Annotated in this window: 45 protein-coding genes; 33 read left to right on the plus strand and 12 right to left on the minus strand. The window is 43.1% G+C overall.

Going from position 1 to position 42,514, the window contains the following annotated elements; genetic code table 11:
• Nucleotides 1-579 precede the first annotated feature (579 nt).
• The 8 genes from DWW43_RS11205 to DWW43_RS11240 all read left to right on the plus strand — a co-directional run bounded on the left by DWW43_RS11205 (nt 580) and on the right by DWW43_RS11240 (nt 5,908).
• Complete coding sequence (locus DWW43_RS11205) at nt 580-1,182, plus strand: YitT family protein (protein WP_347475267.1); 603 nt, start codon at nt 580-582, stop codon at nt 1,180-1,182.
• Between the two features lie 123 nt (nt 1,183-1,305).
• Nucleotides 1,306-1,599: a nucleotidyltransferase domain-containing protein gene (locus DWW43_RS11210; RefSeq protein WP_119963612.1), complete on the plus strand. Its 294-nt coding sequence runs from the start codon at nt 1,306-1,308 to the stop codon at nt 1,597-1,599.
• The gene (locus DWW43_RS11215) at nt 1,583-1,987 is read left to right on the plus strand and encodes an HI0074 family nucleotidyltransferase substrate-binding subunit (protein ID WP_008399774.1); all 405 of its coding nucleotides are present in this window, start codon (nt 1,583-1,585) and stop codon (nt 1,985-1,987) included. Before DWW43_RS11210 ends, DWW43_RS11215 begins: the two co-directional genes overlap by 17 nt.
• A gap of 240 nt (nt 1,988-2,227) precedes the next feature.
• On the plus strand, nt 2,228-2,422 hold the full coding sequence (thiS, locus tag DWW43_RS11220) for a sulfur carrier protein ThiS (RefSeq protein WP_118482982.1): 195 nt from the start codon (nt 2,228-2,230) through the stop codon (nt 2,420-2,422).
• Nucleotides 2,423-2,425: 3 nt separating this feature from the next.
• On the plus strand, nt 2,426-3,079 hold the full coding sequence (gene thiF, locus DWW43_RS11225) for a sulfur carrier protein ThiS adenylyltransferase ThiF (protein WP_119963614.1): 654 nt from the start codon (nt 2,426-2,428) through the stop codon (nt 3,077-3,079).
• Between the two features lie 217 nt (nt 3,080-3,296).
• Nucleotides 3,297-4,061 carry a thiazole synthase gene (locus DWW43_RS11230; protein ID WP_119963615.1) on the plus strand — a complete coding sequence of 255 codons (765 nt, stop codon included), beginning with the start codon at nt 3,297-3,299 and terminating at the stop codon, nt 4,059-4,061.
• Between the two features lie 13 nt (nt 4,062-4,074).
• The gene (gene thiH / locus DWW43_RS11235; RefSeq protein ID WP_119963616.1) at nt 4,075-5,334 is read left to right on the plus strand and encodes a 2-iminoacetate synthase ThiH; all 1,260 of its coding nucleotides are present in this window, start codon (nt 4,075-4,077) and stop codon (nt 5,332-5,334) included.
• Complete coding sequence (locus DWW43_RS11240) at nt 5,327-5,908, plus strand: thiamine phosphate synthase (protein WP_119963617.1); 582 nt, start codon at nt 5,327-5,329, stop codon at nt 5,906-5,908. The genes thiH and DWW43_RS11240 overlap by 8 nt, the downstream gene beginning before the upstream one ends.
• Here DWW43_RS11240 and DWW43_RS11245 read toward each other — a convergent pair.
• Nucleotides 5,895-6,482 carry a GNAT family N-acetyltransferase gene (locus tag DWW43_RS11245; protein ID WP_119963618.1) on the minus strand — a complete coding sequence of 196 codons (588 nt, stop codon included), beginning with the start codon at nt 6,480-6,482 and terminating at the stop codon, nt 5,895-5,897. The genes DWW43_RS11240 and DWW43_RS11245 overlap by 14 nt on opposite strands.
• Nucleotides 6,483-6,807: 325 nt before the next feature.
• Here DWW43_RS11245 and DWW43_RS11250 point away from each other — a divergent pair, with 325 nt between their 5' ends.
• From DWW43_RS11250 to DWW43_RS11275, 7 genes are all read left to right on the plus strand, one after another.
• A complete protein-coding gene (locus DWW43_RS11250) occupies nt 6,808-7,428 on the plus strand; it encodes a TetR/AcrR family transcriptional regulator (RefSeq protein WP_119963619.1) in 621 nt (206 codons plus the stop codon).
• Nucleotides 7,429-7,514: 86 nt separating this feature from the next.
• On the plus strand, nt 7,515-8,444 hold the full coding sequence (locus tag DWW43_RS11255) for an acyl-CoA thioester hydrolase/BAAT C-terminal domain-containing protein (RefSeq protein WP_119963620.1): 930 nt from the start codon (nt 7,515-7,517) through the stop codon (nt 8,442-8,444).
• 39 nt (nt 8,445-8,483) lie between these two features.
• Entirely contained in the window at nt 8,484-8,672 is a 189-nt protein-coding gene (locus tag DWW43_RS12040) for a hypothetical protein (RefSeq protein ID WP_008399787.1), read from the plus strand.
• A gap of 65 nt (nt 8,673-8,737) precedes the next feature.
• Nucleotides 8,738-9,016 carry a type II toxin-antitoxin system Phd/YefM family antitoxin gene (locus DWW43_RS11260; protein ID WP_119963621.1) on the plus strand — a complete coding sequence of 93 codons (279 nt, stop codon included), beginning with the start codon at nt 8,738-8,740 and terminating at the stop codon, nt 9,014-9,016.
• Nucleotides 9,017-9,018: 2 nt separating this feature from the next.
• Complete coding sequence (locus DWW43_RS11265) at nt 9,019-9,336, plus strand: type II toxin-antitoxin system RelE/ParE family toxin (RefSeq protein WP_021944224.1); 318 nt, start codon at nt 9,019-9,021, stop codon at nt 9,334-9,336.
• 118 nt (nt 9,337-9,454) lie between these two features.
• Nucleotides 9,455-10,441 carry a hypothetical protein gene (locus tag DWW43_RS11270; protein ID WP_242997308.1) on the plus strand — a complete coding sequence of 329 codons (987 nt, stop codon included), beginning with the start codon at nt 9,455-9,457 and terminating at the stop codon, nt 10,439-10,441.
• Between the two features lie 103 nt (nt 10,442-10,544).
• The gene (locus DWW43_RS11275; RefSeq protein ID WP_021944177.1) at nt 10,545-12,296 is read left to right on the plus strand and encodes a phospho-sugar mutase; all 1,752 of its coding nucleotides are present in this window, start codon (nt 10,545-10,547) and stop codon (nt 12,294-12,296) included.
• Between the two features lie 491 nt (nt 12,297-12,787).
• On the opposite strand, the gene DWW43_RS11280 is transcribed toward DWW43_RS11275, so the two are convergent.
• Nucleotides 12,788-13,003, minus strand: coding sequence for a cold-shock protein (locus tag DWW43_RS11280; RefSeq protein WP_008402359.1), 216 nt, complete (start codon nt 13,001-13,003; stop codon nt 12,788-12,790).
• Between the two features lie 280 nt (nt 13,004-13,283).
• Here DWW43_RS11280 and DWW43_RS11285 point away from each other — a divergent pair, with 280 nt between their 5' ends.
• The 3 genes from DWW43_RS11285 to DWW43_RS11295 all read left to right on the plus strand — a co-directional run bounded on the left by DWW43_RS11285 (nt 13,284) and on the right by DWW43_RS11295 (nt 16,518).
• Nucleotides 13,284-14,345 (plus strand): glycoside hydrolase family 5 protein, encoded by a 1,062-nt coding sequence (locus tag DWW43_RS11285; RefSeq protein WP_119963622.1) that lies wholly within the window; start codon nt 13,284-13,286, stop codon nt 14,343-14,345.
• 118 nt (nt 14,346-14,463) lie between these two features.
• On the plus strand, nt 14,464-15,576 hold the full coding sequence (locus tag DWW43_RS11290; protein ID WP_119963623.1) for a SpoIID/LytB domain-containing protein: 1,113 nt from the start codon (nt 14,464-14,466) through the stop codon (nt 15,574-15,576).
• 213 nt (nt 15,577-15,789) lie between these two features.
• Nucleotides 15,790-16,518 carry a M23 family metallopeptidase gene (locus tag DWW43_RS11295; RefSeq protein WP_119963624.1) on the plus strand — a complete coding sequence of 243 codons (729 nt, stop codon included), beginning with the start codon at nt 15,790-15,792 and terminating at the stop codon, nt 16,516-16,518.
• Nucleotides 16,519-16,588: 70 nt separating this feature from the next.
• On the opposite strand, the gene DWW43_RS11300 is transcribed toward DWW43_RS11295, so the two are convergent.
• On the minus strand, nt 16,589-17,362 hold the full coding sequence (locus tag DWW43_RS11300; protein ID WP_119963625.1) for an ABC transporter permease subunit: 774 nt from the start codon (nt 17,360-17,362) through the stop codon (nt 16,589-16,591).
• Entirely contained in the window at nt 17,355-18,287 is a 933-nt protein-coding gene (locus DWW43_RS11305; RefSeq protein WP_119963626.1) for an ABC transporter ATP-binding protein, read from the minus strand. Before DWW43_RS11305 ends, DWW43_RS11300 begins: the two co-directional genes overlap by 8 nt.
• A 327-nt stretch (nt 18,288-18,614) precedes the next feature.
• On the opposite strand from DWW43_RS11305, the gene DWW43_RS11310 reads away from it, so the two are divergent.
• Both DWW43_RS11310 and DWW43_RS12135 read left to right on the plus strand, forming a co-directional pair.
• Nucleotides 18,615-19,343 carry a hypothetical protein gene (locus DWW43_RS11310; RefSeq protein WP_119963627.1) on the plus strand — a complete coding sequence of 243 codons (729 nt, stop codon included), beginning with the start codon at nt 18,615-18,617 and terminating at the stop codon, nt 19,341-19,343.
• A gap of 84 nt (nt 19,344-19,427) precedes the next feature.
• Complete coding sequence (locus tag DWW43_RS12135) at nt 19,428-19,589, plus strand: hypothetical protein (protein ID WP_165853071.1); 162 nt, start codon at nt 19,428-19,430, stop codon at nt 19,587-19,589.
• A gap of 13 nt (nt 19,590-19,602) precedes the next feature.
• Here the strand turns inward: DWW43_RS12135 and DWW43_RS11315 are convergent, their stop codons facing one another.
• From DWW43_RS11315 to DWW43_RS11325, 3 genes are read right to left on the minus strand one after another with little or no spacing between them, the layout of a single operon-like run.
• Complete coding sequence (locus DWW43_RS11315) at nt 19,603-20,571, minus strand: DUF4097 domain-containing protein (RefSeq protein ID WP_119963628.1); 969 nt, start codon at nt 20,569-20,571, stop codon at nt 19,603-19,605.
• A gap of 2 nt (nt 20,572-20,573) precedes the next feature.
• Complete coding sequence (locus DWW43_RS11320) at nt 20,574-21,167, minus strand: DUF1700 domain-containing protein (protein ID WP_119963629.1); 594 nt, start codon at nt 21,165-21,167, stop codon at nt 20,574-20,576.
• Nucleotides 21,160-21,480, minus strand: a complete 321-nt coding sequence (locus tag DWW43_RS11325) for a PadR family transcriptional regulator (RefSeq protein WP_008402371.1) — start codon at nt 21,478-21,480, stop codon at nt 21,160-21,162. Before DWW43_RS11325 ends, DWW43_RS11320 begins: the two co-directional genes overlap by 8 nt.
• 429 nt (nt 21,481-21,909) lie before the next feature.
• Here DWW43_RS11325 and ileS point away from each other — a divergent pair, with 429 nt between their 5' ends.
• The 7 genes from ileS to DWW43_RS11355 all read left to right on the plus strand — a co-directional run bounded on the left by ileS (nt 21,910) and on the right by DWW43_RS11355 (nt 30,167).
• Nucleotides 21,910-25,080, plus strand: coding sequence for an isoleucine--tRNA ligase (ileS, locus tag DWW43_RS11330; RefSeq protein WP_119963630.1), 3,171 nt, complete (start codon nt 21,910-21,912; stop codon nt 25,078-25,080).
• Between the two features lie 278 nt (nt 25,081-25,358).
• The gene (locus tag DWW43_RS11335; RefSeq protein ID WP_119963631.1) at nt 25,359-27,077 is read left to right on the plus strand and encodes a sodium:alanine symporter family protein; all 1,719 of its coding nucleotides are present in this window, start codon (nt 25,359-25,361) and stop codon (nt 27,075-27,077) included.
• A 395-nt stretch (nt 27,078-27,472) separates the two neighbouring features.
• Entirely contained in the window at nt 27,473-27,601 is a 129-nt protein-coding gene (locus DWW43_RS12410) for a hypothetical protein (RefSeq protein WP_279221107.1), read from the plus strand.
• 51 nt (nt 27,602-27,652) lie between these two features.
• The gene (locus DWW43_RS11340) at nt 27,653-27,943 is read left to right on the plus strand and encodes a GIY-YIG nuclease family protein (protein WP_119963632.1); all 291 of its coding nucleotides are present in this window, start codon (nt 27,653-27,655) and stop codon (nt 27,941-27,943) included.
• A gap of 57 nt (nt 27,944-28,000) precedes the next feature.
• Complete coding sequence (locus tag DWW43_RS11345; protein WP_008402380.1) at nt 28,001-28,564, plus strand: flavin reductase family protein; 564 nt, start codon at nt 28,001-28,003, stop codon at nt 28,562-28,564.
• Nucleotides 28,565-28,569: 5 nt separating this feature from the next.
• Complete coding sequence (gene ispE, locus DWW43_RS11350; RefSeq protein WP_021944190.1) at nt 28,570-29,433, plus strand: 4-(cytidine 5'-diphospho)-2-C-methyl-D-erythritol kinase; 864 nt, start codon at nt 28,570-28,572, stop codon at nt 29,431-29,433.
• Between the two features lie 59 nt (nt 29,434-29,492).
• Nucleotides 29,493-30,167, plus strand: a complete 675-nt coding sequence (locus tag DWW43_RS11355) for a GntR family transcriptional regulator (protein ID WP_119963633.1) — start codon at nt 29,493-29,495, stop codon at nt 30,165-30,167.
• Nucleotides 30,168-30,177: 10 nt separating this feature from the next.
• On the opposite strand, the gene DWW43_RS11360 is transcribed toward DWW43_RS11355, so the two are convergent.
• Nucleotides 30,178-31,239, minus strand: coding sequence for a Gfo/Idh/MocA family oxidoreductase (locus tag DWW43_RS11360; protein WP_119963634.1), 1,062 nt, complete (start codon nt 31,237-31,239; stop codon nt 30,178-30,180).
• A 365-nt stretch (nt 31,240-31,604) separates the two neighbouring features.
• Here DWW43_RS11360 and DWW43_RS11365 point away from each other — a divergent pair, with 365 nt between their 5' ends.
• The 6 genes from DWW43_RS11365 (at nt 31,605) to DWW43_RS11390 (ending at nt 38,180) form a co-directional block, all read left to right on the plus strand.
• On the plus strand, nt 31,605-33,185 hold the full coding sequence (locus DWW43_RS11365; protein ID WP_119963635.1) for a spore germination protein: 1,581 nt from the start codon (nt 31,605-31,607) through the stop codon (nt 33,183-33,185).
• Nucleotides 33,186-33,407: 222 nt separating this feature from the next.
• Nucleotides 33,408-34,982, plus strand: a complete 1,575-nt coding sequence (locus DWW43_RS11370; RefSeq protein ID WP_119963636.1) for a hypothetical protein — start codon at nt 33,408-33,410, stop codon at nt 34,980-34,982.
• A 129-nt stretch (nt 34,983-35,111) separates the two neighbouring features.
• A complete protein-coding gene (locus DWW43_RS11375; RefSeq protein ID WP_119963637.1) occupies nt 35,112-35,915 on the plus strand; it encodes a hypothetical protein in 804 nt (267 codons plus the stop codon).
• 120 nt (nt 35,916-36,035) lie between these two features.
• A complete protein-coding gene (locus DWW43_RS11380; RefSeq protein ID WP_119963638.1) occupies nt 36,036-37,094 on the plus strand; it encodes a D-alanine--D-alanine ligase family protein in 1,059 nt (352 codons plus the stop codon).
• A gap of 3 nt (nt 37,095-37,097) precedes the next feature.
• Nucleotides 37,098-37,535 (plus strand): DUF1934 domain-containing protein, encoded by a 438-nt coding sequence (locus DWW43_RS11385; RefSeq protein ID WP_008402400.1) that lies wholly within the window; start codon nt 37,098-37,100, stop codon nt 37,533-37,535.
• 6 nt (nt 37,536-37,541) lie between these two features.
• On the plus strand, nt 37,542-38,180 hold the full coding sequence (locus tag DWW43_RS11390; protein ID WP_119963639.1) for an SAM-dependent methyltransferase: 639 nt from the start codon (nt 37,542-37,544) through the stop codon (nt 38,178-38,180).
• A gap of 204 nt (nt 38,181-38,384) precedes the next feature.
• Here DWW43_RS11390 and DWW43_RS11395 read toward each other — a convergent pair whose 3' ends face one another.
• The 4 genes from DWW43_RS11395 to malQ all read right to left on the minus strand — a co-directional run bounded on the left by DWW43_RS11395 (nt 38,385) and on the right by malQ (nt 42,285).
• Entirely contained in the window at nt 38,385-39,173 is a 789-nt protein-coding gene (locus DWW43_RS11395; RefSeq protein ID WP_008402403.1) for a CPBP family intramembrane glutamic endopeptidase, read from the minus strand.
• Between the two features lie 2 nt (nt 39,174-39,175).
• A complete protein-coding gene (locus DWW43_RS11400) occupies nt 39,176-39,733 on the minus strand; it encodes a hypothetical protein (RefSeq protein ID WP_021944205.1) in 558 nt (185 codons plus the stop codon).
• A 269-nt stretch (nt 39,734-40,002) separates the two neighbouring features.
• A complete protein-coding gene (locus DWW43_RS11405; protein ID WP_008402405.1) occupies nt 40,003-40,740 on the minus strand; it encodes a lysophospholipid acyltransferase family protein in 738 nt (245 codons plus the stop codon).
• A gap of 15 nt (nt 40,741-40,755) precedes the next feature.
• Nucleotides 40,756-42,285 carry a 4-alpha-glucanotransferase gene (malQ, locus tag DWW43_RS11410; RefSeq protein ID WP_008402406.1) on the minus strand — a complete coding sequence of 510 codons (1,530 nt, stop codon included), beginning with the start codon at nt 42,283-42,285 and terminating at the stop codon, nt 40,756-40,758.
• Nucleotides 42,286-42,514: the final 229 nt, after the last annotated feature.

The following is a 42,514-nucleotide window of genomic DNA, read 5'->3' on the forward strand; positions in this document are numbered from 1 at the left end:
ATATTCAGTTGTAACACATGTATTGTAATCCTACAGTATAGCAAGCCAGGCATCAAAATATGAGCTTGACTGGAAATTCCATTACGAAAAGGGAATCGATGAATTCTATAATACATATACGGAATGTGGTATCTGTAAGCTCGGTAAGAGGGAAAACTGTTTTGAATTTGTTCCGTGTCTGTGCAATATGGATGAGCGGAATTACCGGAATGAAGGCGGGCAGTTACATCGGACGAAGACGCTGGCACAGGGGGATGACTGCTGTAATTTCCATGTGACCAGAATTTAATACATTGCATTCTCAACGATCTGCGCATCTTCATTCTGGATTTCATTTGTGCACTTGTCTTTTGCAACTTTCGTATTTAGCAAAAAAATGAAATTATAGTCAAGTGAAAAATAAATTGGAATGATAAAGAAGTAAGGAAATTGACAAAAACAATACAATGCAGTATATATAGAACAATATAAATGCTTGTCTCGGCGTTAAAGAAGACTATAGATTTTGCTGTTTCTGAACATAACAGTATGCTCTATAGTCTTTTTTATTTATGTAATTACAGAAGATGGAGGAAGAACATGATGTCATCAAAGAATTGGTTGAAAAAAATAGTGATAATTATAGTAGGTTCTGTTATTGCAGCTTATGGAATCACACTTGCCTTGTATGCGGGATTTGGAGGCGCAACACTTGCAGTTTTGTGGCAGGGTATTTCAGAAACATTTCATATAAGTATCGGAATGGCTTCATTTGTTGTAGCTGTTGTGATGATCTTATTTGCGGCTATTTATGACAGATCGCAGATTCATATAGGAACATTTTTATATCAGGTTGTGTACAGTGGGTGTGTGGATGTATTTGCAAAATGCCATATATACAGCAAATACATGTGGATAAATTTCTTCATTATGCTGGCAGGTGTGGTCTTATTTGCAGTTGGAACAGGTCTGTATGCATCTGCATCTCTTGGCAGAGGTTCTTATGAAGCAGTAACTTTTGCATTGGCAGAGAAAAATAACTGGCAGGTTAAGATCGTTCGTATGATATTAGATATTTTAATGGTCGTGACAGGCGTGCTTATGGGAGGGAAGTTTGGAGTATGTACGATCATCACAGTTATAATCTCAGGACCGGTTATACAATTTACAAATGGCAAGGCAAAGCAGATTTTTAAGATGTAGGATGAAAATATTCAAAAATATATCCTTAAAAAATCCTCATGATACTGTATGAATATGCCTATAGAAAAATAAAATATGCTGTGGTAAACTGAGAGAAGAATTATCCGTTATGGAGGGAGACAAATGGCATATAATCTTCCGGATAGAGTTATAAAGGAAATTACAGCGTTTGCAAAAGAAAATTCAATTATAAAAATAGTTTTGTTTGGATCTCGGGCAAGAGGAGATCATACAGAGAGAAGTGATGTGGATTTAGCTGTGTACGGTGGGGATTTTGATTCTTTTTATTGGAATATAAAAGAAAACATCCATTCGCTCCTTTCTTTTGATGTGGTTGATATGAATTCAAGGGTTACGGAAGAATTAAAAAAAGAAATTGAAAGGGATGGGGTTGTTATATATGAAAAAACTAGATAATTTTGCAAATTGCCTTGATATATTAAAGCAAGCAGATTTTGAACTTGCAGACAGCAATGATATATATCGAATGGGTGTTGTTGGGCAGTTTAATCTGACTTTTGAACTTGCCTGGAAAGCATTGCAGGAAGTGCTGAGAATGCATGGAGTAGAAGGAGCGGAAACAGGTTCGCCAAGAGAAATATTACAGGTCGGGTATAAAGTCGGATTTGTGAACGACTCATCTGTTTGGCTGCTGATGTTGAAAAAAAGAAATACATCAATTCATATATATAACGAGGAAGAAATTGATGAATTGATCGTGTTTATACGAGATAGTTTTATTCCAGCTTTTACAGATCTTGAGGAGACATTGCAGGAAAAACTTATAGAAGTAGATGAGTGGTAATCGTCTTTAATAAACTCCGGTTTGCAATAGTGAGATGAATAAGTCCTTGCACAAATACCCTGCATAAGGTAATATAATTTCATATGAATATTTGTGAACTGGGGGCACCACTTTTCACAAGGAAGATAACAGGCGCCGGATCATACCGTTATGGTTGTATGATCCGGTGCCTTTTTGTGTTACAGGGCATTTGTCCTGTAGTGCAGAAAATGTGTAATTATGAAAGATAGGAGAACATACATGGTAAAAATCAATGGTGAAGAAAAAGAGATTGCCGGTAAGAATCTTCTGGAATATTTGAAGGAAGCCGGATTTGAGCCGGAACGTGTCGTTGTAGAACGGAATCTCGACATTATTCCAAAAGATGAACTTGGCAATACGATCATTCAGGATGAAGATGTGATCGAAGTATTACGATTTGTTGGTGGAGGTTGAGACATGACAGAGATGCAGAAGAAAATGCAGGAGCTGATCTCACAGGAAGAACTGGATCGTGCATTTGATGCAAGATTTCCGAAAGAGATGCAGGTAAAGTTACGTGCGGCGAAGGTGGCTGTTGCAGGTATCGGTGGACTGGGGTCAAATATTGCAGTCATGCTTGCAAGAAGCGGCGTCGGACATTTGCTTCTGGTGGATTTCGATGTGGTGGATGTGACAAATCTCAATCGTCAGATGTACTTTATATCCCAGCTCGGGAAGCCGAAGACGGAAGCCCTGCTCGAAACCCTGTATCAGATCAATCCATATCTGACGTATGAGACAGTGCAGACGAAAGTAACCCCGGACAATGTAAAGGAGTTATTCGGTGAATATCCTATCGTATGTGAAGCATTTGACAAACCGGATCAGAAGGCAATGCTGGTGCGTGAACTACTGATGCAGTGTCCGGATGCAACTGTTGTATCAGGAAATGGAATGGCAGGGTATGTAGATACGAATGCGATAAAAACGCGCCAGATGATGCGCCGCCTGTATGTGTGCGGAGATCAGAGCACTGATGTCGGCGACGGTATAGGACTCATCGCTCCGCGGGTAGCTGCCTGCGCAGCTCATGAAGCAAACAAAGTATTACAATTGATAATGGAGAAATAAATGTTAGAGAAAATTGGAGATTACATGATACTCGGATGCCTTGATATACCAAAACAAGGGCATTTGAGTCCGCCGGTACTTGATGGCGCATAAGGGGCATCTTAGTACCGCTGCAGGACTCAACGAGCGGAAGCGTCCCTTGGTTGGTAATGTCAAGGTGTTCAAGCATGATAGCATATTTCTTCTAATACTTAATTTATATTGAAAAGGAGACAACATGGAAGATAAATTCATTTTAGGCGGCAAGGAATTCAAGAGCCGTTTCATTTTAGGATCAGGCAAATACAACCTGAATCTGATCAAGGCAGCAGTCGAACAGGGAGGGGCAGAGATTATCACCCTTGCATTACGACGTGCAAATACACAGGAAAGTGAGAATATTCTGGACTATATTCCGGAAGGAGTTACCCTGCTTCCGAATACTTCCGGTGCAAGAAATGCCGAAGAGGCTGTCCGCATCGCAAGACTTAGCCGGGCAATGGGCTGTGGTAATTTTGTAAAGGTAGAGATCATGCGTGATGCAAAATACCTTTTTCCGGATAATTATGAGACTGTGAAAGCAACCGAGATCCTTGCAAAGGAAGGCTTCGTGGTACTGCCATATATGAATCCGGATTTAAATGTAGCAAGGGATCTTCAGAATGCAGGTGCGGCTGCTGTTATGCCGCTTGCAGCTCCAATTGGAAGTAATAAGGGGCTTGCGACAAAGGCTATGATCCAGGTATTGATCGATGAGATCGACCTGCCGATCATCGTGGATGCCGGCATCGGAAAACCATCTCAGGCATGTGAAGCGATGGAAATGGGTGCGGCTGCGATCATGGCAAATACAGCCATTGCAACAGCAGGTAATGTACCGGAGATGGCGGCAGCATTTAAGCTTGCAATCGAAGCCGGAAGAAAAGCATACCTGACCGGAATGGGACGTGTACTTGCAAGAGGCGGAAGTGCATCGGATCCTTTGACAGGTTTCTTGCGTTAGGGGGCAGTCGGAAATGAATGAAGAAAATCAGGTATATTTTGTTGACAGTGACAAGCTTCCACAGGAAGCGCTAGCGCGCAAGCATCGTCTGGAACAGGATGCATCGTTCCGGACAAATCATATGGAATATATGGAAGGCATGCAGGTGATCGATTCGGATATCAAGGACAAAGTACTTGCGGCTATGGATGCATATGACTATGATTCCTATACTGCGGCAGATGTAGAACGTGCGCTGTCACATGAGAGCTGTACGATCGAGGACTTTAAGGCATTGCTGTCACCGGCAGCAGCACCGTATCTGGAACAGATGGCAAGGAAAGCAGAGGAGATCACGAAGAATCATTTTGGAAATACGGTCTATATCTTCACACCGCTTTATATTGCAAACTATTGCCAGAACTACTGCATTTACTGTGGCTTCAACTGTTATAACAACATCCGCCGGAAGAAGCTGACGATGGAGGAGATCGAGCATGAGATGCAGGTTATTGCGCATACCGGCATGGAAGAAATTCTGATCCTGACAGGCGAGAGCCGGGCATATTCGGATGTTACATATATCGGGGAAGCGGTGAAGATCGCAAGAAAATATTTTAAGAATATCGGAATCGAGATCTACCCGGTAAATGTGGATGAATACAAATATCTGCATGAATGTGGTGTTGATTATGTGACTGTTTTTCAGGAGACATACAACACGGACAAATACGAGACCTTGCATCTGATGGGACATAAGCGCGTCTGGCCATATCGTTTTGATGCGCAGGAGCGTGCATTGATGGGCGGTATGCGTGGAGCCGGATTCTCGGCACTTCTGGGACTAGATGATTTCAGAAAGGATGCACTGGCAACGGCACTTCATGTCTATTATATCAACCGCAAATACCCACATGCAGAATTATCATTGAGCTGTCCGCGTCTGCGTCCGATCGTGAATAATGAGAAGATCAATCCAAGGGATGTAGGTGAGAAGGAGCTCTGTCAGGTGCTCTGTGCATATCGGATGTTCTTGCCATTTGTCGGAATCACGGTATCGAGCCGTGAGAGCGCAACATTCCGAAACGGAATTACGAAGATCTGTGCAACAAAGGTTTCTGCCGGAGTATCGACCGGAATCGGTGATCATGAGGAGAAATACGAAGGAAAGGAAGATGCGGATGTAGGAGATGAGCAGTTCGAGATCAACGATGATCGTTCCTTTACGTCCATGTATCAGGATATGGAGAAGGGCGGCTTACAGCCGGTCTTAAACGATTATATCTATGTGTAAATGTTATGAGCATGCGATCGTGATCACCAATCGCGCGCTGGTAAACGGAGAATTTCTGGAGCAGCTTCAAAAGGTTTCGCAGGTGCATCCGCATGCATTGATCCTGCGGGAAAAAGACCTGCCGGATGCAGAATATGAGAAGCTTGCAGCGAAGGTTTTAGAAATATACAAAACGGCAGGCATACCTGTCTTTCTGCATTCCAGAATGGAGATTGCAGAACGACTTGGCTGTGAGAATATTCATTTGTCGATTCCTGTGTTGCAGGATTTGCCGGATGTTCAGCGTGATGTGCTGACAACGAATTTTAAAGAGATCAGTGTGTCCTGTCACAGCATGGAGGATGTCGAGCTTGCAGTTAAGAGCGGAGCGACACAGATTGTGCTTGGAACGATATTTGAGACAGAATGTAAGAAAGGGTTGAAGGGCAGAGGGCTGGAATTTGTTCGTGAGATCTGTGCGAATTGTCCGGTCCCGGTATATGCGATCGGTGGAATCAATGAAGAACGCCTGCCACAGGTGATGGAAGCCGGTGCGGCAGGCGGTTGTATGATGTCAGGATTTATGCGGATGTAGGAAGATATGCCATGGTATATAGAGTAATATCATGTGCCATCTTCTTCTCGGCAGTTTTCGTCATGCCGCAATGTTCGTATTTGACAACCTTTTGGATGTTGTCGGTGTCAAGAATGCAGGGGCAGCCACGTTTGGCGGCTTCTGCAAATGGCAGCTCCAGAACCTTCTTCATGAAGCCCTGTCCCTGATAAGCCTGTAAGACGACTACCATCGAGACGGCGATATAATCTTTTTCTTTGCGGTATAATTTCTTATATTGCTCGTTTGATCCGGTTGCGATATTTAATAATGATTTAAATGGTATCTCGCGCAGCATTCTCCGGATCATATGCAGAGCAGGTCCGAGGGGCTGTCTGGTATTCTTATCCCAGTATGCGAGGAAGCCTTCATATTTTTCGGAGGTTGTATATAACGTACCCATCCGGTAATAGAATTCAGTAATGATTTCGAAAGATTTGACGAGGTCATCATGTGGAATTGTCTCTGCGATTCCGGGAGATGCGGCAAATGCTTCCCCGATCAGTCTGCCGTATTTTTCTATATCTTCTGTTGACCAATTCTCAATCTTTATCATGTTTTACCTCCAAAATTTCCTTTCAATATGTTTGAAAAGTCAGCATGATTTTCCATAATCTGAAAGTTTGCTGTTTTTTACTTCACATATCGTTCGTTCAATGTATTCTAAAAAGTAATATCTCTGCAAACACATAATATTATATTAATAAAATGCGAGTTATAACTCATATTATGTATGGCTGTAGAATATCACGCCGGGATTTTGCTGTCAATAGAAATGTGAGTATATACTCATGTTTTATTGACTTTATTTTTTTATATGCTTATACTGGAAACAGTAAAACTATATGAATGGAATTGTTTTTTACATAAAGGAGTAACACATGCCGGAAGAAATTCGTATCCCAAAACAGAAAAGAAGCATTGAGAAAAAGGAAGCACTGAAGAAAGCGGCGGTCGAGCTGTTCTCGACAAAAGGGTTTCATAATACCAGCAGCAACGAGATTGCAAAGAAAGCAAATGTGTCGATCGGCACATTTTACAGTTATTTTGTTGATAAGAAGTCGTTATATGAGGAATTGATCACGGATCTTTATAATGAATCTTTGCAGGAGATCACGATCATGGATGTGTCCGGGTTCACATCTCCGCGAGAATTTGTCAGAAAATACGTTGCTCTGATCCTACATAATCATGAATACATGACAGCATTCCAGAAGGAGATATCCGCCTTGTCCCTGCAGTATGATGACTTGCACGAACTGGAAGCAAGGGCGCGCGCGGGTGCATTTCGGACATTTTTCTCACTGCTTGAGACAAATAAAAAAATGCTCAGAATCTCTGATCTAAAGACCACATCCCTGATCCTTCAATGTGCGTTGGAGTCCGTTGTGCATGAGGTGACCTTCTATGGAAATGACTATGATAAAGAAAAAGTCATCGATGAGCTTACGGATCTGATCTGCCGATATTGTATTGCAGATGAATATGATAAGAAAATGTAAGAAAGTGTGGAATCTGGCAGTCATTTAGAGTATACTGTCCATGGATGTTAGAACATACTAACTTGTGTTAGAGGTAGGAGAATAACATGAAAAAACAATTTTTTGAAAACGAAAAAGATGGATTTTATGGAACGTATTACGAAAATTCCAAAGGGGCGGATTGTGCCGTGATCGGATTATTTGGGGATGATCCGAATGATTATATGGCGAAATGTGGAGCAAAATGGCTTCACAGACAGGGTGTAAATGTTATGTGTGTATCTCCGGGCAGAAAAAATTACAGTCATGTCAACAATCCGCTGGAAAGAATTCAGACCGCAATAAAGTGGTTACAGGATCATGGAAACCGGAAAATCGGTATTATGGGGATGAGCACGGCCGGAATGGATGCGATCGTTGCAGCATCTTATTTCCCGGATATTACGATGACGATTGGGCTTACTGCCAGTGATTTTGTATGGCAGGGATTTGAACAGGGAGAAAAGGATGGCTGTAAGGAATGGCCGATATCGAATGCATCCACACTTTCATGGCAGGGAAAGCCGCTGCCTTATATGCCATTTGTCTATGAACATCCGGTGTATTGGCAGAAGATTGAGGAAGAAACAAAAGGCTCCGGTGATATCACACGGTCGACCTGCTTGTTTATAGATTCGGAAAAGGCAAGACCGCATACAGAGGAAGAAATGGTAAAGGTTGAGAATATAAAAGGCCGCTTATTCCTGATCGGTGCGGATGATGACAGCTTCTGGGAGGCTGGCAAATATGTCCGCCGTATGGATCAGCGTTTGAAGGAACATCCACATACATGTGAATACGATGCTCTTGTTTATGAACATGGTACTCACTTTGTATTGCCGGAAACTTTGCTTCGGATCGCACTTCCGGTTGGACTCAAATTTGTATTGAAATTTGTTTTTAAGGCTGCAAAAGATTATCCAAAGGAATGTGAGGCAACCAGAAAAGATATTGACCGCAGACTGTCCGCAGCGTTAAAGGAGTGGACAGCGGATTAATATCCGTATTTGCTCTTATTTTTCATCAGGAGGGTCACAGTGATAATAAGGGTTATTAGCTCAGCAGCACTGATGGCACACCAGATTCCGTTGATCCCAAGTTATAAATGGAAAGAGATCATTGAGTATTCCGCTCTTATTGATCTACGGATTTATCATTGCTGTATATTCGTATGGGTTTGTTCGATTTCGGAAAACGAAGAAACGAAGAAATCCTGCAGGCAGTAAAACACATTGGACAAATAGACATATTATGATATAATTTGCATATAATATAAACGGAGGTGGTTTTTATGTTAACATTAAAGGAATCAATCAGACCATCGGCTGATTTAAGAAACCATTATAATGATATTTCAAAACAATGTAAGGAAAATAAAGAAGCGGTAATTATTACAGTAAATGGCAGAGGTGATATGGTAGCCCTCTCATATGAAGAATATAAAAATATGAAAGCTCGTATAGAGTTACTTGAAATATTAGCTGAGGCAGAGGATGATATAAAAAATAATCGTGTTGCACCGATAACTGAAACATTTGATGATTTGCGTAGAATGCTTCAGGAGGGCTAAGTATGGAATATGAGGTAATACGAACTGATACTGCGGATGCAGGGATCAGAAAAATAATTTTATATATAGCTCAGAATTTTGGCAATGAAGTAGCTTTGGAACAACTTGATTATATAGAGAAAAAAATTCTTGAACTTGGAAATGATCCATATATTGGAACAGATCCAAGATACCTTGTTCTTAAACGACAAGGATATAAAGTCCTTATACTAAAAAAGGATCTGGTTTTTTATAAAATTAATGAAGAGAAGAAAACGGTTATTGTATATGCGGTAGTGGATGGCAGACAAGACTATTTGAATATAATACGTGGATTATAGAAAGTGCGCAAATTTTCTGGGCAGAAATTAAGAATGAATTTGAAGGTTCCCTCATACAATTACTTATCGGGATTTCCGATTCATACAAAGTATGAAGACAATTCAAGGAGGGGATTTTTTGTCTGAGAAAATGAGTGAAGTCTACGAAGCATATGACATGGAAATACTGGGTGCCGTCAGAGGCCGGGGATCTATGATCCTGAAAACGGATCAGGGAATCAGGCAGATATCTCCATTTGACGGCAGCGAGGAGCGGCTGGAGCAGGAACGGGAATTTAAGGAAAATCTGTATGAGACAGGATTTCACCATATTGACCGTTGCGTGCCGAACCGGGAAGGAGAGCTGATCACCTGCGACCGCTACGGGAATCCATATGTGATGCGGGAATATTTTGAGGGACGGGAATGTAATCCCGGAAGTATCTGCGATCTGAATCAGGCGGCTGCAAATCTTGCGATATTTCATATCCGGGGGCGTGAGCTGTATGCAAAAGAGGGGAGAACGTATGCGTACCGTGAGCCGGGCAACTTCAGACGAAAAACGCAGGAAATGAAAAAAATCCGGAGCTTTATCTCAAAGCGTCCGACGAAGAATGATTTTGAGCTCTTATATATAGAAGCGTATGACGCATTTTACAGACAGGCAATCGACTGCCAGGCGATGATGGATGCCTGCGACCGGACAAATATTGCCGGGCATATCGGATATTGCCATGGAGCATATAATTACCATAGTGTGTTATTTTGCGGGGGGTATCTGGCGACTGTGAATTTCGACCGGTTTCATGTCGGATATCAGTTGATCGACTTATATCAGTTCATCCGGAAGGTCATGGAAAAGAATAATTATAACTTCAATATGGCGGTGAAGATCATAGAAGAATACGATCGTATTCTGCCGCTTACCGGAGAAGATTATCGATATATCTACATATTATATAGTTATCCGGAGAAGTTCTGGAAGGTCAGCAATCGTTATATGAACTCCAGAAAATGCTGGATTTCCCCTGCAAATCTTGAAAAACTCAGTAAACTTATAACAGATGAACAAGAAAAGCAGAAATTTTTAAGTGATTTTTGCAATCATTATGGGTTCACAAGTTAGGAATTTGAATGTATAATGTCATGTGTGAGAAAATCTAACTTTGGGATTTAGGAAATATATTAAGTGTAATGTTTTAAAGGAACGCACAGGAGGAAATATTAAAATGAGCGAACGCAATTATATGGAAGTATATGAGCAGTGGGTCAACAATCCGTTATTTGGTCAGGAGACCAAGGATGAACTTCTTTCAATCAAGGATGATCCAAAAGAGATAGAAGAAAGATTCTACTGTGATCTGGTATTTGGTACTGCCGGACTTCGTGGTATTATCGGTGCCGGAACAAACAGAATGAACAAGTACGTTGTCCGTAAAGCAACACAGGGTCTTGCAAATTATATCATCAAGCAGGGCAAACAGGATAAGGGTGTTGCTATTGCATATGATTCCAGAAGAATGTCACCGGAGTTTTCCATGGAAGCAGCATTATGTCTTGCAGCAAATGGAATCAAGGCATACAGATTCGAGTCTTTACGTCCGACACCGGAGCTGTCATTTGCAGTTCGCTATCTGGACTGTGTAGCAGGTATTAATGTAACAGCCAGCCACAATCCACCGGAGTATAATGGTTATAAAGTATACTGGGAAGACGGTGCGCAGATCACACCTCCACATGATACAGGAATCATGGCAGAGGTTAAGGCCATTACAGATTTTGCAGATACCAAGACAATGGAAATGATCGATGCGATCAAAGCAGGACTTTTGGTAACGATCGGTGCAGAAGTTGATGATGCATATATGGGCGAACTGAAGAAGCTGGTTCTTCATCAGGATGCTATTGATAAATATGGTAAGGATCTGAAGATCGTATATACCCCACTTCATGGTACCGGAAATATTCCTGCAAGAAGAATTCTTTCTGATCTTGGATTTGAAAATGTATATGTTGTTCCGGAACAGGAACTTCCAGATGGTAACTTCCCAACAGTTGATTACCCAAATCCGGAAGCAAAGGAAGCATTTGCCCTTGCTCTTGATCTTGCAAAGAAAGTAGATGCAGACCTCGTTCTTGCAACTGACCCGGATGCAGACAGACTTGGTGTATATGCAAAGGATTCCAAGACAGGCGAATATAAGGTATTTACCGGTAACATGTCAGGAAGCCTTCTGTGTGAATATGAAGTAAGTCAGATGAAAGCACGCGATGGCAAACTGCCAGAGGACGGTGCGATCATTAAGACGATCGTTACAACAAATATGGTTGATGCGATCGCAAAATATTACAATACAGACCTGATCGAGTGCTTCACAGGTTTCAAGAACATCGGACGTGAGATCTTACGTTTCGAGCAGGAAGGAAAGGGAACTTACCTCTTTGGTTTCGAAGAGAGCTACGGCTGTCTGATCGGAACACATGCAAGAGATAAGGATGCCATCGTAGCAACAATGGCACTTTGCGAAGCTGCTGCATTCTATAAAGGACAGGGTAAGACTTTATGGGATGTTATGATGGATATGTATGAGAAATACGGCTACTATGTAGATGATATCAAGACTGTAACTCTGAAGGGTGTAGAAGGTTCCAAGAAGATTGGACACATCATGAATGTACTTCGTGATAATACACCGGCAGAGATCGCCGGATATAAGACAAAGGTTGTTCGTGACTACCGTCTGGAGACGATCAAGAACCTTGAGACTGGCGAAACTGTTAAGACCGGTATGCCGAACTCAAATGTTCTCTACTATGAATTAGAGAATGATGCATGGCTTGCAGTAAGACCATCCGGTACAGAGCCAAAGATCAAGTTCTACTATGGAATCAAGGGCAGTTCATATGATGAGGCTCAGAAGATGTCCGCAGAAGCAGGCGACAAGATCATGGATCTGATCTATGATATCTTAGAGAAATAATAAAAGCTTAATTTAAATATAAAACACAGGGATTGCCCCTGCACAGACCATAAGCCCCATTATAAATGACTCGCTGCGGTTTCTGTTCAATGCATATGCCTGATTCGTAAATACTCCTGCGCTAACTCGCCAACTAAACGTTGGCTCAGACAAGCGCTCGTATTTACTGGCAATATGCATTTCACGACGAAACCTTCACTGATGTCATATTATAATGGGGCTTATAGTCTGTGCAGGGGCAATCCCTGTGTTTTGTTATGTTTAATTTTAGGTTTTCTGTTGAAAAAGAAGGGCACAATGTCCCTAAAATATCAAAATGAAAATAGCCTTGATCTGTAAATGTTAGATATCGATATCTTAGAGAAATAATAAAAGAAAAACTTAATAAAAGACTGAGGCTCTATATAATTTATGAAGCAGACCTGTTCGAACGAAAGTGTTCTGCGGAATAAATTATATAGAGCCTCAGCCTTTTTATTCAAAGTAGAAAATTATTTAACGATTACAACGTTAGTAGCTCTTGTTCTTGAACCACCCTTAGGATCTTCCTCTGTGTCGAATGTAACCTGCTGACCTTCAACAAGTGTCTTATATCCTTCACCCTGGATAGCTGAGAAATGAACGAATACATCTCCGCTTCCGTCATTGTTTGAGATAAATCCATAACCTTTTTCTGCGTTAAACCATTTTACTGTACCGTTGTTCATGTGGGTACCTCCTTATATATTTCTTGCTTGTACCCAATGAAAACGTGCATCATTTATGAGAGAAATACGATTAAAACCTTAATCCATACGTCCGCTTAAAAGCGATTACATAGTTAATCTTGAATACGCTCTCATAATAGTATGGGCGCACCTATTTGTCAAGAAAAACAAGGTAAAAATAATGATAAAATCCGGTAAAAAATGATCCATGGGTTCTTGGCAGAAAAGAAAAAGTAGGGTACTATAAATACAGAAAAATGCAAAAACAGGAGGAGAGCGTATGAGAAAGGGAAAACGTCTGATTGCATGGATCATGGCAGTTGTTATGCTGTTTACAATCTGTGTATTTGATGGAAATGGAACGGCGGAAGCGGCAGCTACAACACCGGTTGCAAAGCATGGAAGACTGTCTGTAAAGGGAGCAGACCTGGTCGACAGTAAGGGAAATAAATTCCAGCTTCGCGGTATCAGCACACATGGAATCAACTGGGATGTCGGATCGCCATATGTGAATAAGAAAGCATTCAAGACGCTTCGTGATGACTGGGGCGTGAATGCGATCCGGTTGGCAATGTATACCGAAGAATACAATGGCTATTGCAGTGGCGGCAGTCAGGCAAAGCTTCGGAAACTGGTGGATAAAGGTGTCGGGTATGCGACTGATCTTGGTATGTATGCGATCATCGACTGGCATATCTTAAGTGACGGAAACCCGAATAAGAACAAGTCACAGGCGAAGAAATTCTTTACCACGATGGCAAAGAAATATAAGAACAATAAAAATGTTATTTATGAGATCTGCAATGAGCCAAATGGCTGTAGCTGGAAAGAGATCAAATCCTATGCGACAGACATTATCAAAACGATCCGCAAATACGACAAGAAAGCAGTTATTATCGTGGGAACACCAACCTGGTCACAGCTTGGAACGGATGGAACGTCAAATGAAGTTGCAGACAGCCCGATCAAGGGATATAAGAATATCATGTACTCCCTGCATTTCTACGCAAGTGAGTGGGCGCACAATGAATATCTTCCGGCAAAGGTTGCTTATGCAAGAAAGAAGAAGCTTCCGATCATTGTATCTGAGTTTGGTCTGTCACCAGCCAGTGGCGACGGAGCCATTAACAAGGCATCCGCAGACAAATGGATGAAGCTGCTCAACAAATATAACATCAGTTATTTCTGTTGGAGCCTCAGTAATAAGAACGAGTCGGCATCTTTGCTTAAACCATCAACAAAGAAAACCTCCGGCTGGAAGTCAGGTGACTTATCCACAGCAGGAAAGTATATCAAGAAGAAATATCTTGCGAGAAAGAAAGCTCTTGGCAAGAAAGCATAGTGATCATGTATATGAGATAAACAGTAATATCGGCAGACAGCCGGATGGCCTGTTTGTATAATGAATCAATCATATTTTGCACCTGTGCATCATAGAATAAATAATACAGGAAAATCGTATGAAGCGAATCGGATTTTTCCGGAATGATGACAGGACAGGATGTGATGGTATGAAGAAAAATAACAGGATTCTAGCCTGGTTCACCATGGTTTTGTTAGCATTTGCAATTCCATATGTGGGAACCAGGCTTTTTGTGCGTTATCGGGATGTGTCGGATGCCCGGATCGCGGCACTTAGTAGCAGCCGGGATGTGTGTATCCTGCAAAATGAGAACTACAGGCTGATCGACTGTGAAGAATATATTTTGTATGTCCTTGCCGGGATATATGACCCGTCGTGGAATGTGGAGATGACAAAGACGATGGCAGTTCTGACCCGGACTGCGATCTATTATGAAATGAACGATCAGGCGGACACTGCAAATGGCGGAGGCAAGATCATCAATGAGGGAGATCTGAAAGAGATCCGTGTGGAGAAAGATGAATTAAAGCAAAAATGGGGGAAAGAATATAAGCAGAATATGGAAATGGTATATCAGGCTGTGAAGGATACAATGGGACAGGTTATCGTTTATGATGGCAGACTTATTATTCCTGTCAGTCATGCAGTCAGCATAGGGGTAACTATTAGTGCAGAGGAATTATATGGTACTGCGATTCCATATCTGGTATCCGTTGACAGCAGTCAGGATATCCAGTCGCCGGATTTTTCATCGACAAAGATTTACAGTGCGCTTCGTATAAAGAAAGAATTTGGCATGAATGGAGAGGGAGAAGCGTTTGACGGATCAGAGAATCTGGGGCAGACCGACGTGGATGTTGAAAAAAACGAATCTGCGACGACTGGTTCAGCACAGAGTGAGGAACAGGCAGTGGATGCGGATGCACTGACTGTGCTTGAGGCGACGAAATCAGGATTTGTCCGAAAGGTAAATGTGTTCGGGACGGTCGTGACCGGAGAGACATTTGCACAGACCCTGTCACTTGGAACGACAAATTTTCATATCGATCAGGTCGAGGAGGGATATCGGATCATCTCGATCGGTAAAGGCTCATCCCTTGGAATGTCGTTGTACGGAGCCGGATGGAAAGCCGATCAGGGCAGTACATATCGTGAGATCATTGCATACTATTATCCGGAAACTTCGATCGCGGATGGAGCGGCATATTAAACACCTGCGAAAACATATAAGGACGATTACCAATATATTGAGGATATTTGAAAATACAGCTGGAATTGCAAAAGTGGTTGCTTTGCAAATCATTTCATTTCGCTGGTGGCAGGATACGACAAAATGCATAAGATGAATAAAAAGCTTATGGAAAATATTTGCCTGTGTATATAATCCGGAAGTTCAGGCAACAATATCCATGAGGTGATAAACATGAAGAAATTTTTGAATGTTATTAAGAGAAATATTTTCTACATTGCCCTGATCGCCGGAATGGTGGCACTTGTAGGACTTGTAGCTCTATATAATGTGAAAACCCAGTCAGATGATGAAAATGCTGTCAGCTCGGAGGCAGTAGAAGAAACCGCAGACAGAAGCAATCTCGGAACAACAGAAGCAGTAAAGGAAACACTTGGCGGTACCGCCAAAGCAGAGGATAAGACAGAAGCAACAACAGAGAAAAGCTCAGAAGTAGAAACCGGAGCAAATGCTGCCAAGGCGGAAGAACAGATCGAACTGAACTATGACGGCAGTACAGCTCTTATGTGGCCACTAAACGGAAATGTGATCATTCCATTCAGTATGGATACCACAGTATTCTACGAGACATTAAACCAGTACAAATGCAATGCCGGAATCGTATTGGAAGCAGCAGAAAATGACAAAGTTTTAGCCGCTTACAAATGCAAGATCACAGAGATCACAAGCACACCGGAATTTGGAAATGTGGTAAAGGCATCCCTTGGAAATGGCTATGAAGTCATGTATGGACAGCTTAAGGATATCAATGTATCCGTTGGTCAGGTGGTAGATGCCGGCTGCACCATTGGCACTGTAGCAGAACCAAGCCGTTATTATTCAAAAGAAGGAACAAATCTGTATTTCGCAATTACCAAAGATGGCAAACCAGTCGATCCTGTATCATTGATCGAAGGGGAATAATCAGAACAATCCATATAAAGTATAAGAACAGATGCATGTCGTATCCGCAGGGTAGGGTGTGTGTCTGTTTTTATTTTATCTCCTTCCTCTGGAACACCAACAGGGAAATAACGGTTGGCAGGATCAGAAGTACGGCGGCGATCTCCATAGCGTGAACAATCAGGCCGGTGGTTAGTGTCTGCCATGCAACAGCGGTCAGGCAGACGGTAGGAAGATTGGTGTAGATGATACGGAGTGCTTCTACTTCCGGGAAAATGGCATAGAAAAGCATGATGCCATTTGGCAGCAGGGCAACGACTACAGCATAGATACCGCACCACAGAAGGTCTGTGGAGAAGAACATGCACAGGGAGGATGCCATTGTCTGTCCGGCGATGATCATAGGAAGCATGATCACAAAACGCAGAAAATAATTCTGATATGCCGAAGCGGTCAGACTTCCATCATGACGAAAACAGATGTAATTCGTCAGCAGATAGGCTGCAGATACCACAACGATTCCGATAAGCAGCAATAGTGTATTCACGATACATTTGCCAAAGAAAATTGTGTTCCGGCTGGTTCCGAATGACACGATATTCTTCATCGTATTATTCCTCCATTCACCGGAGAAACCGATATCGGTGGTGAAAATAATGCAGTACCAGACGATCGTTGCCATCATGTACAGACCGGCATTCATAATATCTGCACCTTCAATCGTAAATGGGATCCGGATAACATGGATGGCATACCAGACAGATACGTTGATCAAAATAGCAATGACCGCTCCGATAATGAGCAGGGTATATGGATAAGCCCGATGGCTTACTTTGTAACATTCACTTTTGAGGAAATTATTCAATCGTTGTCCCTCCTAACAGTTCAATAAAGAAATCTTCCAGTGTAGTTTTCGCAATCTCCAGTGAGTACAGATCGTATCCCTTTTCAAATAAGAAACGGCTGATCTTCTCAGTCGGGTAAACCGCGTTATTTTCAAAATAAATATAAATGGTATCATCATCTTCATTGTAGGATGCGTCGAGTTGGAGCTCTTTTGAAAGACTTTCAGCAGCTTTTTCACCGTCACTGGTATGCACCTTTACATAGCTTTTTTCTTTTGCTTCTAGTTCTTCAGCAGACATTTCCTGTAAGATCTGACCATGGTCGATGAAACCGTAACAGGTTGCCATGTTTGCAAGCTCGGATAGAATATGGGAGGAAATGATGATTGTGAGTCCGTTCTCTTTGTTCAGCCGCAGCATCAGCTTTCGCATCTCGACGATGCCGGCAGGATCTAGACCATTGATCGGTTCATCTAAGATCAGAAATTCCGGATCGTGCATGAGCGACAGGGCGATTCCCAGACGCTGTTTCATGCCGAGAGAGAAATTTTTGAATTTCTTATCCTTTGCTTCATAGAGTCCCGTTTCCTTCAGAACTGTTTCAACAATGGATGGATCGTCGATTCCGCGTTGGATACGGTAATATTCCAGATTGCGTTCCGCAGAGAAAAATGGATAAAACGCCGGAGTTTCGATGATAGCACCGGTTCTTTTCCGGGCTTCATTTAGTCCATGTGTTCCCTTCTTTCCAAAAAGTTCGATGATGCCATAATCAGGGGCATTCTGTCCGGTAAACAGGCGGAGAAGTGTCGTTTTTCCTGCACCGTTTTTACCGATCAGAGCATAAATGTCGCCCTTTTTCACGGACATATTTATTTTATCAAGTGCAGGCTTATCACCGTATATCACTTCTACATCTGTTGCTTTTGCAATGACTTCTGCCATGGAACAGCACCTCCTGATTCAACCGAATTTTCCTATAATCAGCATACTGTTTTGCCGCAGGAAAGTCAATTCATGGAGCCGGCTTCAAGTTGAAACTTTTTTTATTTATTCAAAATTAAAAATGTGCAGTTTGTAAGTTTATATATGTGCTGGTACAAGGTAACAATTATACAGAATCAGCTAATGAAAGTGCATAATGAAAAATAAGGAAAAATAGTGAAAATTAGTGAAAAAATAGTGAAGATATAATGGAGAAAAAGATCAATATTTATTATAATGAAAGAATATCATGTCCTGCCAGACAGGACGACAAGGGGAGAGTTACAAATGATGCGAATGTTAAAAATCATGTTCATTATTCTTGTGGGAATTGGCATGTTGATCATGGGGATATACGAATTTATCCGGTTGAAAAAACGACGTAGGAAATTAAAGCAGTTATTGGACAATATTGCTTCGGGATCAACGGTTGATCAGTTGTTAAAGGAAAACCATCCGAAGCTGTCAGCTATGGATGAGATGGAAAAAGGTATCTATATCATAATAGGATTTGGAGCCGGGCTTGTTTTGTTTGGAGCATTTTTCATGGCACAGGAGCTGATGGAGAGAAATGTCATACCGGATATGACGGGAACGACCGGGTGGATGCTTGTGCAGCGGCTGGTTGCATTTGCATCCGGCATCATTCTCCTTTTTACAGGAAGTGGCATGAAGAAGAAACAGGTAAAAGAAAATGATTACATGGATGTGATGATTCCGGGGAAGGTAGTTGGAGAAGTGCCGGGAGCCAAGACACTGACGCCGGGGAAGGCGATCCTTACGATCCAGTACAATGATCCTTATGATGATAGTGTGCATAACTACCAATTGGCGCAGGAATTGAGCCGGAAGAAGCATCCGGTTGGCAGCGAATATCCGATGTACTATTCCAGAGAGCAGCGCAAGGTATACGATCCGGGAACGAACAAAGTGAACCGGAAAATAGAACTGTTTCTCAAATGGCTGGGGATTATCATATGTCTGGTGTCCGTGTTGAGTATGTTCACGGCATTTTGATGAGGATAAGATAATATGCTAGAATGGCATTGGTTAGCAAACACTAACCAATGCCATTCTACGTTAAAGTAGAGAAGATTTGAAATGAAAGATTGTAAAGTACAGACAAAGACACTGGCGTTAGCCATGATCTGCGGAATCCTTGGTTGTTTCTGCTATGGCGGTGGAGACTGGCTGATGATGTGTGGAGATCCATCCCATACCGGAAAATTAATCTGGCTGACCAATGGGGTAGCGCACTTTTAACAGGGCAGGGGGGTTACTCCTGCCTAATGCGGATATCGCCGCTGGTCGTGCTGACGCCACATTCATATTCGGAATAATTTGCGCCATGTGGAATATCAACATCGCCACTTTGTGTATCTGCTAAGAAACTGTAGCTTCGGTCAGAAGCAAGATCCAGATCAATGTCGCCGCTCGTAGCAGAAATGCTGATCGCATCAGCGGTCGTGATGGACATATCAATATCGCCACTCGTCGTATTACTGGAAAGACTGGTATTAGCAGTAATGTCACTGGCTGATACATAGCCGCTTGTGGTATAGAATTCTGCCTGATCTGTTGTTATGCGGTTCAACTGGATATCACCGCTTGAGGCATGAAGCTCCAGCTTAGTTGTAAATGAACCATTGCTGATAGAGATATCACCCGATGTAGTTTTGACTGTGAGGGTATTAGCTTCGATATCTGCGATATGGATGTCACCGCTGTTTGTCTTAAGACTGGTATATGAAGCGTTAAACACTGGCTTGCTATCAGTCTTGTGAGAATACAGATAGTCGATATCTCCACTTGCTGTGGTTACCTGGATAGATTCGTATTCTTTATCTGCCAGATAAACAACGGTAGTAGTATCCTGACCAAATCCGAGTGAGATTGTCGGATGGTGGGTACGTTTGTCTTCGCAGCGGAAGGTGAGCACGCCGTCAACAACCTCTGCATGGTTGGTCAGACCATCTGTATCATAATATTCGATGTAATTCGTTCCGTTGTCGGAGTTTTTGATCATGACGTCGGTAGATGCTTCGCCTGCGATGTCAACGGCGTTGAAATCATCTGTGATCTGAACTGTTTTCTTTACATAGTCTGGCAAGGCTTTCATACCGAGCAGGTCGACAGAACCATTTGGAAAATGAAATCCGTTAATTGCAATACTTAAGAAAGCGATAATGACGCCGACCACTATAAATATAGAAGCAACAATAACAGCTTTTTTGGATTTACTCATAATTATCTCTCCTTTACAAACATTCTCTTAATTCCATTGACGGATGCCTTGTACAGCTTGAAAATGCCGATCGTAACAGGCTTTACGGCTACGATGAACAGGATCGCAAGTCCGATTCCGGCAAATGCAGCTCCAAGCATGAAAAGGGCAGCCGGAACATTCTGTGTAACAAAAAATGGAATAACTCCCAGCAGCCCGCCGATACCTGCAACTGCCATCGAGAGTACGATCGCATAGAAGGACAGGAGAAGTGCCAAAATGACAACCGCCATGGCAATGACCAGAACGATCGCGGTCAGTAACAGCGGAGCCCATATAGGAGAGCCAAGAATCAGCAAAATGATCTCCCATGCTTTTAACCGGTGGGATGGTTTGATCTTTTCTTTCACAAGTTTCGTTAGTGGCATATCTGCCAGAATCTGGTCAACGACATCGTCCGGGGCATCCATATCGGCAACCGCATCTTCCTCCGACAGACCATCTTCCATACGGTCATCGATCATTTCACTATAATAATCCATAAATTTATTAATATCGTCTGCCGGCATTTTCCGGATCTTTCCTCGGATCGCCGACAAATATTCATGTTTAGTCATTGTCATTCTCCTCTCTGATAATAAAACGATATATAGATTCAAGTTCTTTCCATTCTTCTTTGAATTCCTCGATTCGTGCTTTGCCCGCATCGGTAATATGATAGTATTTCCGAAGCCGTCCGTTGTGTTCTACGGAGCGAACGGTGAGGAATGCGCCGGCTTCCAGTCTTCGCAGGATCGGATACAATGTAGATTCCGATATCGTTACAAAGGGTTTCATGTCCTTGATGATCTGATATCCATAAGAATCTTCATCCTTGATCGCAGCCAGTACACAGACATCCAGCATACCGCGTTTTAATTGAATATCCATATGTATACCTCCTTATGCACTATACTATATGACGCATAGTATAATATGTCAAGAGGTATTTTATAAAAAATAATTTGACAAGAACGCTCATGGTTGCTATACTCAAGGTTGATAAAAATAAGAAGAAAAGCGATGACAGAGACAGTAGATCATGTTTGAAAGGCAGAGCGAGCCGGAGATGGTGCAAGACCGGTGCGAGTAGAAGATGATGGAAGATCACTCTTAAGCTTCAGACCGAAAACGACAGCCAGTAGGCTCTGACGTCATTCCCTCGTTACGGGAAGCACATATGTTAGTATGCAAGTAATAGGTGGTATAACGAGAACTTTAAGCCTTCGTCCTTTTTGCGGCGGCGGCTTTTTTTACTTTATAGAAAAGTTTGTCTAATAATATTTTGCATACATTGAATAAAAAGAAAGGAAGAACAACATGTACGAAAAAGTATCGACCAAATTGAATTTCGTAGACAGAGAACAGAAGGTTCTGGATTTCTGGAAAGAAAATCAGGTATTTGAGAAGAGTGTGGAAGAAACAAAGGATCTTCCGACTTACACATTTTATGATGGACCTCCAACAGCAAATGGTAAGCCACATATCGGCCATGTGCTTACACGAGTTATCAAGGATATGATTCCAAGATATCAGACAATGAAGGGCCATAACGTAGTAAGAAAGGCAGGATGGGATACACATGGCCTTCCTGTAGAGTTGGAAGTTGAGAAACTTTTAGGAATCGATGGCAAAGAGCAGATCGAGGAATACGGTCTGGAGCCATTTATTCAGAAATGTAAAGAATCCGTATGGAAATACAAAGGTATGTGGGAAGAATTCTCTGGCAAGGTAGGATTCTGGGCAGATATGGATGATCCATATGTAACATACCACAATGATTTCATCGAGTCCGAGTGGTGGGCACTGAAGAAGATCTGGGATCAGGGACTTTTATACAAAGGCTTCAAGATCGTGCCATATTGTCCACGCTGCGGAACTCCACTGTCAAGCCACGAAGTAGCACAGGGTTATAAGACTGTAAAGGAACGTTCCGCAGTTGTAAGATTCAAGGTTATCGGCGAAGATGCATATTTCCTTGCATGGACAACTACACCTTGGACACTTCCATCAAACGTAGCCCTCTGTGTAAATCCGGATGAGACTTATGTCAAAGTAAAGGCGGCGGACGGATATACCTATTATCTGGCAGAAGCACTGGCAGACAAGGTACTCGGTTCCCTTGCAAAGGAGGCTACAGACGATACACCTGCTGTACCTGCATATGAAGTTCTGGAGACATACAAAGGAAAAGATCTGGAATACAAAGAGTACGAACCATTATATGAGTGCGTAAAGCCTGTATGCGAGAAGCAGCATAAGAAGGGTCACTACATCACATGTGATTCTTATGTAACTATGACAGATGGTACAGGTATCGTTCATATCGCACCTGCATTTGGTGAGGACGACGCAAATGTAGGAAGAAAGTACGATCTTCCATTTGTACAGTTCGTAGATGGCAAGGGTGATCTGACAGAGGAAACTCCTTATGCGGGAATCTTCGTAAAGGATGCAGATCCAAAGGTATTGGTTGACCTTGACAAAGAAGGACTTCTGTTCGACGCACCAAAGTTCGAGCATGAATATCCACACTGCTGGAGATGTGATACTCCGCTGATCTACTACGCAAGAGATACCTGGTTTATCAAGATGACAGCAGTCAGAGATAAGCTGGTTAAGAATAACGACACCGTAAACTGGATCCCTGAGAGCATTGGTAAGGGACGTTTCGGTGACTGGTTAAAGAATGTACAGGATTGGGGACTTTCCCGTAACCGTTATTGGGGAACTCCGTTAAATATCTGGGAATGTGAATGCGGATGCCGTCATGCGATCGGTTCGATCGAAGAATTAAAGAGTATGAGCGACAACTGCCCGGATGAGATCGAGCTGCACCGTCCGTTCATCGACGCTGTAACGATCAAATGTCCGGAGTGCGGTAAGCAGATGCACAGAGTATCTGAAGTTATCGACTGCTGGTTCGATTCAGGTTCCATGCCATTTGCACAGTGGCATTATCCGTTTGAGAATGCAGACATCTTCGAGAAGCATTTCCCTGCTGACTTCATCAGCGAGGCAGTTGACCAGACAAGAGGATGGTTCTATTCTCTGATGGCGATCTCAACCCTGTTATTTGACAAGGCTCCGTTCAAGAATGTAATTGTCCTCGGACATGTACAGGATAAGGATGGACAGAAGATGAGTAAGTCCAAGGGAAATGCCGTAGATCCGATGGATGCACTGAACAAATACGGTGCAGATGCGATCCGGTGGTATTTCTACAGCAACTCCGCTCCATGGCTTCCAAACCGTTTCCATGAAGATGCGGTTATCGAGTGCCAGAGAAAGTTCCTCGGAACCTTATGGAACACTTACGCATTCTATGTATTATATGCAAATATCGACAACTTCAATCCACTTGAGCATGAGCTGGATTACGAGAAGCTGTCACTGATGGATAAATGGTTATTATCAAAGCTGAACTCAACCGTAAAGGCTGTTGATGAGAACCTTGCAGCATACAAGATCCCTGAGACAACCAGAGTATTAGAGGAGTTCGTAGATGACCTTTCCAACTGGTATGTTCGTCGTGGACGTGAGAGATACTGGGCAAAGGGTATGGAGCAGGATAAGGTAAATGCCTACATGACACTGTATACAGCCCTTGTTACAATCTCCATGACAGCAGCTCCGATGATTCCGTTTATGGCAGAGGATATTTACCAGAATCTGGTAAGAAGCATTGATAAGGATGCTCCATTATCTGTTCATCTGTGCGAGTTCCCGAAGGTAGAGGAGAAGATGATCGACACAGACCTTGAGGCAGCTATGGATGAGATCTTAAAGATCGTTGTTCTTGGACGTGCAGCCAGAAATACTGCAAATATCAAGAACAGACAGCCGATCGGAACCATGTATGTAAAGGCAGCAAAAGAGCTGACAGAGGATGAGAAAGCGATCGTCAAAGACGAGCTGAACATCAAGAACGTAGTATTTACAGAGGATATCGCAAGCTTCAGTTCTTACACATTCAAGCCGCAGCTTCGTACCGTAGGACCAAAGTACGGCAAGCAGTTAGGCGGAATCAAGGCATATCTGTCATCCGTTGACGGAAATGCAGCTATGGCAGAGCTGAAGGAAAAGGGTGCTCTGACATTTGACGTAAACGGCACAGAGGTATCTCTGGCAGAGGAAGATCTGCTGATCGATATCGCACAGACCGAAGGCTACGTTACAGAGGCAGACGGTGCGGTAACAGTTGTTATTGACACAAATCTGACAGAAGAACTCTTAGAGGAAGGATTTGTCAGAGAGATTGTATCCAAGATCCAGACCATGAGAAAGGAAGCCGGCTTCGAAGTAATGGACAAGATCACAGTCTATGCAGAGGGAAGCGACAAGGCAACCGGACTTATGAATGCAAATGCTGACAGCATCAAGTCTGACGTTATGGCAGATGCACTGGTAACCGGAAGTGTAGATGGCTATTCCAAGGAATGGAACATCAACGGCGAGAAGGTAACACTTGGTGTAAAGAAAAACGCATAAATAATACAGGGCGTTGACTGATGCCGAAAAAAGCAAATTTATACTTGCTTTTTTCGGAAAGCGTCTGTATTATAGATAACATATTAAAAGGTGCAAGGAAGTACTAGAGATAGCAACTTCCCTGCACCTTTTTCTCGTTAATGAAGTTGCCAATTACACAACAAGGAGTAGAAACGAGCGGAAGCGTTCCCTGGTTGGTAATGTCAAAAACATTCAAATATAACATCAAACAGTAGATATTGTGTAATTGACTATGAATGAATATGGAGGCGATGGGTATGGAAAAACTCAATCAGATTGTAAGTGCAGTTGATTCGTTTGTGTGGGGACCGGTGATGCTGGTGCTTCTCGTAGGAACCGGTATCTTTCTGACGATACGGACGCGATTCCTGCCGTGGAGGAATCTCGGATATGCGATCAAGAGCACACTTAGTAAAGAAGCAAGAACAAAGAACAGAGGAACCGGTGATGTATCCCCATTCTCGGCACTGACGACAGCGCTTGCCGCAACGATCGGAACCGGAAATATCGTAGGTGTGGCGACAGCAATGGTATCCGGTGGTCCGGGTGCTCTGGTCTGGATGTGGATCTCGGCGTTGTTCGGAATCACATCGAAATTCTCAGAATGTATGCTGGCAATCAAATACCGTGAGGTAAATGCCAAAGGAGAGATCTCAGGTGGACCGATGTATACGATGAAGAAAGCATTGAAACACAAAAGATTCGGAAGTGTGCTCGGTTGGCTGTTTGCATTCTTTGCGGTTGTTGCATCCTTTGGTATCGGAAATATGACACAGGCGAACTCGATCGCATCCTCCATGAATGAGACCTTTCACATCAATCCGATCATTATCGGTGTAATCCTTACGATCCTTGCCTTAATGATCATTATCGGCGGTATCAAATCCATATCAAAGATTTCCGCGATCGTTGTTCCGTTTATGGCAATCTTCTATGTACTTGCAGGACTTATAGTAATTATCGGAAATATATCGAATGTGCCGGAAGGTCTGCATGAGATCTTCACAATGGCATTTTCCATGAAATCCGTATCCGGCGGTGTGCTTGGTACCGTAGTTGCATCTATGACAAATGCAATGCGGTTCGGTGTTGCCCGTGGTTGTTTCTCAAATGAAGCAGGTATGGGATCGGCAGCGATCACCGCAGCAGCAGCTACAACAGATAACCCGGTTCGTCAGGGATATATCAACATGACAGGAACATTCTGGGATACGATCGTTGTATGTACGATCACTGGTCTGGTAATCGCAAGCTCCGGTGTGATCGGCAAGACATCAACAACGACGGAAGGTTCATATGCGATCACCTCTGAGGCCGAAGATACACTGGCTCTGACACATGAAGAAAAGGGTAAGATGGTGACGACAGAATATACCGTTACATACAAAGATGGAACATTGACTTTGTCCGGTGGAGCAGAGGACATCGTTCTGACACCATATGCAGACGCTTCCGATAGTGAAGCATTTGCAAAGCTTCAGCATCAGCCGGATAGTCTGGAAGCAGTTTATGAGAATGGCGCGATCACAGGTGCATGGACCTCTGGCTGCAATGCTTATATTTTTGATGAAGATGGTACATATTATTATGAAGAAGCCTATACAGGATCGGCGCTGACGATCAAAGCATTTGAGACAGTTCTGGGTAAGGCGGGAGCATGGCTGGTAACGATAGGTATTGCATTATTTGCATTCTCGACAATCCTTGGCTGGGAGTATCATGGAGAGAAAGCCTTTGAATACCTGTTCCATTCCCACAAATACAACATGATCTATCGTATCATATTCTCCCTTGTAGTATACATCGGTGCGACGACTTCGCTGGATCTGGCATGGAACTTCTCGGATATCGCAAATGCACTGATGGCGATTCCAAACCTGATCTGTCTGCTTCTGTTAAGCAAAGAGATTGCAACCGATATGCAGGAATTCCAGAAAGTACTCGCAGAAGAAAAAGCAGCAAAGAAGCGTGCGTAAATAGTCGGCCTGCCGGTGGGCTTTTGAACAAAAATGAAAGATAAAAGATACATTATTAAGATGAAGCAAAACCTGTTTATGTATTGATATATAAAGCAAAAATGGGAAATAGCATTACTATTATGTAGCAAGCCTTTTTCAACGCCGGTTCTTAGTGAGTCGCCATAGGCGAGGAGCTTAGTACCGCTGCGTTGAAATAGAGTGCAAACGACTTGCGAAATAATATGTAATGTATTTTCCATTTTGATTCAAAAACCTACAGACAGGTTTTGCGTCATAATAATGGTGTATCTTTCATTTTTTAGTAGCAAAATGACAGTTTATGAGTATAATTATAGTAAACGCGCAGACGGAATAATGAGAGGAAGATGCCGGAATGTGAAGCATAGCCGGATATGAGAGCGCATGAAGATGCGAGACTTACTGATGAAGTACCGGAATCTGTCTGCTTTATTATAATGGATTCAGAAATGAGTTCAAGGGAAGCTGCCGGAGAAGTTCCGGCGGCATACCCGGATACATAGAAAGTCAATATCGGCTTTGGATAAAAAAGAAAACATGTGGGTAAGAACACAATGAGTACGACAGAAGAAAAACACAACTATACTTACATAGTCCGATGTAAGGACGGAACGTATTACACCGGATGGACGAATAATCTGGAAAAGCGGATGAAAGCACATAATGAAGGACGAGGGGGCGCCAAGTATACCAGAAGCCGGCGCCCTGTTGTCCTTGTTTATTATGAGGAATCAGAGACTCCGGAGGAAGCAATGAGCAGAGAGTGGCACATCAAGCAGATGAGCCGAAGCCGGAAAGAAGAATTAATCAGAAATTTTCAACCAGATAGTATACAGAAGACATGAAAATAGTATAAAATATAAGAATTGAGAAAATAAAAGTCGAACACCAGGAGGTTATAGATGGGAAGACAATTATGGAAACCGGGAAATATGCTGTACCCGGTACCGGCAGTTATGGTAACATGTAAGCGGGAAGGCGGACAGCCGAATATCATCACGATCGCATGGGCAGGAACGGTCTGCAGTTCTCCGGCGATGGTTTCAATATCTGTTAGACCGGAACGCTATTCCTATGATATTATAAAAGCCAGTGGAGAATTTGTGATCAATCTGGTGACTGAGAAGCTGACATTTGCGACCGATTATTGTGGCGTAAAGAGTGGGCGCGATATTGACAAATTCAAAGCAACAGGACTTCATACCTGTCCGGGACTTACAGTTGCCACACCGGGTATCGCAGAGAGTCCGGTCAATATCGAATGTAAGGTAAAAGAAGTGATCCCGCTTGGAAGTCATCATATGTTCCTGGCGGAGGTGACCGGCGTACAGGTGGATGAAGCATACATGAATGAAAATGGCAAATTCGAGCTTAACCAGCTTGGACTGGTAGCATATTCCCATGGAGAATACTTCAAACTTGGAAAGAAACTGGGAAAATTCGGATATTCAGTGAGGAAGAAATAAGAAACATGAAGATAGAATTACAGGCATATGGTAAAGTAAATCTGGGACTGGACGTGCTCAGAAGAAGACCGGACGGTTATCATGAAGTAAAGATGATCATGCAGACGGTAAAATTACATGACACATTGACATTTGAGACAGTGGATGAGGATGTGATCGTTCTCAGCACAAATGCGGACGAGCTTCCGGTAAATGAAGATAATCTGGTATATAAAGCATGTCGGATGTTGAAACAGGAATATCAGATCACGCGTGGAATCCGGGTATTCCTTCAGAAAGAGCTTCCGGTTGCAGCCGGAATGGCTGGCGGAAGTGCTGATGCGGCAGCAGCGCTGATCGGAATGAATAAGATCTTTGATCTTCAGATTCCGAAACACAAGCTGATGGAATATGGAGTGAAGCTTGGTGCGGATGTTCCATACTGTATCATGAAAGGAACTGCATTATCAGAAGGAATCGGCGAGAAGCTGACGGCACTTGCACCGATGCCGGACTGCTATATCCTACTTGCAAAACCGCCGATCGCGGTATCGACGAAGATGGTATATGAGAACCTGCATGCAAATGAATTAGAAAAACATCCGGATATAGACGGCATGGTGATGGCACTGGAAGAACAGAGTTTACAGGGCATCACGGAACGTATGGAGAATGTGCTAGAGACAGTAACTGAGGTACGGTATCCGGTTATTGCAGAGATCAAAGCTTGCATGAAAGAATGTGGTGCAATGAATTCACTTATGAGTGGAAGCGGTCCGACTGTATTTGGTATATTTACAGAGAAGGAAAAAGCGGAGAAAGCGGCAGATGCGATCCGCAGCCGAAAGCTGGCAAAGCAGGTATTTGTCACACAGCCATATAATGTGTAAGATCAGGCAGGACAGAGGGAGTTGTTCTGCAGAAGAAATAGAGAGAAATGGGGTAACTTATGGAGTTGAAGTTAAATATGGATGAGTATCTTCCGCTTCGGGAGGTTGTATTTGAAGCGTTGCGGGATGCCATCGTACATGGAGAATTTGAACCGGGCGAACGGTTATTAGAAGTGGCACTCGCAAAACGTCTGGGTGTCAGCCGGACTCCGGTGCGTGAAGCGATCCGGATGCTGGAATTAGAGGGCTTAGTCGTGATGGTTCCAAGGAAAGGTGCAGAGGTTGCCCGTATCACGGAGAAGGATCTCCGGGATGCGCTGGAGATCCGCCTGAGTCTGGAAGAACTGGCAGTCGAACTTGCCTGCAAACGAATTGATGAAGAAGGCAGGCTCAGATTAAGAGAAGCCTGTGAGAATTTCCGTGAGGCAGTCCGTTCCGGTCGTGTGCCGGATATCGTAGATACAGATGTTGCTTTTCATGAGACAATCTGTGAATTAAGCAACAATCCAAGACTTGTGAGTCTTACCAAGAACTTTGGAGAGCAGGTATATCGGTATCGTGTGGAATATGTGCGGGATACCGGATATCATGGCAAACTGCTCCGTGAGCATGATGAGATCACGGAGGCGATATTGCTCGGAGATGTAGAGAAGGCAAAAGCAGTTATGCATCAGCATATTTACGATCAGGAGCAGATCGTGATACAGAATATCAAACAGAAACAGGATAGCTAATAGAAATTAGCTACCAGCTCTTTCGTATCTCGTCAAATAGCCGCATGATATATAAAGTATGTTCATGCGGCATTTCAGGACATTCAATCAGACCTTTTTCAAGTGCTCGCTTACAGGCGAGCACTTCGTATTCATAGCCGCTGATCTGGGCAGGACAGTTGATCGTCTGAACCAGTCGGCGGTCATTTTCATATATACGAAATGCTTCGTAATTATTGATGTTGTCAACCTCGATGTAGCCTTTTGTTCCGTAGATCACGCCGCGGCGGTCGGTTGCTGATTCCATAGTTGTGAACAAGCCGGCGATCGCACCATTCGGGTATGTCAGGTTGATAAATTCTGTTTTGTCTACGCCTGATTCGTGTGGAGTCATCGTTGTGTGGATCGCAGATACGTTGTCGCCAAGCACCCAGGTCGCAAAGTTTAAGGTATATGGTGCAAGATCTAAGAGTGCGCCACCGGCAAGCTCCGGGCGAATCAGGCGTTCTACCTGCATCAGGGAATAACCAAGATTTGCGGTCAGGCCTGTTATTTTTCCGATAACGCCGGAATCTATAATCTCTTTTAAGGTAAATGACATTGGCATATAGCGAACCCACATCGCTTCTGCCAGTAATATATTCTTTTCTTTTGCAAGCCGGATCATATCTTCGGCTTCTTTTGTATTTACGGCAAATGCTTTTTCGCACAGAACAGCCCGGTTGTGATTCAGACACAGCGTCGTATGCTCTTTATGGTGGGAATGCGGAGTTGCAACGTAGACAAGATCGATCCCGTCATCGGCAACCATTTCTTCATAAGAGCCATACCATTTGGATGCATGGTAAGTATCTGCAAACTGTCTGGCTTTTTCTTCCGTTCTGCTTGCTACAGCATAGAGTTCCACTTCTTCCATCTGGTTGACGGTTTCCGCCATCTTGCGGGCGATACCGCCTGCGCCGAGGATGGCAAGGCGTAGTTTCCTGTTTTCTAATCTGGCGTCTGAGGGTGCCGTAGCATTTCTGTTGTCTGATTTATAAATTGGATCTGTTGTATGTTTTTTGTTGTCGGATATATTATCTGATTTTATCATTTTTTTCGTTTCCTTTCTGGGTGGTTTGTGAAGTCGTGGTATTTCTATATTTCCGGTTAAAATTCTATATGGCGCTGATGAAACGGAAGCTATTGAATGTTGCCGGGTTTCGTCATGTGTGAGCAATTCCATAATTTTATATAATTACTATAGGAGTTTTTTGGGACTTATGCAAGTATATCCAATCGTAATGATCATTTTCGCATGATCCAATGTTGCGTCATATGTATAGTTCAGAGGGTTACTGGCAATACTGGAAATAGTAAGAAGATAATACAAGTAAAAGTTAGATTATGAAGGGATAAGGTTGGGGAAAAGTCGGTCAGAGTTGTAAAAAAAATAAATGTACATAGGAGCAGCGGGAGGTGGAACGTTTGGGGAAAGAGAGAGATATGGAAGGCGGAATTTATAGTGCAGACAGCCGGATCGAAAAAGACATAGATGTAAATATCAGCCGGGTAAAGGCACTGTTTGCTGATTGGGGAGACATCGTGGAACGTCGGTTTACAGTAAGACGTACCGGAATGGATGTGTATGCGGAGGATTCCGTCGGATCGGCAGATGAGACATCCTCTTCGGTAGGAGCAATCTATGTAGTGTACATTGATGGGTTATGTGACAATGGCCTGATCGAGGATACGATCATTAAGCCTGTGACCTGGGAGTGGCGGCATGAGCATGGCAGTTCCTTATGGGAGGCAATGGATTCATTTGAGACACAATCGGCGGATATAAAGGCAGAAAATGACTTCAAAAAAGTGATGTTTTCGATATTAAAAGGAGACACGGCGGTATTTGTATCGGATGCAGATCGGGCGTTTGTTGTGTCTTCAAAGAAGCTGCCGGTACGTGGGGTGGAAGAAAGTTCTACCGAGGGTGGAATGCGTGGTCCGCGGGATAGTTTTAATGAAAGCATCCGTACATCGACAGCGCTTATCCGGCGAAGAATCAAAGATACAAGATTAAAATTGATCCAGAATACGATCGGTGTTCGTTCCAGAACCGAGTATGGAATCATGTATATTGAGGATATTGCAGAGAAGAAGCTGGTTGAACAGGTGAAAGAACGGATGAATGAATATGAGATAGATGCCATATTTGACAGCGGTATGGCAGAACATCTGATGGAGAAGAAATGGTACCGGCCGTTTCCGGTATTCCAGTCAACCACCAGACCGGATAAAGCGGCAGCAGCACTGGCAGATGGCAGGGTAGTAGTTGTATTTGACAATTCGCCGGAGGTTCTGATCGCGCCGGCGACGATCAATACATTATTCCAGACTGCCGATGATTATTATAACCGTTGGCCGGTTGCAACTTTTGCCAGAATCATTCGTTATATAGCGGCATTTATCGCGGTGGGGCTGCCGGGCTTCTATATAGCTGTTACCTGTTATCACCGGGAGGTGATACCGGATAAACTTCTCTATGCGATTGCAGTTGCAAGAAATCAGTTGTCTTTTCCAATCGTGTTAGAGGTTTTGATCATGGAGTTGTTGTTTGAATTGTTGCGGGAGGCAGGGATCCGTCTGCCGAGTCAGCTGGGAAATACGATCGGTGTTGTTGGTGGTTTGATCGTTGGACAGGCTGCAGTGGAAGCAGGGATTGTCAGTACGATCGTGGTGATCGTAGTTGCGTTGACGGCAATCGCATCTTTTGCAATTCCAAATGAAGCCTTTGCGTCAGTGTTCCGCCTTTTGAAATTTCTTACCATACTGGCGGCAGCATTTTTTGGACTGTATGGCTTCCTTCTGGTGATGCTTTTATTGATCTATCATCTTGCCGGTCTAAACAGCTTTGGTGTTCCATACATGGCACCGGTTGTAACCTGTGGCTATGCAGAGGATGGAATGGAAGATTTTATCCTTCGTAAACCAATCAAAAAATTTGTCTTTCGGCCGGCATGGGCGAACCACAGAGAACGCAGGCGGCTTCGCAAAAAGTAATGATGAATGGATGTGAATTGATATATGGATTATAGAAATGTGACATTTCGACAGCTTTTTATAACGGGAACTTGCCTGATTTTTCCGATTGCTTTCTGGAATATAGTACAGATTATGACGAATTTTTCAAAAAATAACGGAATTTTATCACTTTTTTTGATGCTAATGCTTGCTTTAGTTTATGTGGTGCTACTACATCTTGCGCTTTCAGGTGTAGTGAAAATGTCAGATCCGGCTAAAGAAAAGACAGAGATAACGGGTGCAAAAGTATGGAATAATAAGAAAAAAGTGGCTATTGCGTCTATTTATGTGATCAGATATGTAATTCGGGTTCTTTTTTTGCTTTATTTCTTTGTACAGGGGAGCCGGATCCTGATGCTGCCGGATTATGCAGGAACGATTCTGGTTGTTCCGGTATTACTGGCACTTTTCTATATGGCAGGAAAGGGGCTGCGTGGTTATATCGGATTTGCGGAAGCAAGTGTGATCGGAATCGGGATCACATTGGTGCTGTTTGTCATTTGTGGATTTTGGAATGCAGATTTTTCCGGATTAAAAGAATATGTAGAATTCCAGATGCAGGCATCTGCATGTAACACGATATGTCAGGTTTTGCTAAAAGGGTATCTGATGATCGTAGGGTTATGTATGCTGGAATTTGTCATGTATCTTTATCTGAGAGTAGAGAAACGAAGACGAGGGATGCTGGTGTGGACGGTATCTGCTCCGGTTGTGTTAGCCCTTGTTGCTTCCTGTTTTGTGATATCGTTGCTTGGCTTGCAGGGCAGAACAGCTGGCTCAAAGGGAATACTAAATGTTGTGGGTGCGATGATGTTCCCCGGAGGTGCAAATGCGAGGCTCGGTTTACTCGCCTGTTATCTGCTTATAATCTTCGGACTCTTGCTTCTGGCTATCCACATTGTATTCATTTGTCAGTTTGTGGATGAGATCTGGAAGATCATCTGTGTATGGAGAAAGAGCGGCGGGATGAGAGCAGTCGGGAATGATAAGAGTACAGAGTTACATGGATGTGATTCTGATAATGCAATGGATAAAAAAGTGATGGAAGAAAAAAACGATACATTTGAGGATAAGACACAGAAGAAAAACAAATATTCGGCAGAAGAAGATATGGAAGAGAAAAGAAGCCTGTGGATAAGAGGCGGCTGTGTGGTTGTTTTGTTTCTGTTGTTTTTGTGGATGGACCGGTTCCTTGGAGAACGGGATGCCGGCCGGGCATTCATGAGCTACATTGCTGCTGTGGATATTCCTTTGTCTGTTCTTGTACCGGCATTTGCAGGGAGAAAACGGACAAATCCGGGGAAGCTTGCAAAGATGGCTGCAGAAGTGATCGGTGGAGTTCTGATCGCCTGTATGTTGTCCGGATGCATGGACAGATCCATTGAAGCGGTAGACTATCTCCGGGTGGTTATGATCTCTGAGACGGAAGGGGGCTACGAGTACACATTTGTTACAGACAGTCTGGAGGGAGCGGAGTCAGCAGCCGAATCGGAGGAGCGGGAGTATCCGGTTGTTGCGGAGAGCCTGCAGCAGGCACGGGCTGAATATGATCAGGCGCATGACCGGAGCCTTGATCTGAGCCATGTTGAATATATCGTGGTGGATTCCGAAGAAACCCTGCGACAGATGTATCCGGAGCTGATAAAAGAATTTGTGACGAATTATGTAGAAGTGATCTGCACCGATTCGCTTTGTCAGGGTGAAGCGTCCGGCAGCATCCGGAAATATATCGCAACGCATTACAAAGGAGAGTGTCTGGCGACACTGGGGGAGTAGACATTCGTTTAAAGTATTAGTTATTGATAAAGAGTGTGAAACAGAATTTGTTTCAATAATAAAGGAATTTAAATATATCAGATATAGATATTTCGTTAGTGTAAATAAAGAAAAATGGAGGTTATGGAAATGGGTAGAGCAGTAAGGGCGGCAGTTGCCGGAATCCTGATCGGTTTATTTTGTGGAACATTATATGTGGAAATGGGAGCACTGAAAAGATTATACAGCGCGAAAAACAGCGTAGAGCAGGTGATGAACCTGATCGAATATGCGGAAGAAAATGAAGATATAGCCTATGACAGTACAGAGGAAAATTATGCCGGAATAACCAGTGACAAAACTTCACAGACAGACGGTAAGAATGATGGATCGAGCCAGCAGGTGGTAAATGGTCTTGAGCCTTCGGATGGTCAGGATACAGAACTGTCAAATGATATCCAGACTGCATTTCGGATTCTGGATGGCACAACATTAAATGCGTATGAAACACAGAAGCAGTTACAGGAACTGGAAGCAATGTATGATGACATAGCAGGAAATTCAAAAGCGGAGCTTGTGGAGAGCAAAATGAATGCTCAGAATAAAACATCAGATGTTATCCGGATTCGGATAAGATATGAGGGAAATGAGAATTTATCGGATAAGCAATTGGATGAATTTACTTCATATGTTGAGCAGGCGGTACTTTATGGCATAGCCGAGAAACTTGGCGCAGACTATAACGATCAGGAGAAAAGCATTGTGCGAAAGAATCTGATACTGAGCAAAGAATATATCGATGCCTGTGCAGAGGAAAGTGCAGAAGAATACGGCATCCCGGTTACTGCCTGGTCAGCCTTTGAATACTTGAGCCTCCCGGCAGCAACATTGAATGGCGTTGCTTATCCGGCTGGGTATTATGAGACTTTGTGTGTGACGTTGAAAAGATTATGACTGACTTTTCCACCTACTCCTAAACCTACTCCTAAATCCCCGGAATCCTTGAATTATATAGGTGGTTGTGGTATGATATGAGATATTTTGATTATATATTTCAAAGGAGCTCAAGGGAATATGGCTAAGAAAAAACTGGTAGTTATTTTTGGAGGAAGATCATCGGAACATGAAGTTTCATGCATTTCAGTTCAGACAGTTGCCAAAGCGGTGGATACGGACAAATATGATATGACACTGATCGGAATCACAAAGGATGGAAAATGGCTGAAGGCTGACAGCATTGAGAGTATTGCTGACGGAAGCTGGTACGACAGTCAGGTTCGTGCAGTGATTTCACCGGATTCTGCAAAAGAGATTATCATAAAAGATGGCGACAGAATCTATGCGGAGCCTGTAGATGTTATTTTCCCTGTTTTGCATGGTTTATATGGAGAAGACGGTACGATTCAGGGATTGTTTGAGATGGCGGACATTCCATATGTGGGCTGTGGTGTATTTGCATCGGCTGCTGCAATGGACAAATTCCATACAAAGATCATTGCTGATCATATCAATGTAACACAGGCAAAATTCGTTCCTGTAGTAGAAGATGATTTTGATGATCTGGATGTTGCGATGGATCGGGTAGAGAGCGAGTTGAATTATCCGGTATTTGTAAAGCCATCATCCGCAGGTTCATCAAAGGGTGTTACAAAGGCACATGACAGAGCCGAGTTAGAGGCTGGTCTGCATGAGGCACTCAACCATGATTCTAAGATCCTTGTCGAGGAGACGATCGTTGGCAGAGAGTTGGAATGTGGCGTACTCGGATATGGCAATCATACAAAGGCATCCGGTGTTGGCGAGATCCTTGCCGCTGCAGATGCAGATTTCTATGATTTTGATGCAAAATACAACAATGCAGATTCCAAGACGATCATCGGTGCGGATATACCGGAAGAAGCTGAGGACGAGATCCGTGCAGAAGCAATCCGTATCTTTAATGCGATTGACGGCTTTGGACTTGCCCGTGTGGATTTCTTCCTTGAGAAAGACACCAATCGTGTAATATTTAATGAAGTAAATACATTGCCGGGATTTACATCGATCAGTATGTATCCGATGCTGTGGGATGCAGAGGGATATGATATCAAGACCCTTGTAAATACCTTAATTGAGATGGCATTTGAAAGATAATTTATGACGACGAGAGATATAAAGATAAAAGTAACGGGTGTACAGAGTGTTGCCGGAGCGGATGATGAGCCGGAGGTTCTGGAGCTTGAGACGCGGGGAACATACTCTGAGAAAAACGGAAACCGCTATATCAAATATGACGAATTCATTGAAGATGTGGAAGAACCGGTGAAGAATCTTCTGCGATTCGATGAGCATGCGCTTCAGCTGACGAAACGTGGCAGTGTGAACACGGTTATGTTATTTGACCGTGAGAAGAACAGCTCAGTGCATTATGTAACTCCGGTCGGACCGATCTGTATGAATATCTGTACGGAGGAATATCATATGGAGCAGTCCGAGAAGGGGATTCGGATTGATATTCGTTACTGTATTGATTTTAACAATGATTATATTACGGATTGCAGTCTGAATGTGACTGCGGACTACGAAGGGGTATAAATATATATGGGTAGTGAGAAATCCTTCGATAGCTTTTTGGGGATTGAAACGATCGCGGAGACAGCATTTGGAGATATGGATGTATGTCTTCCGGTGAACGAAGAAGATAATAATTATGAGGTTACATATTATAATGATTTGGTGACGATGTTCGATGAGATCAGCATGGAGCCTGAAGATACGCTTGTGGATTTTGGCTGTGGACTTGGCAGAGTGCTTTTTTACTGTAATTCCAGACATTACTGCCGGACGGTTGGAATCGAGAACAATGCCAGGGTCTATGACAGACTTCTGACAAATGCCGCAAGCTATCAGAGCAAATTCCTTGATCAGGAGGAACGGATGCAGTTCCTGAATGTGGAAGCGGAGGCATATGAGATCGGAGATGAAGACAATTATTTCTATTTCTTCAATCCATTTTCCAGCGCAACCTTCAAGAAGGTACTGGATAATATCATCGCATCGGTACGGAGACAGCCAAGAGATATTGAACTTCTGATCTACTATCCGACATTTGAATATCAGAAAGCAATCCGTGACTGCAACCTGTTCGTTTTAAAGAAGATGATCAAATTGTCCGGTTATGAAGAAGACCCGGATGAGAAGGTTCTGGTATATCATTTGTCACGATATTTTGTAGTGTAGAATAAATAAGGCGGTCTATCTGGCAGTAGGGCTGTATATTGACTTGCTACGATTCCTATTCAATGCACATGTCTTATTCGTAAATACTCCTGTGCCAACTCGTCCTTCGGACTCAAACAGGCACCCGTATTTACTGACAATGTGCATTTCATTACGGAATCTTCGCCAATGTCAATATACAGCCCTACTGCCAGTCAGACCGCCTTATTTATACACATTATATATAGCAGTCATGCAAATTGCAGTCAGGATACAGGTGATTCCGATGATTCCCCACAGTATAGAGGGGGAGATCGCTATACTTCCGATCACATAGGAAGAAGCGTTTAAGATTATATGAAGGATCATGCCTGGGACCAGGGAGCCTGACCATACGGCAAGACAGCCCAGAATGATTCCGGCCGGAACGCTGTAGCAGAACTGAACGACATTTCCATGATAGCAGCCGAAACAGAATGCTGTGAACAGGATTGCACAGAGGGCGGCATGCTTCGTGTGAAATGCAGAGACAGACAGCTTCAGTGCCACTCCCCGGAAGGCGAATTCTTCTGCGATCGGTGCGAGAAGTGTGACTGTACAGATACGGATGATTCCATTGTTGATGGAAAATGACCGCTGTACCCGTTCATGGTATGAGATTAGAAGCTCCGGCCTATAAGTGTCGATCAGACGAAGAATACAGGTTGTTAAGAGCTGAAGACTGATACCAAGGATCAGCAGTAAAATAAAGATAACAAAAGCACGCAGGAAAGGATTTTTCTTTCCTGCGTGCTTTGTTTTTGAATGATCGGACAGATAAAAATATCCGAAAATACAGATACAAAGAATATATGAAATACATGATGTGATACTGCCGACAGAATCAGTCTGACTGCCTGTAAGATCACAGATCCGGGTGCCTGCAAGATAGACAATATTATGTATCAGTAATGCGGTAACCGGAACCAGACAGGTAATAACTAATTTTCTGAGGTCGACACGAGTATTTATCATGATTACTGGATCTTCTTTGCCCTTTCTTTCTCTTCCTTTGCCTTTGCTTTTCTTGCGGCTTTTTCTTCTTTGCTGAGTTTCATGCTGGCAGTTTCCTGCTCATAAGTCTGCTCGTATTTCTTCTGTTTTGCACGAAGCTTCTGGCTGAATGATTTCTTTGCAGGCTCCGGTGCTTTCTTACCACGAACATTCTTAACGCTTGTGATGTAGATACCGCTGACCATAGCTTTAACTTCGCCACGGACAGGCATAACATCAAAGATTCCATCGTCGCAGATCAGATTGATGATCTGTGGGCCAATCTTGGCTTTAACGATAGGAAGCTTGGCTTTCTGGTAACGCTTTGGAGTTGATTCCAATACCTGTTTCGGAAGATTTGCATCTTTCATAGGCAGCATCTTTTTATCGATGACCAGCATCGTGACAGGCTGTGCAGCCTGAAGCATAGCTTCTTTCTGTGCGCTCTGCTTTTTCTGCAGGCGGTTTCCTACTATGTAAAGTACTACTAAGATTACAACTAATATTGCGATGACGATTAACATCCATCCCCACCAAGGCATAATAAGTTCCTCCTTATATTTCATTATTTGTCTGTGATTGCAAATTGTATATATTATGATTACTTTTGACCTTACCAATCAGGGAACGCTTCCGCTCGTTTCTGCGCTGCATAACTTCGAACTAAGCTCGAAAATACCTCGCTAAGATCTCAGTTACTCCTGCAGCGGTACTAAGATGCCGCTTCTGCGCCATCTAAGGACCGGCGGACTCAAATGTCCCTGTATTGGCAAGTCAAAGTAATCAAATATATATACAATTTGCAATTATATTATTTTTCTGTCATAGGCAGATTTTTTAACCGGGCTGCCTGAATCTTACCGGGGATTGCATCCAGAACCTCTTTACGTTCCTTCGGCTTCAATCCACGGATATCAACCGGCTCTAAGAATTCGATCACAACCTTGCTGCTGTGAAGAAAATTGTGTTTATTTGCTTCCATACATTTGTCTGTTCCGCAGATAGCAACCGGAATGATCAGACATCCGGCTTTCTGAGCGATCTTGAATGCACCGTCTTTAAATGGCAGCAGTTCGTCGCCCTTATTTCTTGTTCCCTCCGGGAAGATCATCATGGAGTGACCGGATTTGATGATATCAGCAGTCTGCAAAATCGTTTCCAGACCCTTTTTCAGATCGGTACGATCCAGATATGTGCATCCGATATCATCCATGTATTTGTAAAGCAGAGGTATATCCTTGATATTGTCCTTGGACATGAAGCCAAGCGGCATATCGATTGCATTGTGACAGGATAAAATATCAAAATAGCTTCGATGATTACCAACGAACATGACCGGTTGGTCGGTAGGAATATTTTCCTTGCCAATAATTGTTCGTTTACATCCGGTTAAGAACATAACTACTCCGAAAAATCCTTTTACCAGCTTCTGAGCCTTGATATAAGCTTTGTCCTGATCCTTTTTTGCAAGCTGCTTCAGATACAGATGATATGGAAAACAAAATATGATTCCAAGTACTGCAAACAGTACAGTAATAATGGTTCTCAAATATATCCTCCTGTTCTATCTGCCGTAGAGTTTTGCTGTCTCAAATAGACGTTCTTCTAATTTAGTATCCATGTCTTTATCCTCAAAGCGCCAAGCCCAGTTGCCTTCCCCTACACCCGGAGTATTCAGACGAGCCCATGAATCTAATTTCAGAACATCCTGCATAGGAACAACAGCCATATTTGCGACAGACGAGAAACATGCACGGATCATAACCCAGCAGATATCACTGGCATCTGTGCTGAAATAGCGGCGAAGCTTGTCCTTGGATGCTTCGTATGCTTTCTGATACCAGCCAAATGTTGTGTCATTGTCATGTGTTCCTGTGTAGCATACACAGTTTCTTGTATAATTATGCGGAAGGAAATCATTTTCTTCCGGATTCTCAAATGCAAACTGTAAGATCTTCATGCCAGGCAGATTGAATTTGTCACGCAATTCGATAACAGAATCGTCGATCTCACCCAGATCCTCAGCGATGATCGGAAGGTCATAGCCAAGATTTGCCTGTAACTGTGTGAAGAAGTTGATACCGGGAGCGGGTTTCCATTCTCCGTTGATGGCGGTTTCTTCGCCATAAGGTACAGCCCAGTACCGGTCAAATCCTCTGAAATGGTCAATTCTTAAGAAATCTGTCAGAGTGAGCTGGTATTTGATTCGCTCGATCCACCATTCATAACCGGTAGCGGTATGCTTTGGCCAGTTATACAGTGGGTTGCCCCACAACTGTCCGGTCTCTGAGAAATAATCAGGTGGTACACCGGCAACTTCAGTTGGGTATCCCTTTGAGTCCAGCATGAAAAGCTCCTGATGGCTCCATACATCGGCACTGTCCCATGCAAGGAAGATCGGAGCATCACCTATGATGCTGATGTTCTTTTCATTTGCGTATTCCTTGATCGCCATCCACTGTGTATGGAATAAGAACTGGATGAAATCATAGTAACCGATCTCATTTGCAAGCTTCTTTTCCCATGTGGTACGCTGTCTTTTGGTAGGTGCTTTCAGGGAATCTTCCCACATATACCAAGGCATTCCTTCATGGAAATCCTTACCTGCCATAAACAGGGAGTAGTCAGCGAGCCAGGAGGAATCCTTTTTGAAAGAAGCAAATGCTGCCATCTGTTCCTCGTCTGTTGACAATCCGTCCTCATAGTCAGGATCAGTAAAACGTTCGTAAGCGAGCTTTAACAGCTTTGTCTTAAAAGTGATCAAGGTTCCGTAGTCGATGTGGATGGGATCCCATTCCGGCATATCGGTAAAATCATCTTCTGACAGAAGCTTGTATTCTTTTAATGCATCAAGGTCAATAATTAACGGCTGACCGGCAAATGCGGAGAATGGCTGATATGGTGAATCACCAAATCCGGTATGTCCAAGTGGAAGCACCTGCCACAGATTCAAGCCCGAATTTGCCAGAAAGTCTATAAACCGGTATGCACCTTTTCCGAGATCACCGATTCCGTAAGGACTTGGAAATGAAGTCGGATGTGCCAGAATACCGGCGTATTTCTTTGGCTTTTTTTCATGGTTGTTTTCTAACATGTTTATCCTCTTTTCCTATTATTATATTGACGTTTTTGGTCTGGTCAGATATATCTGTCTGCCCGAACATCATAAAACCTCATTTTTCCTTGAAAAATCAAGGCGGTGTGGAAAAAACACCGTACGTTTTATTATACATAAAACGAATTATTCTTACAAGCCTGAAATTGGGGGAAGTCGCAGTCCGCCTGTAGGATTACAATACATGTGTTACAACTGAATATAAAAA

The sequence above is a fragment of the Clostridium sp. AF15-41 genome (assembly GCF_003604095.1).
GTDB lineage: Bacteria > Bacillota > Clostridia > Lachnospirales > Lachnospiraceae > Coprococcus.

Excerpts from the sequence above, each read along its gene's own strand:
- DWW43_RS11205 (WP_347475267.1), top strand. The coding sequence starts at position 580 with ATGATGTCATCAAAGAATTGGTTGAAAAAAATAGTGATAATTATAGTA.
- DWW43_RS11210 (WP_119963612.1), top strand. The coding sequence starts at position 1,306 with ATGGCATATAATCTTCCGGATAGAGTTATAAAGGAAATTACAGCGTTT.
- DWW43_RS11215 (WP_008399774.1), top strand. The coding sequence starts at position 1,583 with ATGAAAAAACTAGATAATTTTGCAAATTGCCTTGATATATTAAAGCAA.
- thiS (WP_118482982.1), top strand. The coding sequence starts at position 2,228 with ATGGTAAAAATCAATGGTGAAGAAAAAGAGATTGCCGGTAAGAATCTT.
- thiF (WP_119963614.1), top strand. The coding sequence starts at position 2,426 with ATGACAGAGATGCAGAAGAAAATGCAGGAGCTGATCTCACAGGAAGAA.
- DWW43_RS11230 (WP_119963615.1), top strand. The coding sequence starts at position 3,297 with ATGGAAGATAAATTCATTTTAGGCGGCAAGGAATTCAAGAGCCGTTTC.
- thiH (WP_119963616.1), top strand. The coding sequence starts at position 4,075 with ATGAATGAAGAAAATCAGGTATATTTTGTTGACAGTGACAAGCTTCCA.
- DWW43_RS11240 (WP_119963617.1), top strand. The coding sequence starts at position 5,327 with ATGTGTAAATGTTATGAGCATGCGATCGTGATCACCAATCGCGCGCTG.
- DWW43_RS11245 (WP_119963618.1), bottom strand. The coding sequence starts at position 6,482 with ATGATAAAGATTGAGAATTGGTCAACAGAAGATATAGAAAAATACGGC.
- DWW43_RS11250 (WP_119963619.1), top strand. The coding sequence starts at position 6,808 with ATGCCGGAAGAAATTCGTATCCCAAAACAGAAAAGAAGCATTGAGAAA.
- DWW43_RS11255 (WP_119963620.1), top strand. The coding sequence starts at position 7,515 with ATGAAAAAACAATTTTTTGAAAACGAAAAAGATGGATTTTATGGAACG.
- DWW43_RS11260 (WP_119963621.1), top strand. The coding sequence starts at position 8,738 with ATGTTAACATTAAAGGAATCAATCAGACCATCGGCTGATTTAAGAAAC.
- DWW43_RS11265 (WP_021944224.1), top strand. The coding sequence starts at position 9,019 with ATGGAATATGAGGTAATACGAACTGATACTGCGGATGCAGGGATCAGA.
- DWW43_RS11275 (WP_021944177.1), top strand. The coding sequence starts at position 10,545 with ATGAGCGAACGCAATTATATGGAAGTATATGAGCAGTGGGTCAACAAT.
- DWW43_RS11280 (WP_008402359.1), bottom strand. The coding sequence starts at position 13,003 with ATGAACAACGGTACAGTAAAATGGTTTAACGCAGAAAAAGGTTATGGA.
- DWW43_RS11285 (WP_119963622.1), top strand. The coding sequence starts at position 13,284 with ATGAGAAAGGGAAAACGTCTGATTGCATGGATCATGGCAGTTGTTATG.
- DWW43_RS11290 (WP_119963623.1), top strand. The coding sequence starts at position 14,464 with ATGAAGCGAATCGGATTTTTCCGGAATGATGACAGGACAGGATGTGAT.
- DWW43_RS11295 (WP_119963624.1), top strand. The coding sequence starts at position 15,790 with ATGAAGAAATTTTTGAATGTTATTAAGAGAAATATTTTCTACATTGCC.
- DWW43_RS11305 (WP_119963626.1), bottom strand. The coding sequence starts at position 18,287 with ATGGCAGAAGTCATTGCAAAAGCAACAGATGTAGAAGTGATATACGGT.
- DWW43_RS11310 (WP_119963627.1), top strand. The coding sequence starts at position 18,615 with ATGATGCGAATGTTAAAAATCATGTTCATTATTCTTGTGGGAATTGGC.
- DWW43_RS12135 (WP_165853071.1), top strand. The coding sequence starts at position 19,428 with ATGAAAGATTGTAAAGTACAGACAAAGACACTGGCGTTAGCCATGATC.
- DWW43_RS11315 (WP_119963628.1), bottom strand. The coding sequence starts at position 20,571 with ATGAGTAAATCCAAAAAAGCTGTTATTGTTGCTTCTATATTTATAGTG.
- DWW43_RS11320 (WP_119963629.1), bottom strand. The coding sequence starts at position 21,167 with ATGACTAAACATGAATATTTGTCGGCGATCCGAGGAAAGATCCGGAAA.
- DWW43_RS11325 (WP_008402371.1), bottom strand. The coding sequence starts at position 21,480 with ATGGATATTCAATTAAAACGCGGTATGCTGGATGTCTGTGTACTGGCT.
- ileS (WP_119963630.1), top strand. The coding sequence starts at position 21,910 with ATGTACGAAAAAGTATCGACCAAATTGAATTTCGTAGACAGAGAACAG.
- DWW43_RS11335 (WP_119963631.1), top strand. The coding sequence starts at position 25,359 with ATGGAAAAACTCAATCAGATTGTAAGTGCAGTTGATTCGTTTGTGTGG.
- DWW43_RS12410 (WP_279221107.1), top strand. The coding sequence starts at position 27,473 with ATGAGAGCGCATGAAGATGCGAGACTTACTGATGAAGTACCGGAATCT.
- DWW43_RS11340 (WP_119963632.1), top strand. The coding sequence starts at position 27,653 with ATGAGTACGACAGAAGAAAAACACAACTATACTTACATAGTCCGATGT.
- DWW43_RS11345 (WP_008402380.1), top strand. The coding sequence starts at position 28,001 with ATGGGAAGACAATTATGGAAACCGGGAAATATGCTGTACCCGGTACCG.
- ispE (WP_021944190.1), top strand. The coding sequence starts at position 28,570 with ATGAAGATAGAATTACAGGCATATGGTAAAGTAAATCTGGGACTGGAC.
- DWW43_RS11355 (WP_119963633.1), top strand. The coding sequence starts at position 29,493 with ATGGAGTTGAAGTTAAATATGGATGAGTATCTTCCGCTTCGGGAGGTT.
- DWW43_RS11360 (WP_119963634.1), bottom strand. The coding sequence starts at position 31,239 with ATGATAAAATCAGATAATATATCCGACAACAAAAAACATACAACAGAT.
- DWW43_RS11370 (WP_119963636.1), top strand. The coding sequence starts at position 33,408 with ATGTCAGATCCGGCTAAAGAAAAGACAGAGATAACGGGTGCAAAAGTA.
- DWW43_RS11375 (WP_119963637.1), top strand. The coding sequence starts at position 35,112 with ATGGGTAGAGCAGTAAGGGCGGCAGTTGCCGGAATCCTGATCGGTTTA.
- DWW43_RS11380 (WP_119963638.1), top strand. The coding sequence starts at position 36,036 with ATGGCTAAGAAAAAACTGGTAGTTATTTTTGGAGGAAGATCATCGGAA.
- DWW43_RS11385 (WP_008402400.1), top strand. The coding sequence starts at position 37,098 with ATGACGACGAGAGATATAAAGATAAAAGTAACGGGTGTACAGAGTGTT.
- DWW43_RS11390 (WP_119963639.1), top strand. The coding sequence starts at position 37,542 with ATGGGTAGTGAGAAATCCTTCGATAGCTTTTTGGGGATTGAAACGATC.
- DWW43_RS11395 (WP_008402403.1), bottom strand. The coding sequence starts at position 39,173 with ATGATAAATACTCGTGTCGACCTCAGAAAATTAGTTATTACCTGTCTG.
- DWW43_RS11400 (WP_021944205.1), bottom strand. The coding sequence starts at position 39,733 with ATGCCTTGGTGGGGATGGATGTTAATCGTCATCGCAATATTAGTTGTA.
- malQ (WP_008402406.1), bottom strand. The coding sequence starts at position 42,285 with ATGTTAGAAAACAACCATGAAAAAAAGCCAAAGAAATACGCCGGTATT.